Origin of the sequence: Domibacillus iocasae, assembly GCF_001750285.1 — a bacterium.
Taxonomy (GTDB): Bacteria; Bacillota; Bacilli; order Bacillales; family Domibacillaceae; genus Domibacillus; species Domibacillus iocasae.
The window spans coordinates 286562-344232 of record NZ_MAMP01000012.1; the positions used below are offsets into that span (position 1 = coordinate 286562).

59 protein-coding genes and 1 riboswitch (1 of these 60 cut by a window edge) are annotated in these 57671 nt (G+C 42.9%); of the genes, 10 read left to right on the forward strand and 49 right to left on the reverse strand.

Features of this window, described 5'->3' with window-relative positions:
• Both BA724_RS05910 and BA724_RS05915 read right to left on the reverse strand, forming a co-directional pair.
• Positions 1 to 1402 carry the 5' portion of a pectate lyase family protein gene (locus BA724_RS05910; protein ID WP_069937730.1) on the reverse strand. Its footprint begins 89 nt before the window's first position, so 1402 of the gene's 1491 nt are visible here — the first part of the coding sequence; the start codon lies at positions 1400 to 1402; the stop codon falls past the left edge of the window.
• 41 nt (positions 1403 to 1443) lie between these two features.
• The gene (locus tag BA724_RS05915; protein WP_069937731.1) at positions 1444 to 2193 is read right to left on the reverse strand and encodes an NRDE family protein; all 750 of its coding nucleotides are present in this window, start codon (positions 2191 to 2193) and stop codon (positions 1444 to 1446) included.
• An 84-nt stretch (positions 2194 to 2277) separates the two neighbouring features.
• Here BA724_RS05915 and BA724_RS05920 point away from each other — a divergent pair, with 84 nt between their 5' ends.
• Genes BA724_RS05920 through BA724_RS05930 form a run of 3 tightly spaced genes read left to right on the forward strand, consistent with a single transcriptional unit; the run spans position 2278 to position 6426 of the window.
• On the forward strand, positions 2278 to 3420 hold the full coding sequence (locus tag BA724_RS05920; RefSeq protein ID WP_083256097.1) for an iron-containing alcohol dehydrogenase: 1143 nt from the start codon (positions 2278 to 2280) through the stop codon (positions 3418 to 3420).
• On the forward strand, positions 3420 to 5015 hold the full coding sequence (locus BA724_RS05925) for a GAF domain-containing sensor histidine kinase (RefSeq protein WP_069937733.1): 1596 nt from the start codon (positions 3420 to 3422) through the stop codon (positions 5013 to 5015). Before BA724_RS05920 ends, BA724_RS05925 begins: the two co-directional genes overlap by 1 nt.
• Positions 5016 to 5019: 4 nt before the next feature.
• The gene (locus BA724_RS05930) at positions 5020 to 6426 is read left to right on the forward strand and encodes a sigma-54-dependent transcriptional regulator (protein WP_069937734.1); all 1407 of its coding nucleotides are present in this window, start codon (positions 5020 to 5022) and stop codon (positions 6424 to 6426) included.
• A 33-nt stretch (positions 6427 to 6459) separates the two neighbouring features.
• On the opposite strand, the gene BA724_RS05935 is transcribed toward BA724_RS05930, so the two are convergent.
• The 14 genes from BA724_RS05935 to BA724_RS18805 all read right to left on the reverse strand — a co-directional run bounded on the left by BA724_RS05935 (position 6460) and on the right by BA724_RS18805 (position 19263).
• Positions 6460 to 6816 (reverse strand): DUF779 domain-containing protein, encoded by a 357-nt coding sequence (locus BA724_RS05935; protein ID WP_069937735.1) that lies wholly within the window; start codon positions 6814 to 6816, stop codon positions 6460 to 6462.
• Between the two features lie 59 nt (positions 6817 to 6875).
• Entirely contained in the window at positions 6876 to 8393 is a 1518-nt protein-coding gene (gene adh, locus BA724_RS05940) for an aldehyde dehydrogenase (protein ID WP_069937736.1), read from the reverse strand.
• A 97-nt stretch (positions 8394 to 8490) separates the two neighbouring features.
• On the reverse strand, positions 8491 to 9501 hold the full coding sequence (gene adhP, locus BA724_RS05945) for an alcohol dehydrogenase AdhP (protein WP_069937874.1): 1011 nt from the start codon (positions 9499 to 9501) through the stop codon (positions 8491 to 8493).
• Between the two features lie 212 nt (positions 9502 to 9713).
• Positions 9714 to 10382 (reverse strand): phosphatase PAP2 family protein, encoded by a 669-nt coding sequence (locus BA724_RS05950; protein WP_083256098.1) that lies wholly within the window; start codon positions 10380 to 10382, stop codon positions 9714 to 9716.
• Positions 10383 to 10615: 233 nt separating this feature from the next.
• Complete coding sequence (dapF, locus tag BA724_RS05955; protein WP_069937738.1) at positions 10616 to 11602, reverse strand: diaminopimelate epimerase; 987 nt, start codon at positions 11600 to 11602, stop codon at positions 10616 to 10618.
• Positions 11603 to 12379: 777 nt separating this feature from the next.
• Positions 12380 to 12688, reverse strand: coding sequence for a nuclease-related domain-containing protein (locus tag BA724_RS05960; protein WP_069937739.1), 309 nt, complete (start codon positions 12686 to 12688; stop codon positions 12380 to 12382).
• Positions 12689 to 12877: 189 nt separating this feature from the next.
• Positions 12878 to 14095: an NCS2 family permease gene (locus BA724_RS05965; RefSeq protein ID WP_069937740.1), complete on the reverse strand. Its 1218-nt coding sequence runs from the start codon at positions 14093 to 14095 to the stop codon at positions 12878 to 12880.
• A gap of 214 nt (positions 14096 to 14309) precedes the next feature.
• Positions 14310 to 14780, reverse strand: coding sequence for a 6,7-dimethyl-8-ribityllumazine synthase (ribH, locus tag BA724_RS05970; RefSeq protein ID WP_069937741.1), 471 nt, complete (start codon positions 14778 to 14780; stop codon positions 14310 to 14312).
• Positions 14780 to 15988: a bifunctional 3,4-dihydroxy-2-butanone-4-phosphate synthase/GTP cyclohydrolase II gene (locus BA724_RS05975; RefSeq protein WP_069937742.1), complete on the reverse strand. Its 1209-nt coding sequence runs from the start codon at positions 15986 to 15988 to the stop codon at positions 14780 to 14782. Before BA724_RS05975 ends, ribH begins: the two co-directional genes overlap by 1 nt.
• A gap of 12 nt (positions 15989 to 16000) precedes the next feature.
• On the reverse strand, positions 16001 to 16645 hold the full coding sequence (gene ribE, locus BA724_RS05980) for a riboflavin synthase (protein WP_069937743.1): 645 nt from the start codon (positions 16643 to 16645) through the stop codon (positions 16001 to 16003).
• A 4-nt stretch (positions 16646 to 16649) separates the two neighbouring features.
• On the reverse strand, positions 16650 to 17726 hold the full coding sequence (gene ribD / locus BA724_RS05985) for a bifunctional diaminohydroxyphosphoribosylaminopyrimidine deaminase/5-amino-6-(5-phosphoribosylamino)uracil reductase RibD (protein WP_069937744.1): 1077 nt from the start codon (positions 17724 to 17726) through the stop codon (positions 16650 to 16652).
• Positions 17727 to 17979: 253 nt separating this feature from the next.
• A riboswitch (FMN riboswitch) is annotated at positions 17980 to 18117 on the reverse strand.
• An 18-nt stretch (positions 18118 to 18135) separates the two neighbouring features.
• Complete coding sequence (locus BA724_RS05990; RefSeq protein WP_083256100.1) at positions 18136 to 18405, reverse strand: hypothetical protein; 270 nt, start codon at positions 18403 to 18405, stop codon at positions 18136 to 18138.
• Positions 18406 to 18586: 181 nt separating this feature from the next.
• On the reverse strand, positions 18587 to 18775 hold the full coding sequence (locus BA724_RS18800) for a Dyp-type peroxidase domain-containing protein (protein WP_245676157.1): 189 nt from the start codon (positions 18773 to 18775) through the stop codon (positions 18587 to 18589).
• The gene (locus tag BA724_RS18805) at positions 18736 to 19263 is read right to left on the reverse strand and encodes a hypothetical protein (RefSeq protein WP_069937747.1); all 528 of its coding nucleotides are present in this window, start codon (positions 19261 to 19263) and stop codon (positions 18736 to 18738) included. The genes BA724_RS18800 and BA724_RS18805 overlap by 40 nt, the downstream gene beginning before the upstream one ends.
• A gap of 361 nt (positions 19264 to 19624) precedes the next feature.
• On the opposite strand from BA724_RS18805, the gene BA724_RS06005 reads away from it, so the two are divergent.
• Positions 19625 to 20176, forward strand: coding sequence for a GNAT family N-acetyltransferase (locus BA724_RS06005; RefSeq protein WP_069937748.1), 552 nt, complete (start codon positions 19625 to 19627; stop codon positions 20174 to 20176).
• A gap of 386 nt (positions 20177 to 20562) precedes the next feature.
• On the opposite strand, the gene BA724_RS06010 is transcribed toward BA724_RS06005, so the two are convergent.
• Complete coding sequence (locus tag BA724_RS06010) at positions 20563 to 21135, reverse strand: NAD(P)-binding protein (protein WP_169818511.1); 573 nt, start codon at positions 21133 to 21135, stop codon at positions 20563 to 20565.
• Between BA724_RS06010 and BA724_RS06015 the strand changes: the two genes are divergently transcribed.
• Positions 21126 to 21926, forward strand: coding sequence for an NAD kinase (locus BA724_RS06015; protein ID WP_069937750.1), 801 nt, complete (start codon positions 21126 to 21128; stop codon positions 21924 to 21926). The genes BA724_RS06010 and BA724_RS06015 overlap by 10 nt on opposite strands.
• 149 nt (positions 21927 to 22075) lie before the next feature.
• Here BA724_RS06015 and BA724_RS06020 read toward each other — a convergent pair whose 3' ends face one another.
• Positions 22076 to 23023, reverse strand: coding sequence for an aldo/keto reductase (locus tag BA724_RS06020; protein ID WP_069937751.1), 948 nt, complete (start codon positions 23021 to 23023; stop codon positions 22076 to 22078).
• Between the two features lie 12 nt (positions 23024 to 23035).
• Complete coding sequence (locus BA724_RS06025; protein ID WP_069937752.1) at positions 23036 to 24034, reverse strand: Gfo/Idh/MocA family protein; 999 nt, start codon at positions 24032 to 24034, stop codon at positions 23036 to 23038.
• Between the two features lie 122 nt (positions 24035 to 24156).
• Between BA724_RS06025 and BA724_RS06030 the strand changes: the two genes are divergently transcribed.
• A complete protein-coding gene (locus tag BA724_RS06030) occupies positions 24157 to 25005 on the forward strand; it encodes a helix-turn-helix transcriptional regulator (protein ID WP_069937753.1) in 849 nt (282 codons plus the stop codon).
• 459 nt (positions 25006 to 25464) lie between these two features.
• Here the strand turns inward: BA724_RS06030 and BA724_RS06035 are convergent, their stop codons facing one another.
• The 3 genes from BA724_RS06035 to BA724_RS18540 form a co-directional block, all read right to left on the reverse strand.
• Positions 25465 to 25704: a hypothetical protein gene (locus tag BA724_RS06035; RefSeq protein ID WP_069937754.1), complete on the reverse strand. Its 240-nt coding sequence runs from the start codon at positions 25702 to 25704 to the stop codon at positions 25465 to 25467.
• Between the two features lie 219 nt (positions 25705 to 25923).
• On the reverse strand, positions 25924 to 26103 hold the full coding sequence (locus BA724_RS06040) for a YjzC family protein (protein WP_069937755.1): 180 nt from the start codon (positions 26101 to 26103) through the stop codon (positions 25924 to 25926).
• A gap of 37 nt (positions 26104 to 26140) precedes the next feature.
• Positions 26141 to 26305 carry a hypothetical protein gene (locus tag BA724_RS18540; protein ID WP_169818512.1) on the reverse strand — a complete coding sequence of 55 codons (165 nt, stop codon included), beginning with the start codon at positions 26303 to 26305 and terminating at the stop codon, positions 26141 to 26143.
• Positions 26306 to 26470: 165 nt separating this feature from the next.
• Between BA724_RS18540 and BA724_RS06045 the strand changes: the two genes are divergently transcribed.
• Complete coding sequence (locus BA724_RS06045; RefSeq protein WP_069937756.1) at positions 26471 to 27475, forward strand: LLM class flavin-dependent oxidoreductase; 1005 nt, start codon at positions 26471 to 26473, stop codon at positions 27473 to 27475.
• 131 nt (positions 27476 to 27606) lie between these two features.
• Here BA724_RS06045 and BA724_RS06050 read toward each other — a convergent pair whose 3' ends face one another.
• The 7 genes from BA724_RS06050 to BA724_RS06085 all read right to left on the reverse strand — a co-directional run bounded on the left by BA724_RS06050 (position 27607) and on the right by BA724_RS06085 (position 34434).
• Positions 27607 to 27840, reverse strand: a complete 234-nt coding sequence (locus BA724_RS06050) for an ABC transporter (protein WP_069937757.1) — start codon at positions 27838 to 27840, stop codon at positions 27607 to 27609.
• A 544-nt stretch (positions 27841 to 28384) separates the two neighbouring features.
• Positions 28385 to 28618 carry a hypothetical protein gene (locus tag BA724_RS06060; RefSeq protein ID WP_141719880.1) on the reverse strand — a complete coding sequence of 78 codons (234 nt, stop codon included), beginning with the start codon at positions 28616 to 28618 and terminating at the stop codon, positions 28385 to 28387.
• Between the two features lie 19 nt (positions 28619 to 28637).
• On the reverse strand, positions 28638 to 31232 hold the full coding sequence (locus BA724_RS06065) for a polynucleotide kinase-phosphatase (RefSeq protein WP_069937760.1): 2595 nt from the start codon (positions 31230 to 31232) through the stop codon (positions 28638 to 28640).
• Positions 31229 to 32581, reverse strand: coding sequence for a 3' terminal RNA ribose 2'-O-methyltransferase Hen1 (locus BA724_RS06070; protein WP_069937761.1), 1353 nt, complete (start codon positions 32579 to 32581; stop codon positions 31229 to 31231). The genes BA724_RS06065 and BA724_RS06070 overlap by 4 nt, the downstream gene beginning before the upstream one ends.
• 65 nt (positions 32582 to 32646) lie before the next feature.
• Entirely contained in the window at positions 32647 to 33039 is a 393-nt protein-coding gene (locus BA724_RS06075) for a hypothetical protein (RefSeq protein WP_069937762.1), read from the reverse strand.
• 35 nt (positions 33040 to 33074) lie between these two features.
• Positions 33075 to 33530 (reverse strand): hypothetical protein, encoded by a 456-nt coding sequence (locus BA724_RS06080; protein WP_141719881.1) that lies wholly within the window; start codon positions 33528 to 33530, stop codon positions 33075 to 33077.
• 202 nt (positions 33531 to 33732) lie between these two features.
• Positions 33733 to 34434, reverse strand: a complete 702-nt coding sequence (locus tag BA724_RS06085) for a class I SAM-dependent methyltransferase (RefSeq protein ID WP_169818513.1) — start codon at positions 34432 to 34434, stop codon at positions 33733 to 33735.
• Between the two features lie 158 nt (positions 34435 to 34592).
• Here BA724_RS06085 and BA724_RS18810 point away from each other — a divergent pair, with 158 nt between their 5' ends.
• A complete protein-coding gene (locus BA724_RS18810) occupies positions 34593 to 34880 on the forward strand; it encodes an L-dopachrome tautomerase-related protein (RefSeq protein WP_069937765.1) in 288 nt (95 codons plus the stop codon).
• A 719-nt stretch (positions 34881 to 35599) separates the two neighbouring features.
• Here the strand turns inward: BA724_RS18810 and BA724_RS06095 are convergent.
• The 4 genes from BA724_RS06095 to BA724_RS06110 form a co-directional block, all read right to left on the reverse strand.
• The gene (locus BA724_RS06095; RefSeq protein WP_069937766.1) at positions 35600 to 36757 is read right to left on the reverse strand and encodes an agarase; all 1158 of its coding nucleotides are present in this window, start codon (positions 36755 to 36757) and stop codon (positions 35600 to 35602) included.
• A gap of 603 nt (positions 36758 to 37360) precedes the next feature.
• Entirely contained in the window at positions 37361 to 38836 is a 1476-nt protein-coding gene (locus tag BA724_RS06100) for a protein adenylyltransferase SelO (protein ID WP_069937767.1), read from the reverse strand.
• A 269-nt stretch (positions 38837 to 39105) separates the two neighbouring features.
• On the reverse strand, positions 39106 to 39534 hold the full coding sequence (locus tag BA724_RS06105) for an ASCH domain-containing protein (RefSeq protein WP_069937768.1): 429 nt from the start codon (positions 39532 to 39534) through the stop codon (positions 39106 to 39108).
• 388 nt (positions 39535 to 39922) lie between these two features.
• Positions 39923 to 40171: a hypothetical protein gene (locus BA724_RS06110; RefSeq protein ID WP_069937769.1), complete on the reverse strand. Its 249-nt coding sequence runs from the start codon at positions 40169 to 40171 to the stop codon at positions 39923 to 39925.
• A gap of 240 nt (positions 40172 to 40411) precedes the next feature.
• Between BA724_RS06110 and BA724_RS06115 the strand changes: the two genes are divergently transcribed.
• The gene (locus tag BA724_RS06115) at positions 40412 to 40765 is read left to right on the forward strand and encodes a HesB/IscA family protein (protein WP_069937770.1); all 354 of its coding nucleotides are present in this window, start codon (positions 40412 to 40414) and stop codon (positions 40763 to 40765) included.
• 251 nt (positions 40766 to 41016) lie between these two features.
• Here the strand turns inward: BA724_RS06115 and BA724_RS06120 are convergent, their stop codons facing one another.
• The 4 genes from BA724_RS06120 to BA724_RS06135 form a co-directional block, all read right to left on the reverse strand.
• The gene (locus tag BA724_RS06120) at positions 41017 to 41340 is read right to left on the reverse strand and encodes a 2Fe-2S iron-sulfur cluster-binding protein (RefSeq protein ID WP_069937771.1); all 324 of its coding nucleotides are present in this window, start codon (positions 41338 to 41340) and stop codon (positions 41017 to 41019) included.
• A gap of 403 nt (positions 41341 to 41743) precedes the next feature.
• Positions 41744 to 41917, reverse strand: a complete 174-nt coding sequence (locus tag BA724_RS17915) for a sigma 54-interacting transcriptional regulator (protein ID WP_083256101.1) — start codon at positions 41915 to 41917, stop codon at positions 41744 to 41746.
• A gap of 480 nt (positions 41918 to 42397) precedes the next feature.
• Positions 42398 to 43636 carry a serine/threonine transporter SstT gene (gene sstT, locus BA724_RS06125; protein ID WP_069937772.1) on the reverse strand — a complete coding sequence of 413 codons (1239 nt, stop codon included), beginning with the start codon at positions 43634 to 43636 and terminating at the stop codon, positions 42398 to 42400.
• A 1099-nt stretch (positions 43637 to 44735) separates the two neighbouring features.
• Positions 44736 to 45920: a DUF4317 domain-containing protein gene (locus BA724_RS06135; RefSeq protein WP_069937774.1), complete on the reverse strand. Its 1185-nt coding sequence runs from the start codon at positions 45918 to 45920 to the stop codon at positions 44736 to 44738.
• Between the two features lie 234 nt (positions 45921 to 46154).
• On the opposite strand from BA724_RS06135, the gene BA724_RS19215 reads away from it, so the two are divergent.
• A complete protein-coding gene (locus BA724_RS19215) occupies positions 46155 to 46262 on the forward strand; it encodes an IS3 family transposase (RefSeq protein ID WP_141719882.1) in 108 nt (35 codons plus the stop codon).
• 50 nt (positions 46263 to 46312) lie between these two features.
• On the opposite strand, the gene BA724_RS06140 is transcribed toward BA724_RS19215, so the two are convergent.
• The 12 genes from BA724_RS06140 to BA724_RS06190 all read right to left on the reverse strand — a co-directional run bounded on the left by BA724_RS06140 (position 46313) and on the right by BA724_RS06190 (position 56985).
• Positions 46313 to 47317: a tRNA dihydrouridine synthase gene (locus BA724_RS06140; protein ID WP_069937775.1), complete on the reverse strand. Its 1005-nt coding sequence runs from the start codon at positions 47315 to 47317 to the stop codon at positions 46313 to 46315.
• Positions 47318 to 48070: 753 nt separating this feature from the next.
• Entirely contained in the window at positions 48071 to 48247 is a 177-nt protein-coding gene (locus BA724_RS18545; protein WP_169818514.1) for a hypothetical protein, read from the reverse strand.
• Between the two features lie 204 nt (positions 48248 to 48451).
• Complete coding sequence (locus BA724_RS06145) at positions 48452 to 49420, reverse strand: DUF4352 domain-containing protein (RefSeq protein WP_069937776.1); 969 nt, start codon at positions 49418 to 49420, stop codon at positions 48452 to 48454.
• A gap of 226 nt (positions 49421 to 49646) precedes the next feature.
• Positions 49647 to 50225, reverse strand: a complete 579-nt coding sequence (gene gerD / locus BA724_RS06150) for a spore germination lipoprotein GerD (RefSeq protein ID WP_245676158.1) — start codon at positions 50223 to 50225, stop codon at positions 49647 to 49649.
• Positions 50226 to 50394: 169 nt separating this feature from the next.
• On the reverse strand, positions 50395 to 50679 hold the full coding sequence (locus tag BA724_RS18815; protein WP_245676159.1) for a hypothetical protein: 285 nt from the start codon (positions 50677 to 50679) through the stop codon (positions 50395 to 50397).
• Positions 50680 to 51314: 635 nt separating this feature from the next.
• Positions 51315 to 51683 carry a DUF948 domain-containing protein gene (locus BA724_RS06160; protein ID WP_069937778.1) on the reverse strand — a complete coding sequence of 123 codons (369 nt, stop codon included), beginning with the start codon at positions 51681 to 51683 and terminating at the stop codon, positions 51315 to 51317.
• 212 nt (positions 51684 to 51895) lie between these two features.
• Entirely contained in the window at positions 51896 to 52360 is a 465-nt protein-coding gene (locus tag BA724_RS06165; RefSeq protein WP_069937779.1) for a DUF948 domain-containing protein, read from the reverse strand.
• A gap of 577 nt (positions 52361 to 52937) precedes the next feature.
• Positions 52938 to 53429 carry a carbonic anhydrase gene (locus BA724_RS06170; RefSeq protein ID WP_069937780.1) on the reverse strand — a complete coding sequence of 164 codons (492 nt, stop codon included), beginning with the start codon at positions 53427 to 53429 and terminating at the stop codon, positions 52938 to 52940.
• 12 nt (positions 53430 to 53441) lie between these two features.
• Complete coding sequence (locus BA724_RS06175; protein ID WP_069937781.1) at positions 53442 to 54449, reverse strand: sodium-dependent bicarbonate transport family permease; 1008 nt, start codon at positions 54447 to 54449, stop codon at positions 53442 to 53444.
• Between the two features lie 153 nt (positions 54450 to 54602).
• On the reverse strand, positions 54603 to 54965 hold the full coding sequence (locus tag BA724_RS06180; protein ID WP_069937782.1) for a Na-translocating system protein MpsC family protein: 363 nt from the start codon (positions 54963 to 54965) through the stop codon (positions 54603 to 54605).
• A gap of 275 nt (positions 54966 to 55240) precedes the next feature.
• Positions 55241 to 56083, reverse strand: coding sequence for a glycerophosphodiester phosphodiesterase (locus BA724_RS06185; RefSeq protein WP_069937783.1), 843 nt, complete (start codon positions 56081 to 56083; stop codon positions 55241 to 55243).
• A 530-nt stretch (positions 56084 to 56613) separates the two neighbouring features.
• The gene (locus tag BA724_RS06190) at positions 56614 to 56985 is read right to left on the reverse strand and encodes a DUF192 domain-containing protein (protein WP_083256102.1); all 372 of its coding nucleotides are present in this window, start codon (positions 56983 to 56985) and stop codon (positions 56614 to 56616) included.
• Positions 56986 to 57671: the final 686 nt, after the last annotated feature.

The following is a 57671-nucleotide window of genomic DNA, read 5'->3' on the forward strand; positions in this document are numbered from 1 at the left end:
TTTTTACTGTAACGTGATCAGGCTTATTTGCTCCCCCGAATACTTTTAGGGCAGCGCCTGCTGTTACAAAATCCCGCATGACGACATCTTGAACGTGAACATGTTTCGCTTTGTACTGAATACCGGCCACAGGCAGTTGTTTGTAATTATAGGCAGGATCGCCGATTGCGCGAAGGCCGTTAATGATAACATGGTGATAAGCGGAAACCGTTAATGCGCGTGGTTTTGAGCCGGCATATAAATCTGTGTATACCGGATAGAGAGACACAATGCGTGTAGCCGTTAGAAAACGGGCTGTTTTGGATTCCGGGTCATCTGCCGCATGGTGGCCGATATGGCGAAAATTGAACGAACGATTGTCGTTTTCCGAAAGATGACCGATGATGTGAACATTGGCTGCCGCTGAGCTTGTTGCGTGCGCTTTTACTTCAATGCCGCCGAAGCAGCGCGCTGATGCGTTATTCACAAGCCAGACAGAACGAGAGCCATCATCCACTTCAAAGCCGTTTGAATTGGAAAAGCCTGATTTATGGCTTCGGCCGGATGGATCAAACATAAAGCAGTTGGAGATCAAAATGTAGTCGCTATGATGCGTTGTAACACCGTCGTCGCCAAAGCCTGTGCCGGTGCAGCCGTCAATCCAGATAAACCGGCTGCCCCCGCGTGCACGGTGTCCGTCTCCTGAATAATCATACAGCGTGGAGGAAACATCATAACAGTGGAGACCCGGGTTAAGGGCATCACAATCTTTTACCCAGCCGTACGTAACATTTGCGAACGTTAAACAGCTGGACCGGTTATTGCCGCTTGACGATTTTTCATCGGGACGAAGCCGTTCAAGCGTCCAGTCGAATGTGATTCCTTCTATTAGTATATGGTGGTTGCCTTTTACATGATTTTCATTTGTTAAAACAAAGCTTCGTTTCGGAGCCGTATCACGCAATTTCAATATTGTCCTGCCGGGCCCTGCTCCTTTAACGATCGTGTTGGACGGTACATGCAATTCATCGACAATATACGTTCCTTCTGCCAAATAAATGGTTTTTCCACCGCCAGACAGCGCTGCCTGCACATCACCGCCTGGTTTAACGTGAATGATAGAAGCCGCCTGCTCTTTCAACACACTATATTCATGATCCAAAACCGGCTTCCAATCCGGATACACACCTGTTTCATCGATAATAGTATGGTGAAAATCGAGCGGCTCTTCTTTTTTTGTCCAAAGAGATTTTAGTTTATCCACTATCTTTGACTTTTGTTTAACGTGTTCCCACTTTGCCACAGAAGCAAAAAAGAGCTGATCTGTTTCTGCCACTGCTTCAGAAAGCGAGGAACTGTTTTTAAAATATGACTCAATAACAGCGGCGTTTTTTTGAGGGTCATGCTGATGTGTCAAAAACATTTTCATTCTCCTTTTAAATTTGAATTTTGCACATACTGATTTTAGTTAAAATTAATAGAAAAAGCACGTTCTTTAACAGTTTTATTTCGTTCAAAAGTTCGCTCTGACCAAACAGCGAAATTATTTTTGTTTATTTCCAAAACAGTAGAGCAACGCGTTCCGTACTGTGGGCTTTCAATGAAAACCGATGATAAGAGCCGTTCCCATTCTAATGAAATTCCTGTACTCGGAAGTGCGTCATCTGCCGCGATTTTCCCATCTTGCAGCATGTGGAATAGCTCTTCCCGGCTGTTTAGCGCTGCGGCCATTTTTTCTTTTGCTTTTATTGTTTTTGGCCACGGTGTATTCATAAACGCATTGCTGACAACATGAATGCCCGGTGGCAGTAAAAACGGCGCATCACCAGACCGGCTTCCATATGCATACAACTCGTCTTTCGTCCCGGCAACAAGATTGAATCCCGGATAGCGGTTCTTTTCCCGATCAAGATCATGTAAGAACGCTTCGGCAGCCAAATCGCTCTCTAAAAAGGATCGGACGATATAGCCGCGTGATTCTTTTGCGGCTGATGGTTCATCCGGATGACGGTAATTGGTGAGCGCGCAAAAGCGCCCGTTTTCCGACACCCCCATCCACGTCCCCCCTTTTTCTAGATCACGGCCTGCTAAAATCGGTGCATCTTTCCACCAATGAGATGGTTCTGTCGGCCGTTCGTAAAATTCATCCCGATTTGCCGCTACGATAAGCGGCTTATCCGGATGTACTTGAAACGCAATCGCAATTAGACACATTATTTTTTCCTGCTTTCGTTTTCTTCATTATACGCGGCAATGGTACAATGGAACAAACAACAGAACGATTGGATGGTGGGATCAATGTATAAGTTTGTGATGCCGGAAGTCATTTTTGGAAGCGGATCCATTGCACAGGCAGGTGAATGCTGCGAGCGTCTGGGCGCCCGTCATGTACTTGTTGTAACAGACCGTGGTGTCATGGATGCCGGCTGGACGGAGCCCGTATTAAAAAGCTGCCGGGCTGCCGGCCTTGCAGCCGTTTTGTTCGACCAAGTGACGGTGAATCCGACTGACGAGGAGGCGGCCGCTTGTGCCAGCACGTATAAGGAGCACGGATGTGATGCCATTATTTGCGTTGGCGGCGGAAGTCCCATTGACGTTGGAAAAGCGGCGGCTGCTCTTGTGACAAATGGCGGTCACATTCGTGATTATGAAGGGGTCGACCATATTTTGCATCCTCTCCCTCCGCTTGTCATGATCCCAACGACAGCTGGATCCGGTTCAGAAGTTTCTCAGTTTTCTGTTATTGTTGACAGTGAACGGCAGAAAAAAATGACCATCGTATCAAAATCACTCGTTCCGGACATTGCCATCATCGATCCAGATGTCCTCGCCACAAAAAGTGCCCGGCTGACGGCGACAACCGGCCTCGATGTCATTACACATGCAATTGAATCGTATGTCAGCATCGCCGCCACACCGATGACCGATGTGCAGGCAAAGAATGCGCTCGCCATTGCAGCCCGTCATCTGCGTCCATCTGTTGCATCGAAATACAATAAAGAAGCAAAAGAGCAAATGGCCATAGCGAGTCTTCAGGCCGGCCTTGCGTTTTCAAATGCGATTTTGGGCGCGGCTCACGCAATGAGTCATACAATCGGAGGACGCTATCCGTTTTTGCACGGTGACATAAACGCTGTTCTATTGCCGCATGTCATGGAATTTAATTTGATTGCCTGCCCGGAAAAATTTCGTGAGATGGCCATTTTAATGGGCGAAGGTGTGACAGGACTTTCTGCTATCGCTGCTGGAGAAAAAGCAATTCAGTACGTGAAAAAGCTGGCTGTCGACATCGGTGCACCTCTGACCCTGTCTGAAATGGGCTTTCAGGCGGATGCAATAGCAGCAATAAGCGAAATCGCGCTAACCGATGCGTGTATGATTACGAATCCACGGGACATTTCAGCAGAAGAAGTTGCTGCCATTTTAAAGAGGGCACTTTAATGAACCGGCTAGATATGATTCATTTACTGACCGGTGTCCAGTCATCGAAACGAAACTACTATACAGAGCTGAAAAAAACCGTTGACGAGCTTCAAAAGAAAAACAGCCAGCTTGAAATTATGAATAACCTCATGCACAGCTTTAATGTAAATATGTCTATTCATGAAATGCTAAAACAGACGCAGGAAATACTGCGGGATGTGTATCGGATTGACCGGCTCAGCCTCGCAATATGGGAAGACGGCTCGCTTAGAATGGCGGATGTTTATCCGGAAAAAGCAACATTTCTCCCGAAAGGAACCGCTTTTCCAACTGAACATTCACTTTATTCTCATGTTTTCTCTACCGGTCAGGATATTCTGCATTCTGCTCAAAAAGCGGATTCTTTTTTTGAATCTGAATCATTTGAAGCACTTGGTCTTCATTCTGTCTGGCTGTTTCCACTCAGCAGCCGCGGCGTCATAATTGGGGTGTTCGGACTTGCTACACGTGAATCCATCTCTTTTTCAGAGGAAGACCGTCCTTTTTTCCAGCATTTATCCGGACAGGCAGCTGTTTGTATTGAAAATGCGCGCCTTTACCATGAAGTGCTGCTTAGCGAATCAAGATGGGAGTCGACCTTCCGGGCAGTGGCAGACTCTATTATTGTCACGGATCTTGACGGGGCGATTCTAACGAGGAACGACAGTGCTGCAGCGAATTGGCCAAACGCGGAATACATCTCTGCTTTTTTAGGAATGGATCTTTTCCATCAAACCGTTCGGGACGCAGCGCCGCATTTTGAAGAAGCGTCCATTGAAAGCAGTGTCTACGAATGCGCTTATTATCCGCTTCTTGATGACGGAGAAATGAATGGCGTCATTGTGTACTTAAAAAACATTACGGAAAAACAGATGATGCAGGCGCAAATCATTCATTCCGGCCAACTGGCTGCCATCGGGGAAATGGCCGCCGGCGTTGCGCATGAACTGAATAATCCGTTGACCGCCATCATCGGCAATACACAGCTTTTGCTTCGGCTCGCGACAGATGAAACGAAGCCCCTGCTCAAAGACATCGATGAATGCGGCAAACGGTGCCGGACGATTATTCGAAGCCTGCTCGCTTTTTCCCGGCAGGACCCCTCTTCTTTCACGCCATGCTCGCTCAATGATGCGGTTTATGAAGCACTGCGGCTGACAGGACGCCAGATCGAGAAGCAGCGAATGGAATTAACCGTCGAATTAGCCGAACAGCTGCCTTTCGTTGAAGGAAACCTTCAGCAGCTGAGCCAGATTGCTGTAAATTTACTCATCAACGCAAAAGATGCCTGTTTAGAAAAAGAAGCTGCTAAACAAGTATGGGTAAAAACAGCAGCAGACGAACACTTCATTTATTTACATGTTAAAGACAATGGATGCGGGATCGATCCAGAAAAAATAGATGATATTTTCCATCCTTTTTTCACAACAAAATCAGGACTCAATGGCACCGGCCTCGGATTGTCGGTAAGCATTGGCATCGCTGAATCACATGGCGGCACATTAACCGTAACGAGTGAAATTGGAAAAGGAAGCACGTTTACGCTGGCGCTTCCCGTTTTGAAGAGGACGTGACTTTATGGCGAACATATTAATTGTGGATGACGAACAGGAAATCGGCCGTTTTTTAACCCGGCTTTTTCAAATGAAGGAAATGAATGTGACGTATGTTGACAGCGGCAGTGCGTTTGATGAGCTTCAGGGGATTGAGCGGTTCGATGCCGCGTTTTTGGACGTACGGCTGCCGGACCGGAATGGACTTGATCTTTTAAAAGAATTGAAAAAACAAGCACCTCATTGTAAAGCGGTTGTGATGACCGGCTACAGCACAGTGAAAATGGCCGTAGAAGCGATTCAGCTCGGAGCAGAAGATTTTCTTGAAAAACCGTTTGAAGATATACAAGTAATTGAAGAATTGGCCGACCATTTAACAAAACGAGTCGATTATGAAGAATACGCACAGGCTGCAATCGAGGCTGGGGCCTTTTTAGGAACAAGCGCTAAAATGCACGAATTGTACCGGCTTGCGTATAAACTCGCCTCAAAACAAGTGACGATTTTAATTGAAGGTGAGACCGGCACCGGCAAAGAAGTGCTGGCGGGCTTCTTACACCGCGCCGGCAGCCGCAGTGAACAGCCTTATATCGGCATTAACTGCGGAGCAATTTCGGAATCCCTGCTAGAAAGTGAGTTGTTTGGACACGTAAAAGGCGCGTTTACCGGAGCCATATTTGACCGTGCCGGTTATTTTGAAGTGGCCACGAACGGCACCTTGTTTCTTGATGAAATCGCCGAAGCCTCTCATGCAACTCAAGTAAAGCTGCTTCGCGTCCTCGAAACCGGTGAATTTTTTACAATCGGCGACCCAGCACCAAAGCGGACGGGTGCACGCATCATCGCCGCTAGCCATTCAAATTTAGAAAGAGCCGTAATAGAAGGCGCGTTTCGCGAGGATTTATTGTACCGGCTCGATATTGTGAAGCTGACGATTCCACCGCTTCGTGAACGGCGGCAGGATATCCCGCACTTTATTGAATTATATAGCCAAAAACGAGGGCTCGCTTTTTCGTTTTCGCCGGAAGCAGCGGCTGCTTTTATGCACTATGGCTGGCCTGGCAATATGCGCGAGCTTGTGAATATGCTGCAGCGTCTGTCCGTTTTATATGCCGATGAACCAGTGATTACCATTCATATGCTGCCGGAAAAAATGGTACGGCCGGGTACGTTTCAGAAAACGGCCTCAATGCCCACCCGTTCTTTTGAATCTGAATGGCAGCGCTTCTCAAAGCAGGTGACTGACCTATATAATAGCGATGAACCGGTTGGACTGGACGAACTGCTGCAAACAATGAAACGAATGGAAAAGCAGACTGCGGAAGCGTTTATCAACAAAACATTGAAAGAAACTGCCGGCAACCGCGAATTGGCAGCGAAGAAGCTCGGTGTTTCAAAGCGGAAAATCCGGTATTACTTAAATGAAAAATAAAAAAAGCTTCCATTCACTTGGAAGCTTTTTCATTTATTGATTCAGTTCCTGCCGCTCTTCATCCGTAAATACACGGGATCTTGTTAAAAAGCGTTTTCCTTCCGGCCCTTCCAACGAAAACATGCCGCCCCGCCCATCGACCACGTCGATAATAAGCTGTGTATGCTTCCAATATTCGTACTGAGCGTCGCTAATGTAAAACTTGGCGCCGCCGATTTCGCCGAGCAGCTTGTCTGAATCGCCGGTCATAAATTCGCCGTCCGGGTAACACATCGGCGCACTGCCGTCACAGCAGCCTCCTGACTGGTGAAACATGAGCGGTCCGTGTTTTTCTTTCAGTTTTTCGATTAAATCCAAGGCCGCTTGAGTAGCCGTCACCCGCTCTGTCATGTTTTCCACCTCCCTATGAAAATAGCGCCGCCGCATATCGCGGCAGCGCCTTCTTTCTATTAAAAGAATCCAAGAGCATCTTCTGAATAACTGACAAGCAAGTTTTTCGTCTGCTGGTAATGATTCAGCATCATGAGATGATTTTCACGTCCGATACCGGACATTTTGTAGCCGCCAAATGCTGCATGTGCTGGATATTGGTGGTAGCAATTTGTCCAAACACGGCCTGCTTTAATATTACGTCCAAATCGGTACGCCCGGTTTTGATGGCGTGACCAGACACCAGAGCCGAGGCCATAAAGCGTGTCATTCGCGATTTCAAGTGCCTCCGCTTCATCTTTAAATGTTGTAACAGAAACAACCGGCCCAAAAATTTCTTCCTGGAAAATACGCATTTTGTTATGGCCTTTGAAAATGGTTGGCTTAATGTAATAGCCATTTTCAAATCCTTCGATCGTATTTTTCTCACCACCGGCCAGGCATTCAGCGCCTTCTTGTTTACCGATATCGAGATAAGACAAGATTTTTTCCATTTGTTCATTGGAGGCCTGCGCGCCCATCATTGTATCTGTATCAAGCGGATTGCCTGTTTTGATCGCATTAACACGCTCAATGACACGCTCCATAAATTTATCGTAAATGTTTTCATGAACGAGGGCGCGAGAAGGACACGTACATACTTCGCCCTGGTTGAGCGCAAACATAACAAATCCTTCAACTGCTTTGTTTAAAAACGCATCATCTTCTTCCATAATGTCATCGAAGAAAATATTCGGTGATTTCCCTCCAAGTTCAAGCGTAACTGGAATTAAGTTTTGCGACGCGTACTGCATGATCAGGCGGCCCGTTGTTGTTTCACCTGTGAAAGCGATTTTCGCAATGCGTTTATTCGACGCAAGTGGCTTCCCTGCTTCAAGACCGAATCCGTTGACAATATTGACAACACCCGGCGGGAGAAGATCTTCAATTAGTTCCATTAAGACCAAAATTGACGCTGGAGTCTGTTCAGCCGGCTTCAGTACCACGCAGTTACCCGCCGCAAGTGCCGGTGCAAGCTTCCATACACCCATTAAAATTGGGAAGTTCCATGGAATGATCTGCCCGACAACGCCAAGCGGCTCGTGAAAATGATATGCGACTGTGTCATCATCAATCTGTGACAGTGATCCTTCCTGCGCTCGAATCGCTCCGGCAAAATAACGGAAATGATCGACCGCAAGCGGTAAATCGGCATTGAGTGTTTCACGCACTGCTTTCCCGTTATCCCACGTTTCTGCTACCGCGAGCAATTCTAAATTTTCTTCAATTCGATCGGCAATTTTATTTAAAATGTTGGCACGCTGGGCGGCCGACGTTTTGCCCCATTCGTCTTTTGCCGCATGTGCCGCATCAAGTGCGAGTTCAATATCTTCCGCCTGTGATCGGGCCACTTCACAAAACACTTCGCCTGTTACCGGCGTAACGTTTTCGAAGTATTGGCCGCCAAGTGGCGCGGTCCATTGACCGTTAATGTAGTTATCGTATTTTTTCTTGAATGATACTTTTGATCCTTCTTGCCCTGGATTTGCGTAAATCATATACCCTTTTCCCCCTTCGAATGTTGGAAATTAGCTTATATTAAACGCTTACATTTCCAAAATAACGCCTATTGAACTGAATGTCAACTTATTTGTCTCACAGCGTGAGCACAATTCGACCATTTATTTTTCCTTTTTCCATTTTGTCGAATACTTCGTTAATGTCATCAAGCGGAGCGGTTTCGACCTGCGCTTTTACTTTGCCGCGCGCTGCGAAATCGAGTGCTTCTTTCATATCAAGACGTGTGCCGACAATCGAACCTTTCACCGATACACCGTTTAAAACTGTGTTAAAAATTGGAATTGGCAGTTCATCGTTTGGAAGACCAACAACGACGAGTGTTCCGCCTCGTTTCACGGAACGATACGCTTGTTCAAAAGCTTTTTTCGTTACCGCTACGCTAATAGCCGCCTGAACACCGCCTAGTTTTTCCTGAATAGCCGCCGCTGGATCTTCGTTCATTCCGTTTACGGCTTCGTCTGCACCGAGTCTTTTGGCAAGATCTAATTTTTCATCCGCGATATCGACCGCTACAACGTTAAAGCCCATTGCTTTTGCGTATTGAAGCGCGATATGACCAAGTCCGCCAATGCCGTAGATCGCGACCCAGTCACCCGGTTTCGCACCTGATACTTTCAATGCTTTGTATGTTGTTACACCTGCGCATAAAATCGGCGCGATTTCAACCGGATCAAGGCCGTCTGGAATTTTCGCCACATAATCAGCCGGCGCCACACAATATTCTGCATAACCGCCATCTACCGAGTAACCACCATTTTCCTGGTGCGGGCAAAGTGTTTCCTGTCCCTGCAGACAGTATTCACACTCGCCGCAAGCGGAAAATAACCACGGCACTCCAACGCGGTCACCCACCTTTAAGGATGTGACACCTTCTCCAATCTTTTCAACGATTCCGACCCCTTCATGCCCCGGAATAAGCGGTAATTTTGGTTTGACCGGCCAGTCACCATGGGCTGCATGCAAATCGGTATGACACACGCCGCACGCTTCAATTTTTACTAAAATTTCACCGCGTCCCGCTACCGGCTTTGGAACATCTTTCACTTCTAACTGCTGGTTAAATTCGTTTACGACTGCTGCTTTCATACTTGTCTTTGCGTCGGGCTGCTGGTTCATTTCATTTACGGCTGTTGTTTTCATGTTTTATTCCCCCTTTTAATTGGCCATTCATTAAATATATTGCAAGCACTGTGCCAATTTTAAAGACGCATAGAAGTTAACTTTATCCTTTTGTTTAGGCCGAAATTACGTCACTTTCAGCCGAAAAACCGGCTGCTAATGACAAAAAAACGGCTTTCTCATCGTCGAGAAAGCCGCCGGTTAACCCGATATTCACTAAAATGAAACAGCATAATCCAAAAAAACAGCCACGCTGCGCCGATCGAAAAGCCCGCGATTACATCACTTGGGTAATGGACACCAAGATAAATACGGGTCAGGCCGACAAGGAGGATCATGGAGCCCGCAAGCACAGCGGCAACCACCTTTTTCCATTTTCCTTTCAACAACCGGAACAGCATAAATGACAGGGCACCATAAAAAATAAACGAACCCATGGAATGGCCGCTCGGAAAACTGTAACCGCCCTGCTCAATTAACGGCAAAATATCCGGACGCTGGCGTTTAAACTGTTCTTTTAAAAATCCGTTAAACGCGCCGCCAATCCCATTAACAAGGAGAAAAAACAACGCCCATCCATACCATCTGCGGATAATAAGAAACAGTGCGATCAGACCAGTCGCAACCGTTAAAAACTTCACCGAAGCGAGATCAGTTATAAACACCATCCTGGCAGTGCGGCCTTCATTCACCCATGACTGCACCTCATGGATAATTTTTGTATCAAAAGCCGCCACTTCATTTTCCTGAAGGGCGTCGACAACTTCAAAAAATCCCCATGTAAAAAAAAGCAAAAAAACAACTAGTGCTCCGTAATAAGCGTATGGCCTCCAGTTTTTCTTCTTCAATACGGTTCTTCCTTTCTTCTTCTTTATCCTTTTATGTACCCTCTTTACACAAAAAAATCCAGGAATGCATCCTGGATTCAGGCTGTTGGCAAATGCCCGCTTTCAGCGTCACTTGCCGGATGTGAAGGCTTATGACTCCCAAAGGTCAATCGGCATTCCTGGAAAGACAAACGTTTAATCAGCTTGCTTTCTGACTTTGTGTATATTCTGAAATCCCGAAATGCAACCTGGATTTAAAAAACATGTACGGCTAAATATGATTCCGCTTCTTCCCGAAGCTTTTCATAAGCGGCTTGTTCTTCAAACGTTTTTTGATTGTGGACTGTAAATTGGTCTGGGGCTGATAGATCGAGCTGAATCGTGCCTTCAAACATGTACGTGCCGTTGCCGATCAAATCAATCGAGTAGCGGTCTGCCTCGTGTTGATGCACTTCACAGCGGACTTTCCCGCCATTGTTAAAAACGTCAATCGGTGTTTCATAATCGTTTAATCCGAGCTGGCACGTCGTCAATGTTGAAGCGGACATTGCCGTACCGCATGCGTTTGTAAAGCCAACGCCGCGTTCAAATGTCCGGACATAAAGCGTGCCTTTTTCAATTGGATGAACAAAGCTGACGTTCACCCCATCCGGCGTAATATTATTTTCGCCATTTAACATTTCAGCAATCCGTTTTTGTTCATTCGACGCGATCATCTCCCGGCTTCCGACCGCGATTAAGTGTGGATTCGGTACAGCAACCGCTGAAAATCGGATCGAATCCGATAAGGCTGGAACGGTTTCATTAAACAAACGTTCTTTACCAATCGTCATCGGCAAGTCGGAGAGATTAAACAAAACAGGGGAAATTTCCACACGATACGCCGGCACGCCTTCATAAATAGTCCCATCTCGTTTTACATAAAGGTCAGCCTTATTTGTCTCGACAACAATCTCGTTTTTTCCGAGTTTGTCTAATACATAACGTCCATGCAGGCGAAGTCCGTTTCCGCACATCGACGCTTCTGAGCCGTCACTATTAAAAATACGCATTTTTGCGTCCGAATGACTGCTTTCCATCACAAAAACGATACCATCTGCGCCAATACCGGTTTCGCGGTCACAAAGCGCCAGCGACAAATCACGACGGTTTTCTTCGGTGAACGTGTACCCGTTCGTCCACTCATCAATTAAAATAAAATCATTTCCTGACCCGTGGCCTTTAATAAATTGAATCTTCAACCTAAATCCCTCTTTCACAGCTAATTTGTTTTGTATAGTATAGCAGATTTAAGCGCGGCGGTGCGACTTCTTGGAAGGATCGTGCGATTTTCAGCTTAACGGATGCGATCATACTTGCAATGGTGCGATTCTGTCATCAACTAGTGCGTTTTTTAATTTCCTCATGTCCCGCACATGCGCACTTCCCTCTATCGTACTCACTGGCTGAAGCAGGCGGTACACCGTAAAACGTGAAGTGACCTTCAAAAAGTCCATGCACTGTTTTGTTATGATCCGTTCTCCAAATAATGTGCCGTATTCATAGAGCGCCCGCAAGTGAGCGTCTTTTAATAGCTATCGGCAAGCGGGGCAGCGCCATTTGCTATGCTGGCGAATTAACGTCCACTCACTGCAAATTGGGCAACGGATTCCTTTTAAAATCTCGTTTGGAAACACATTCATTTTTCCCATGATATTTAAAGGCAGCGGCTCATGCAGAGCAGCTAATTTTTCGCCGAAAATGATAAGTTCCTGATTGTATGGAAGTGGTTCTGTAAAGTTTTGAAGCTTTGAAGATAGTTCATTCGGATAAAGAAGTTGTACGGAGATCTTTTTATCTGGCGGCTCAATTACAAGCCGGGTATGAGGATTTGTTAAAAGGTGTATGCTTTTACCTAAACATGAGGCAAACGGTATGTTTCAAGAAGGTTTTGCATATGATCTTGATGCCTCCGTATTTGCAGAAAGGGATTCGTCATCACTTCTTGATTTCGGATCATTTGACGTGACTGTGAATCATTAATGAAGCGAGTCCGCGTAATTTTTCACTTCTAGAATAATGGCTGTTTTTCCAGTCAGCACGAGTGTGTCAATCTGAAAAAAAGTCCCCATCTCTGTTTTGAGCCGCAGATCATGAAGAAACAAAAAGTGCCGGTGCGGCAACTCACGCAAATAAAAGTCCACTTGCTTTTTTCCTTGATATCCTGCCTGCTCTTGATGAAGCTGCTTCTTTAATGCTGGAATCGCTTTATGATGCGGTGAAATCCTTTCCAGCAAAATTTCCGTTTGTAAAATCGAAGACGGTTTTTCGCAATATTTAATAAACAAGGAACACTCTTTCTTTTTGTTAGAGATATTCAATCAACATGGCCAAAACCTTTTTATTTTTATAAAGAGTTGATGAATATTTTGTAAACGAAGATGATGGAGTGCGATATTTTGTCAGTGGTGCGCGCCACACTATGCATTTAACACATTTATCCGAAAATAAAAAACCCGCCTCGAGAGGCGGATTTTTTAGTGAATCATTGTATTCATCAGGAACAGCACCGCGATAACATACATCGGAACGGGTACTTCGCGGAATCGTCCACGGGTCATTTTTAAAAGTGGATACAAAATGAATCCGGCTGCAATGCCGTCTGCGATGCTCGATGTAATCGGAATAATCGCAATAATGGCAAGCGCAGGAATTGATTCGGTCCAGTCTGCAAAAGAAAGCTGGCGGATATTTAGTGTCATTAACACACCGATAATGATTAAAATCGGTGCAACGGCTGAGCCCGGCACCATGTTTAAATACGGCGCCGCGACAAACGCAAGTGGAAACAACAGCCCGGCGACTAGCGGCACAAGACCGGTCCGTCCGCCGGAAGCAATGGGTGCCGCGCTTTCAACGGCTGATACATTTGCACTTGATCCCACAAGGCCGCTCGCCACGACCGCAAAAGCATTAGACTGGACCGCCCGCTGAAATTTCTGCGGCTGCTCCGCCAACTTCAAGTGGCCGTGTACGAGGCCGATATTTTCAAACAACAGAACCATCGTTAATGAAAAGACCGCCGGAATGAAGACAACAGGTGACACTTCTTCAACCGTCCAGGCACCAAATACGGAAGTATAACTCGTCATGCCGACAGCACCTGATATGTCGGGAAGCGTGCCGAACAGCCAGGCGATGCCGGTACCGGCTAAAATCACCCAAATAAACACGCCCGGTACTTTCCGCCAAAACAGTAAGACCGCAAGAAGCAGCGTTAAAAGGGATGCCCACGTAAGTCCTGCTTTTTCCACACCAATAACAATAAGAAACAGCCCAAGGCCAATTGTGATCGCTTCTTTCAGCGAGGACGGCACGATGTCATTTAGTTTTCCGGCGATCGGCGTCAAGGTGACAGCCGTAAATAATAAACCGGAAACGACCGTGACGCCAAGGGCCTGCTGCCACGTCATACCCATTTCATTGACAAAGGTGTACGCGAACATTGCATTGATGCCCATGCCTGGCACGATAATGATCGGTGCGTTCGCCCAAAGCGCCATGATCAAACACCCAGCGGCGGCTGAAACGATTGTCGCCGCGGCTGCTGCTTCAAATGGCATACCTGCTTCTGACAAAATGAGCCCGTTCACTGCGATAATATAAATGACTGTTAAAAAACCGGTCATTCCCGCAGACAATTCCTTCACGAAAGTCGTTCCATGTTCGCGAAGCTTAAAAATTCCTCCATTCATTGATAAAACCTGCTTACTGTGAAGCGCCCTCTCCCTACCCGCTGAAAGCCCGCTATCTAAAATAGCATGAAGGTTCAAAGACTAAACCCGCGGCGTCCTGCCGTCCCGCTCGGAGCTGCTACATCCTGTAGCACTCGCCCGACTAGGTCGTCCTGTCCGTCGCAACATCTTTGTGACCTGCACCCTGCAGGCCTCAGCCACGCTAGCGATTATATCATGCGTCGAATGAACGAAGCAAGTTCGCCATTTCAATAGCGGACATCGCTGCATCCCAGCCTTTGTTGCCTGCTTTTGTGCCTGCACGTTCAATGGCTTGTTCAATCGTATCCGTTGTCAGAAGACCGAAGATTACTGGTACTCCTGTTTGCATGCCGGCTTGCGCGGTGCCTTTTGCCGCTTCGCTGCAGACATAGTCAAAGTGGGCTGTTGCACCGCGAATCACAGCGCCCAACGTAATAATCGCATCATACTTTCCGCTGTCAGCCATTTTTTTAGCGACAAGCGGCAATTCAAACGCACCCGGCACCCAGGCGATATCGATATTTTCTTCCTCAACGCCATGACGGATAAATCCATCTTGTGCGCCCCCAATCAGCTTGCTTGTAATAAATTCATTGAAACGACCGGCAACGATGCCTACTTTTAGTCCGCTTCCAATTAAATGTCCTTCAAATGTTTTTCCCATTATTCATTCTCCTCTTTTACATGTAATAAGTGGCCAAGCTTTGAAATTTTCGTTTTTAAATAGTTGCGATTGTCGTCATTGGCTGGCATTTCGATTGGTACGCGTTCTACAATATCGAGCCCGTAGCCGTTTAAGCCGGTAATTTTACGCGGATTGTTTGTTAAGAGCCGCATTTTTGAAATGCCGAGGTCACGCAAAATTTGGGCGCCAATGCCGTAATCGCGCAGGTCATCTTTAAAGCCGAGCTTGACGTTTGCTTCCACAGTATCATATCCCTGCTCCTGCAATTCGTAGGCTTTCAGCTTGTTGATCAGCCCGATACCGCGGCCTTCCTGGCGCATATATAAAAGCACGCCACGGCCTTCTTCTTCAATTTGTTGAAGAGCTGCATGAAGCTGTGGACCACAGTCACAGCGATGAGAGCCAAAAATGTCTCCTGTCAGACATTCGGAATGAACGCGTACAAGCACCGGTTCATCGCCAGAAATATCGCCTTTCACGAGTGCCACATGATCTTTGCCGGTTAAGTCTTCTTCGTAGCCAACCGCACGGAAATAACCAAAATCAGTCGGCAGCTGAATGTCCGCTTCTCGGCGAATCAATGTTTCACGACCGCGGCGATAAGCAACCAGCTGTTCAATCGTAATGATTTTCAAATCAAATTTTTTCGCCATCAATTCTAACTCTGGCAGCCGGGCCATCGTACCGTCATCGTTCATGACTTCGCAAATAACACCAGCCGGTTTAAACCCAGCAAGCTTCGCCAGGTCAACCGCAGCTTCGGTATGCCCGGTTCTCCGCAGCACGCCTCCTGCTTTAGCAATTAGCGGGAAAATATGCCCCGGCCGTTTAAAATCAGCCGGCACGGACGCATCATCCACCATTGCTTTTACCGTATCCGCCCGTTCAAAAGCACTAATGCCTGTTGTTGTGGATTTATGATCGATACTGACGGTAAACGCCGTACCATGGCTGTCCGTATTATGCTCCACCATTGTGTGAAAATGAAGCCGGTGCGCAATCTGTTCTTCGACCGGCACACAAATGAGACCGCGTCCTTCTTTTGCCATAAAATTGATCATAGCTCCATCGACAAGTTCTGCAATGCCGACAAGGTCGCCTTCATTTTCTCGGTCTTCGTCGTCAACGACAATAATTACTTTTCCTTGTTTTAAATCGTTAATGGCTTCTTCAACTGTCGCAAACATGGATGTTCCTCCTTACAAATAGCCGTTCTCTTTTAATAAATCCATGGTGACGCCGCGCTTAGGTGCTTCTTTTTTCTCCAGCATATTGCCGACGTATTTTGCCAGCATGTCGCATTCAATATTAACAGCATCCCCAACGCCTTTAGACGCTAAAATCGTTTCATCGCGCGTATGCGGAATGAGTGACACCGTTACGTCGTTATCCGTTACGCCAAATAAAGTAAGCGAGGTGCCGTCAAGTGCAATCGAGCCTTTGTATAAAAAGTAACGGCCAAGCCCTTCCGGATAAGAAATCGTGACATAAAGTGCGTTTTCTTCCTGCTTTTTCGAGACAATATGACCGACACCGTCGACATGTCCCGAGACAAAATGACCGCCGAACCGGCCGTTCGCCGCCATCGCCCGTTCTAAGTTCACGCGCGTTCCGGGCGTGAGCGACGCAAGAGCAGTTGATTTAAATGTTTCCGGCATCACATCGGCCGCAAAATTTGTTTTTGTAAATGCCGTTACCGTCAGGCAGACTCCGTTTACGGAAATGCTGTCGCCAAGCTTTACATCTGTCAGCATGGTTTTGGCCGCAATCGTCAGCTGCAGCGATTTGCCGCCGCGGACGATTCGCTCGACGGTACCGATTTCTTCTATTATACCTGTAAACATGTGATCACCTTTTTTCCATGACGATTTTCAAATCCGGACCGATCCGATCCATCGAAATAAACGCAAGATCAAGTGCTTCGTCCATGGAGGAGCCGCCAAGTCCGCCAAAAGAGGACGGAGCGGATTTTCCGCCGATTAATTTCGGCGCCATATACATGACGAGTCGGTTAAACGCGCCAATGTCTAAAAACGACGCATTCATTTCAGCCCCAGCTTCTACGAAAAGCGTCATAATATTCATTTTGCCCAGTTCATCAAGCACCGCATCAATAGCCATATACGGCAGCCGGATGACTGTGACTCCCTCATCTTCTAAGGCACGCTGTTTTTTCGTCTGTGCATCCGCTGCGCAAAAAATAATCGTTTTTGCTTCTTTGTTTTGAATGATATGAAAATCAAGCGGAACGCGTAAATGCGTATCCAGTAAAATCCGAATCGGGTTTTTCCCTCCCTGGGGCAGACGGGAGGTGAGGAGCGGGTTGTCGAGCAGGACGGTCCCGATGCCTGTTAAAATAGCATCGTGACGGCTTCTGAGAAGGTGTACGTCTTCTCTGGCGGCCTCGCTCGTAATCCAGCGGCTGTGCCCGGTGTGGGCGGCTGTTTTGCCGTCGGCGGTGACAGCGGTTTTAATCGTGACATAAGGCCGTTTCGTCTGAATAAAATGAAAAAAAGGTGTTAATAATTCCGTTGCTTTTTGTTCGCAAATGCCGGTCTTGACTTCAATTCCGGCTGCCTGCAGTTTTTCGATGCCTTTTCCACCTACAAGCGGATTCGGATCAACAGCGGCAATGAACACACGCCGTATGCCTTTTTCAATAATAAGGTCAGCGCATGGTGGTGTTTTGCCAAAATGGGCACATGGTTCAAGTGTCACATAAATGTCAGCGTCTTTTGACTCATCACCTGCTTGAGCGAGCGCATTTACTTCTGCATGTGCTTCTCCTGCTTTTAAGTGGGCGCCCATTCCGAGAATCCGTCCATCTTTTACGACAACAGCGCCTACGGGCGGGTTCGGTGATGTTTGGTGCGCGGCGCTTTGGGCAAGCGACAGTGCAAGATTCATATATTGGTCTTCATTCATTAGAAGGGAACCCCCTTTTTTCAAAATACCGCCTGTACACAAGAAAAACGTAAGGCGCTTGTTTATCGGTGACAAGCATAAGACGAGTGCTGAAGGAGGTGCTTTTTGCCTCCAGAAGGGCTTGTCTTATGACCTCGAACCGATGGCGCCTGAAGCTGGACAAAGAAAAGCCCCGCATTGATTGTCAATACGGGGCTTTTGGTCATCAAGAAATAAACGTTTTCTTCCTGAAAAAAATTCAGAAAACGCGTTTTGTCCTTTCCTCCCATCCAGACTTTCACTGTCGGCTCCGGAATCGCACCAGATCCACCGCACGTATGCGGGTCACGGACTAAGGGCTTTAGCGCCCATCACCGCCGGTCGGGAGTTGCACCCTGCCCCGGAAAGGTTTATTCGAATGTTGCTCTTATTATGAACCTTCTTTAAATCGTCTGTCAAGCAAGTGTTTCTTGTTTTTTTTCATCCATACAGCAAGTGCCATAATGACAATAGGCAGAAGGAACTGCGTTAAAACCGTTTCAAGCGTCGGGTACAAGAGGGCCGCCTCAATAAACGGCACAGCGAATGCCGCACCGACCTGATTTTTCTCCTGGACGGCTTTTTCAACAGATGACATTGCTGCATCCACTTCTTTAGACGCCGCACTAAGCATTTTCCACTCTTCTTGAAATTTTGCCATATTTTCTTCGACCGCCGTATAGTATCCGTTTTTTCACATTCATCATCGCATCACCAATTAGTACAAATAAAGCGTCTGTGCCGGTCTTTGCGGATGCACTTTGTACGCCCATTCCGCATACAATGAACAAAACAGCGGCAAGCATAAGCAAATAACCTTTCAGCGATCCAGCCTCCTTTTTTCACACTGAAAAAACAGCACTTTCACGATGAACCGTATATTCGTTCAATTTATCATTATTCGCCAGACGGGTTTGAACCGGAAAACACTGTTCTTGAATACTTTTTTGGCAACTAATAAACGACAGCCCTGCATCAAAGCTGCCTGTTTTCAGATCAAGTCTGTCCGCATACGAGTAAGAGCGGCGCAAAGTTTCATGCTTCCGCCTCCATTTGCAAGGGCTGTGGGCGAATTTGCCGGCGGTTGTTTTTGACCCGTTTTAATCGTTATATTTGAAGCGTCAAGACCGCTCGCTTCAAATGTGTCACCCGGGGGCATCAGCACATTCGAGGCAGGTTTTCCAATCTCTTTGCCTTCCGCTATCGCCGCCACAGCCGATTCTTTTTGATCGGCTGACGCTTTGAACGCAAGCAAACTGCCGGCGCCTGATGCTCCGACCAACAGGCCCGTCACACCAATTCCGTCCGCTTTTAGTACATTACGCCGTGACTCTTCTTTTTTAAGGTCATCCACATTACAACACCTCCGTCCGATACCAAGCTGCGAAAGAGGTTCAGCCAGTGCATCAATGGCTTGGCTCAATTGTTTTACTTCTGCTTTTGTTAAATCAGTATAAAGCGTATAAGCATCGTCTTCTTTTTGATTGTTAAGCAGCGTACACATCGCTGAATTGCGCATCAATTTCTGCTGACAGTGCTTCGGCTTTTTTTCTCAAGCTCCGGCTGCAGCAGAGTAAATTAAAGCTTTTAAAAAAATGTCGAAAAAATTTTAAATTTACGTTTAAAACCTATTTTCAAACGGGTAAAAATCTTATATTATGAAAATAACAACGACATATTATTGCTAGTTGTAGTGGGAAGGCAAATGGTGCGCCACCGGTTTCTTCAATCGGTTCTAATGGGTTCGATTCCCATCCCGAAATTTTTTGTGGACAGGCTGATGTTGTCATGGTCTTGTTTGATTGTTAAAAAATTTCGAGGGTGAATCGGAACGCTTATGAACCGTTATACCCTCAGTATGTAAAAAGGAGGGAATTACCATGTTGAAGAAGCGCGATGTTCATGAAAGTCATACTTTGTTTGATTTGATGACGCACCCGGAAGTCTTCCCTTTTGTGCGCCATAAAGTCCAGTCTTATGAAGAATTTGTTTTCGTGACAAAACAAAATATTGAGTCAGAGGAACGCGGCGAAATGATTTCGCGGACGATCCTTGATGAATGGGGCAATCCGATCGGCACGATTAACTTATATGACATACAAAACGGCGCCGGCTTTCTCGGCACATGGCTTGGCAAGCCATATCACGGCAAAGGCTACAATGCGCCGGCCAAAGAAGAATTTTTCAAAGAGCTGTTCTACGAGGCAGGCATTGAATCTATTTATATGTCGATTCGCAAAGTGAATATCCGCTCACGTAAAGCTGCAGAAAAACTGCCTTATGTAGTCCCGGCCAATGAAACACGCCCGGATGTATATGCCAAATTAAATAAAACCGAAGCTGTATTTGATTTATACGAAGTACCAAAAGACCTCTTCACGCTTTATTTGATGCGCAAAGATCAGGAAAACGAACAGGCGATGGAAGCGTAACACCCATTCCGAAGAACCCCTCAATGCGTACCTTACCTTCAAATAAGAAGCGGACGATCCGTTCACCCAGTGACCAAAACCCAAAAAAGGCTGTCTTCCATTTGGAGACAGCCTTTTCATATTGTTGAAGAACAAAATTGTCAAGAAGAAGTTCATTTTTCAAGTGGGATTTTCGAGCGAAAATCTTCACCGCGAAATGGAATCGACAAATGCAACGCTTAAAGATGGAAACGACTCGTTTATCCAGTTCATCTGTCTTTTTTGAACCGGAGCCGATAGGTGAAGCCTTGCCGGACTGCGCTAACAGCAGGGGCAAACGCTGAACCAGCCACCACTGCGCGCCGGGCAGCTAAGATCAGCGAGCCGCAAAGCGGTAAAGCTTGAGCTTAGCGCCTGCCCCACGGAAAGCGCAGCTCCGAGAATACTGCCCCTTTCTGACTTCGACTGAGCCCTGCCGCATCTCGTTTTCTAAAGGAGCTTATGCACTCTATCACTTGTTCGTTAACGTCTTTTTTGGCAGCTACAGTTAATAGCTGAAAACAAAAAATGTCCATATCGGTATAGTCTGTGGTCTGCCACAGCTCGCTGCCGTCCGGAAACAAATTCCGCGTATGGCGGGTCACTTTTTCAAATTGAAAGTAGTCATCCGGATTTTTGCCCGTTTGCCTGATCACTTCCTTGAACACATGCGGCATTGTCATTATATCCGGACCGAAGTTAAAATAAAATCCTCCTGCGTTGATACTCATCATTTTCCTACCGGCGGCATGCAGGTTTTCATCCAATACTGTTACAGCAGCTCCTTTTGACTGTAACATGATGGCAGCCGCTAAACCGCCGAGTCCCGCACCAATGACAATTACTTTTTTTACCTGACGTCCTCCTTTACTATTGCCGCCATTATAAATTAGAATGGATGTATCTTGTATATTAAAGGGGTTTTGAGCCAATGGAATCAAGAAGAAATATGTTTTTCTCCTATAAAAAAGATCCTGCAAAACTAAACGATATCCAAGCACTAATGACAATTGCTAAAGAGCAGGGATTTACCATTGTCGACCGCTCAGCAGATGCGAATATTATTGTAGCGATTGGTGGAGACGGGGCGTTTTTGCAGGCGGTCCGAAAATCGGGGTTCCGTGATGACTGCCTGTACGTTGGGGTAACGGATGAAGTCGAAGCAAGCTTGTATTGCGACTTCCACATTCACGATCGTGATGCAATGATTGAAGCGATTCAAACGGCCGGCGTAGAAGTACGCCGCTATCCGGTCCTTGATGTTCATTTAGACGGCCATACTCATTTTCATTGCTTAAATGAACTGTCAGTCCGCTCATCTATTATTAAAACATTCGTCATCGACATTCATATTGACGATTTGCATTTTGAAACGTTCCGTGGTGACGGGATTGTCGTGTCTACGCCAACAGGCAGCACCGCGTATAACCGGTCGCTGAACGGGGCCGTTGTGGATCCGCGTATTCCGTGCATGCAGGTAAGCGAAATTGCATCCCTGAACAACAACCAGTTCCGTACGCTCGGCTCGCCGTTCGTTTTAGGCGACAGCCGCAAGCTGACGCTAAGCATCGTGCAGGACGGCAATGACTATCCGATTATCGGTCTTGATAACGAAGCACTCAGTGTACAAAGTATAAAAAACATTGAAGTGGAAATGTCGGGGAAAATTATTAAAACGGTCAAACTCAAAAACAATTCGTTCTGGCACAAAGTGCAGCGGACATTTTTGTAAAAAAGAAGCGGATCCTTTTCAGGTCCGCATTTTCTTCATTTGTGTCCAGTTTTTTAAATTTGTGTTCATTTATCGGGATTTGTGTCCATTTAAACGAATTTATGTCCACTTATCAAAGTTTGTGCCCATTCAGACCCCGTTGTGTCCAATCACCAAGATTTATGTACATTCCCGCCATTCTCCAGCCAATCCACTTCTTCTTTCGTCAGCACAATGTCCGCCCCTTTTTTACAGGAAAGAAGCTCGGTTTCGTTTTGAGCCCCGATAATTGCGCATGTTGGAAATGCCTGATTGAGTGCGTAGGCGAGCGCAATTTGAATTTGACTGACGCTTTTTTCTTTTGCCAATTGCTCAGCACGATGCAGCCGGTCCCAGTTGGCGTCGCTATAAAATACGCGGACGAGGTCTTCATTGCTTCGGTCCTCCGGTGTAAAACGGCCGGTGAAAAAGCCGCGCGCCTGTGACGACCATGACAAAAGCGGCATTTGGTTTTCCTCGTACCACTTAACGTCCTCTTCATCCACCGAGATACAGCCCGGCCAAAACGGTTCATTTGGCTTTGCCAGGCTTAAATTCGGGCTACTGAAGGTGAATCCGATTACATTTTGAGAAGCCGCATACTCATTCGCTTCCTGAATCCGCTGAACTGTCCAGTTGGAAACGCCAATTGCTTTTATGCGTCCGGCCGTCACATGCTCATGCAGCGCATCGATAATAACGTGAACCGGAACAGCCGGATCGTCGCGATGCAGTGTGTATAAATCAATGTAATCTGTTCCAAGCCGCTCTAGGCTCGTCAAAAGATCTTCCTTGATTGCCTCCGGGTTTACGCGCGGACCGTTCCCTTTCGGATGGGCACCCTTCGTTAAAATGACAACGTCTTCCCGATTTTCCCGCTCTTTCAGCCATTGGCCGATCGCGACCTCGCTTTTGCCGTCGCAATAGTTATGCGCCGTATCAATTGTATTACCGCCAATCGTAAAAAAGCTGTCCAATACCGTGCATACCTTTTCATACACATCCGGTGAAAAATAGTCTGACCCTTGAACGAGTGTAGAGACCGGTTTTGAAAGTCCCGGAATGGAAATGGTTTTCATGTTAGATTCCTCCTATTCTAGTTCTACCCGCCGTTGTTCTCTTGCGGACGTTAAGCAGGCATCGAGCACGCGCATATTTAACACCGCATCCGACGCGTCATACGGAAGCGGCTCCCCACTATAAATGCTCCGTCCGATGGCGTCTGCCTGGAGGGCATATTGATTCAGCCGTGGCACTTCCACTTCTCTCCGCCCGTTTTCCGTCAAAACAAAAAAATGATCCTGTTCGTCTTGATGAACAACAAAAGCAGAAGGTACGTCTATCCGCCCTTTTGTGCCGACAACAGACAATTCATTTTGAAAAGAAGCCCACATGCCGCATTGAAACGTGAGCGCCACTCCGTTGTCAAACTCCAATATACCGGACGCCATCATATCCACATCATCATGCTCAGGTGAAAATAACGCGTGAATAGAGGCGGCAGCAGGCTCCTGGCCGAGAATAAGACGTGCGGCACTGATTGGGTACACACCTACATCGTATAATGACCCGCCCCCCCATTCTTTTTTATAGCGGACATTGTTTTGATCCCCCTCATTATTAAACATAAATGTTCCGTGCAGGCTGCGAACATCTCCAATTTCTCCCGATTGAATAATGTCTTGAATCATTGTATAACGCGGGTGATAGCGGTACATAAACGCCTCCGCAAACAGGACTTTCGCCCTTTCACATGCATCTTTCATCTCTTTTGCCTGCTTTGCATCAATCGCTGCCGGCTTTTCACATAATACATGCTTGCCTGCTTCTGCTGCGCGGATCGTCCATTCTTTATGCAAATGATTTGGTAGCGGAATGTAAACGGCATCAATTTCAGGATCAGCGAGCAATTCCTCATAACTCCCATATGCTGTTTCAATGCTCATCTCTGTGGACGTTTCTTTCGCTTTGTCGATTCCACGGCTGGCAATCGCTTTCACCACGCCGGTTTCAGACTGCTGAATCCCTGGAATAACCGCTCTTTTTGCGATGCTTGCACAGCCGAGAATACCCCAGCGGATTTTATTCATTTCTCCCACTCCTCTTTTCTTTTTCATAATATGGTATTGTCATTATACAAAACCAAAAATAAACAAGATATAGAAGCTTTTTGCTTATGACCTAAAAGAATATTGCGATTGGACGTGATGAGTTGCGCAGACAATATTTATTGCCGATGCTGCAGGAACCGAACTATATTGTTCTGCCGGAATCGATTGGGTGGTACCGGGACGAACTGGATCATTATGTGGACCGGAAAGCGGGCACGTGGACGACATTCAGCATTCACTTTGTCATTGAAGGGTCTGGTTTTGTAGAAGTCGAAGGAGAGGTGCGCTGTTTAAAGCGGGGCGATGCTTTTTTCTACTTTCCGATGCATGAACAGAAATATTACAGCAGTAAAGAAGATCCATGGAGTATCCGCTGGGTTCATTTTTACGGTGAGGAGCTGAACGCCCTTTTATCAAGCCGGGGCTTTCATTGGTTTTCCCTTTGGCATATTCATGATGTGCCCACGCTCATCGAAGCGCATGAACAGCTGCTTTGGGAAGCGGAAACACATAGTTTTTTACAATTATCACAGCTCTCTACGCTCACCTACGCATTTCTTACTAGATTCATGACAAATGCAGAGCCGTGGAATGCAGAAAAAACGCCTGAGCATAATAGCCGGATCGGGGCGCTTCTTCCTCTTATGCAGCAGCGAGCATGCGAGCCGTTTGAGCTTAGTTATTGGGCAGGGAAAGCGGGAATCAGCTCCTATTATTTCTGTCGTCTTTTTAAACAGGCTGTGCATATGACACCGATGTCGTTTATAACGTTATGCCGCCTTCAGCAAAGCAAGCAATGGCTGCTCGACCATCGCGATATGAATGTAAAAGATATTGCCGAAAAAGCAGGCTATCCAAGCACAAGCTACTTTAACAAGCTTTTTTTACAGCAGGAAGGCATGACGCCGACCAAGTACCGTGAGCTGCATAGTACAGGTGTACAGAAGTGATGAACGGTATGTGGGCAAAAGACAACCTATATAAGTCGACCTTATCATTTTTTTCTTTTGCCAGATGGTGACCCCTAAAGAGTAGCCTGCATCACCAAAACCAACTTCATCACCCTTTTTTACTGTTGCTTTTGTGTGAGAGCCGTTTTGGCTTGCTGCTTTTGACAGGAGCCGACATGGCGGCGGGCACACGGCTTCACCTGTCGGCTCCTGTTCAAACCCGGCAGACATTTCTTATAAGACCGACTCATGCCTGCGTACATAAGGGATTGTTTGACAGGATGGATTCCAAAACAAATCATGATCATCTTTACACCTATACGAAACCCAATAGCCTAAACAGCCACTGTTTTCTAAAGTAAGAATCTTTCGTTCAACTTATATAGAAAATTTTTAATCATACAAAAAAAGCCAACCTATACGTGCGTTAGGAAGGCTTTTTTCATCTGCTGTTTATACTTATTTGTTTGCAATGGAAGAAAGCGTTTCATACTCTGATTTTTTCGCGGCAGGCTGGCTTTGGCGTCCTTCTTTTTCTATTTTTTTAATCGATTGGTTCAGCAGGCTTTGAATTCCTAGAGCAAAAGCCATTTCGACTTTCGGACTAAGCCTTCCCCCCGTTTCGATTAGGTCATTTAATTCTTCAAGCTTGTCCAGCATAATATCCCTGATAAATTCAATATCTTCTTTCAAGTCCATTCACTTCCCTTCTCTCATTACTTAATAATTTGTTTCTAATCATCCAGTTTATGCGCATTTTTCCCAATATATGCTGTTAAATGATTAACGCTTCTTTTCTCATAGGAAAAGATGCACGCGTAGTTCCCTTCTTGTTTTTTTCCAGAAGGCATTAAAAAGCACCCTCTTGTCAGCGCTGAAATTAGCACATCCAAAAGGGCACAGTGTTTTATGCGGCTTTTATGGTTTTGGCGCGTGGGTCCAAACACGGTTATGGTTGGTCGTTTCCGGAAAATGGTCGCCCGCTTCGAGCTTTACTTTTTGCGGGTCGTTTACCGTCGTTCCTTTTTCGCCAATTTCCACATAGAATCCATTGTTTGGCGCCTTCTGGCCAGGCTTAAACTGGTTGTTTTGCCCCATTACACTCACTCCTTTTAAAACACCTTTTTATCGCCCGTTATTTGCCTCTGCCTTTCCGGCCAAGTTGAGAGTTGCGGTTTGCCCCTTTAATTGGCTCTTCCCCAGCCGCAAATTCTGCGGAATAATCCGTTTCCTCAATATTTTTTTTCGGTGTTTTCGCATATTTTTCCACAGCATCTCTGGCCGCTTTACGTTTTACCATTTGCTTCTCACTCCTTTCGCTTGTAAGGAATCATCGACAGTTTTCCCGATTCTTTCGTTCATATTCATAACTGGTGTTCATGTTTCTCCTAAGCATTTAAGTTTGTTTTCAGCGTCTCCACTGTTACGATAGTATAGACACTTCACCAAGAAAGGACAAAATCGAATGACAACTACACAAATACCTGTCTCGGTCTTAAACTTAGCCCCTATCCGCACTGGACAGGACGCGAAAGAAGCCATCAATGCAATGGTTGATTTAGCGCAGGCGACAGAGAAAATGGGTTATAAACGATATTGGATTGCTGAGCATCACAATACGCCAACACTTGTGAGTTCAGCTACATCTATTTTAATTAAACATACGCTGGAACATACCGAACATATCCGTGTCGGATCGGGAGGCATTATGCTGCCAAACCATTCTCCGCTGGTTGTAGCCGAACAGTTTGGCACGATGGCAGCGATTTATCCAAATCGATTGGATTTAGGCCTTGGGCGTGCGCCTGGTACAGACATGAAAACCGCCAGTGCGCTAAGAAGATCGCAGCATGACACGGTTTATACATTTCCGGACGACGTCAATGCGCTTCTTACATATTTTGGACCGAAAGAGCAGCAAGGAATGGTCAAAGCATACCCTGGTGTCGGCGCGAATATTCCGCTTTACATCCTCGGTTCTTCGACGGATTCCGCGTTTTTAGCAGCTGAACTAGGTCTGCCTTATGTATTTGCTTCTCACTTTGCTCCAAGATATATGGAAGAGGCCATTTCTATTTATCGCAGCCGATTCAAGCCATCACAATATTTAGACGCTCCTTACATGATCGTCTGCCTGAATGTAATTGCAGCCCAAACGGATGAAGAAGCCCAATTTGAATCAACTACGATGCAGCAGTTTTTCTTAAATGTCGTACGCGGCTCCCAAACGCCGTTAAGTCCTCCAGTCCAAAACATGGATCAGCTGTGGAGCGGGCCGGAGAAACAAATGGCCTCCTCCATGTCAAGTGTGACGCTGATGGGAAGTAAAAATTCTATAAGGGAACAGCTGACAAGGTTCCAGGAAAAGTACAGCTTGGATGAAATTATGGCCGTCTCTTACATTTATGATCAGGATAAACAAAAACGGTCGTATGAGATTTTAAAAGAAGTCGTTGACGGAGAAATGTAACAATGCAAAAGCAAGCCCTTCTTGTGCAGGAGGGCTTGCTGTTCGTTTTCCATATTAGTGGCGGCTAAACGAATTAATCATTTATTAAAAACAGCCTCTTGTAAAAAACTAACTCCATTAGCATCTACTTTTTAACCAAAGCAACAACGCCACACTCTCTTGAATATGCAAAATCCAAAAAGAAGAAAAGCAAGGAAGCCGACTATTGCAATAATGATGTTTAAAACAGTAGCAATGCTTCCCAGGCCAACCAACCCCAAAAAACTAGATACTATCCCCAATACTACTAGCAGCAACCATGCCACACCCGTTAAAAACCCAAGGAAAATCTCAAAAAGGCTGCATGAAGAATGACCAGTTCCCATAGAAGTTCACCTCCTTTCAAAAAGAATGGTTGTTCAAAATATAGTATGCGGATGCTTAAGAGTTTGATTGAGAAAAACACACAAAAAGGCTCAAAAAAATCTCTTGTATGTGGAGACTCGGGCGCCTCATCATTTCTTGTTTTACAATTACTCTTCATCGGGTTGTACGATTCTAACTATTGGAAAGCAACCGATATCCATAGGTTAATTTTCACAAGGCTTTTGGTTTTTTCCCTTTTAAACGTCCCTCTTTGAAACAAAGACGGTTCCAGACCCCGCTCATTTAAAACAATAAACAGCAGAAAAGTATACAGGGTTCCTGCTTTTTCTTTACGTACAAAGCAGCAAACAAAAAGAATTTCTCGTTTTACGTTAAACGTAATTTCGGACACAAAAAACCATCTTGCTGTTTTTGCAAGATGGTAAAATAAATAGCACGAAGTCTTTTCATTTTATTACTCAAAATACTAGAGCCCAGGCCACTTCTTTTAAAGGATAAACACTTTAAGGTGTTGATTTTTTATTCAACCAACACCTCAACTTGTTACATTTCTTCTTGAACAATGGTTATTTTTACGGGCTGTTTCTTACTGCACTTTTTAGAAAATCCATGTTGTTCAATGATGTTATAAAATTTTCCAACTTTACTTTCACTATCAAAATATGTCTCTGAAACATTTAAACTCTTTAGATCCTCTGTTGGTTCGAAGCTAATATCACCGTTCAGTTCTTCCATCGGAGAATATTTACCACCTTCATAAACTGTAATTTTCCCCAAAATAAATAGCTGTAAATGGTTAAAGCCGTGGATCAATTATGGGATCGGATTCCAATGCCAGTACAGCCAAAACGCATTCATGTGTACGTTCCAAAGATTCCCTGGATACATAACGCTGAACTCCTTCTATTCCAAGTGCAAATTCTTTCAGGGCCGTTTTTTGTTTTTTTCCTGTGTTTCTTTTTTTCAGCCTCTCCAAATTTTGTGAAAGCAAATAGTCCATGCCGTAAATAATATGCAGGTATTTTTTTCCTCTAACCTTCAGCGAGGGCTGCAACAGTTTTTCTTTATTGTGCGCGATGAAAAATTCAGGCTTAATGACGATGCCTTCGTGTCCGTCTTTTGTAATTTCTTCCCACCAGTCGATCACTTCTTTTTCGCTCGCTTCATCTGTGATCGTTTTATACTCTGTTTCGACAAAAAAGCGAGACATGCCGGCAAGCTTGCAGTTCATCTCCATGTGCCATGTGTGCGGCTGATCAAAAAAGGTCTGGCCGCTGTGTGCCAGAATGTGAAATGGGGCAATTTGAATATCCTCCATCGACTCGACATCCCAGCAATAATATTGAAAAGCCTGCTTAAATGTATCGGCATTCTTAAGCTTTTGCTTGTACTCTTCCAGCCATTCCTTTACTTTTTCCTGTCCATCATGAGACACCTTCAGCTTTTCCACTAATCTCGTCCGGTCCAGCACCGCATTTTCAGCCACATGCGCATACTGACTGCTGATTAACTCTTTTGCTTTTACATTCCATGGCATGATTTCCGCGTCAAGAAGAACAAAATCCGTTTCATATTTTTCAAAGTAGCCGCTTTTTGTTAAGTCATGGCATAATTGTGCAAGCAGCTCTTCTTCCTGATTTCGGTTAAAAAAGCGCCGACCGGTTCTCGTGTAGATCACACCGAGTGAATCAATGCCCGTATATTTTTTTGACGCTTCACGATTCTTAAACAAAAATAAGATGGCCCGGCTGCCCATGTGCTTCTTTTCGGCAATCATGGTCTGAATTCCATTGCTTCGATAGTAATGGAATGCTTCAGCAGGGTGCTCCATGAACCTTTCTGCGGAAGCTGTTTCCGGCGTCGGGCTCATCGTTGGCGGAATGTAGACGAGCTGCTCAATTGGAACTGTCACGTGCGAGACAGCGTCAATCGCCGGCTTGACAATATCCGCTGAAACATGGACTTCTCCTAGTTCCTTTGTCAGCACGTTGTAGCCATGAATGAACTTTGCGATATTCGGCGGATTCAAGCGGTTTTTTTCCCATTCGAGCAAAGGATTGTCTGATTCCTTCGCGTAATCTTTTGCTGCCCGAACGGATACGTATTCCTTTTCCGGATAGCGAAAAGCTGTTAACTCACCGCCAAACACGACTCCTTGATCAATGTTGATCGTATTATTGATGACGAGCGGACGCGGTTTTGGATCGTGCCCCCATATAATGAGTGTCTGCCGCTCGTGGCCGATAAACCAGTCTTTCCGCACCGGTTTTCCTTTTTCATCAAACCCGTCTGTATCGCCGTACCGGCAAAAATCCTGCACCGCCGGCGACTGCTTCCCAATAAATACATCTTTGATCCCTGCATGTGTGCAAATAAGAACGGGCAGGCTGTTTTTTGTCACTACGTAATGAGACGGAGCCTTTAGAAGCAGCTTCTTTAATGCCTGCTTTGTTTCTTCTGCTTTTTCTTTTCCAGCCCGCTCTTCAAAACGGTCAAGCTCCTCTTTTACGCGCTCATCTCCATGGTTCAATGTTACCTTTCGTCCCTCCAGCCAGCGGGCAATTTTCCAGCCATGGTTGCTGTCAATCATGTAAGCAAGGTTTGCTTGTACGTGCTTATGGAAAAACAGCATCGCCTCCAGAGACTTTGGTCCCCGGCTCATAATATCGCCAAGCGATAAAAACATTCGTCCTTCTGGATGAACGTACAGATCCCGCTCGTTTTTCAAATAGCCGAGTTTTTCAAGAAGCGCAGTCATTTCATCAAAGCAGCCATGAATGTCGCCAATGACGTCAATACCGTTTCCGAGGTCGATTTCCAATGGATTCGTCTGGCGGCGAATGTGGAGATCTTCTGTGGAATCAACCGTATAAACCGCTTTGTACCCTTCTTTTTTTATAAAACGTTTTTCCCGCTTAAACGTCTGGTATTGCTGCTTAATTCGGCGTTTCCCCCGCGGATGCTCACGCCCTGCATCCCGTTTCAGAAGCTCTGCCTCTGATACATCCAATATCACCGCAATGACAGGTACATGATGTTTTTTTGCAATGTGCAGGTACCTCTTCCGGTCGTCCGGCTGAAGATTTGTCGCATCAATGATCGACAGCTTATTTAAACGGCACCGCGCTTCAATAAAAGCGTCCATCATCGCAAACGCTTCTTTTGATATGGCCCGGTATTCGTCTTTTGCATACCCCGCTTCATCCTTTGGCATGCCGCGCCAGTCCATAAATTCCTGATCGCTGACAAACACTCGAAACGCATCTGAGCTGATCACTTCCGACTGCTTGATGTCTCCCCCGTCGATTTGGGTTTTCAGAAGTGTTGACTTTCCGCTGTTTGATGGACCGATCAGCAAAACGATACCTGCATGTGGCAATGAAATGTTCATCTTTCCTCCTCCTTTCTTGTAAATACGCAGATCTGGGTCGGAAAGCCATACTGCTCATGCTCTTCTCCCGCACCGTCGAACTGAAGCTTGTAGGCCTGGTCTTTATTTCGCTCCTGGCACCAGCGCTCGAATTCAGTCCTTGTCCATTCAAAGCGGTGATCGGTATGGCGAAGTGCTTCGTTCATATTATAGACTTCGTTATATTCACGATTAGGCGTTGTCACGATGAACGTTTTTGGCTGGTATTCATGTAAAATTGTCTCAACTGCTTTTGGCAGACGATGTTCATCAATGTGCTCAATCACTTCACAAAGAATAATCACATCTCTTCCTTTCATCCGTTCATCGTAATAAAAAAGCGATCCCCACATAGGAGTCGGCTGAACAAAACCGCTTTTTTCATTTGCTTTTTCAAAACGCCGAATAGCCTGTAAAGAAGCAGATTCAGAAGGCTCCACCGCAAGTATTTCCTGCACACCAGGCAAAAAACCAAGCCGGACTGTCAGTTTTCCTTCCCCCGAACCGAAATCAACAACCGTTTTCGGCTCCTGTTGTTCAACAAGACTGATAATCTTCTCATACCTCAAGTCGTTCAGCCGCACTTTTTTCTCTTGTTTTACTGCCTCTTGAGCTGGCTCTGTTTTCTCCATTGCATTGTACAATTCTTTAAAACGAAGTGACTGACGGTAAATATATTCACGTTTTGGATGCTCTTCCAGCCAGCCTTCCCCATAACGCTGCAGCTTTTCAATTTCTTTTTCATCAATGTAATAATGCTTATAGTTGTCCATCACCGGAATGAGGATAAACAACTGGCGCAGTGTGTCCTGCAATGTTTTCATCCCGCGTAATGAAAGAAATCGGGCCGTGCTCCGGTCTTTTAAGTTTGCTGTATAATCGGTCTCTCCATATGTAATGTCCACGCTGAAGCCAAGCGGCTCAAACAGCTCCTGGATTTGCTTATCTGAAAGCGACGAAACAACAGGACCGAACTCCACATAAAGATCAAACGGATGAGGGACCCATTCCGCATACTCCTCTTTTGGCTGACCGTTCAGCGCTGTGCCGAGCGCATTACGGATAAATGAACAAAAAATACTGCTCACCGCGAATTCACGGTCATTAATATAATGGGTAATATCGTATGAGTTGGTCCGGCTGTTCGACAGCTCAATCGGGTCCGGCGTGACAAATATCGTTGCCTCTACTTCGTTTTCTTTAAACACACGATAAAAAAAGCGAACGAGATGCCCTTTTTGTTTACGCTCATACACGTTTTCTGGATTTTTTGCCAGCAGATGCGAAAGAACCTGAACATTCGTCCCCACCGCTCGTATTGTCAGCTGCACATTAAGCGCTCCTTTCCGATCCTTTTTTCACCTTCTGTTTTAAGGGTTTATTGATTCTTAAACTGTCAAATGTTTATTTCAGGAAAATGCCATGTCAGGAATGACGCTAGCTTTTCTGAATCATCTACTTTTTTTCCTTTCAAGATGGAAAATAATCTTCTGTCGACTTTCATTTTGTTAAAAAGAGAATCGAAAGTATGCCCTCCGTATTCACATTCCTTTTTTAAATAAGCGAACAGTATTTTTTTATCTGTCGGCCGCATTACCAGCTTCTCCGTTAAAATGAGCTGACGTTCTCCCCATTCGATCACCTGGCTGGAACCGGCAATTGTATAATCAAGGTTACTTTTGGGACTGATCATAGATAGCAGCTCTTCTTTAAAACAAATACCGCTCGAGCAATTTGTGCGAATATATGATACAATTTGTTTTTCTACCTCTACTTGTTGATCATCCATCTTTTCACCTCCCCAAAAAAAAGACATTATTTTCTTTATCCTTCATATTCCGAATGGTCATGCTGCTTACAGCCAAATAAATAGCAGCCTCCTGTGAGTTCCATTTCAACCTCCATCTTGGGAATAACGCCAGCTGAAATTTGTTCAATCATATTTTCATAAGTGTGTTTCTCTTTCATCAGCTGCTTTATGCAGGTGTCTTTGTCACTTTCTGTCCAATTTTCCTCACACGCTTCTTCAAAAGCTTCTTTTATTTCTTCGTCTTTTTCCTTGATAAATTCACATAAATCTTCTCTTTCGTCCGTTTCAATAAAGTAATCATACGTATCATTCATTTTATTCAAACGTGTGACGACCAACTCGACGGCCTTCATCACTTTTTCTTCTGCCGGTTTAGAACCCATTTGCTCCAGACGCGCTACGTACTCGTCCAATACGTCATTTGTGGTCTGGATGGCTTCTTTCGTAAAGAATTCGCTATCTTCGCCCATTTCTATCCATCCTGCCGTTGGCTTGTTTTTTTCCATTCTTCAAGTGTCATGATCGTCTCCTTTATGATATAACGTTTCCATTAAAGCTGCGATAGAAGTAAAGTTGATTATTTGAGGTAAAGAAAAAAGCCGCGATACTGGCAAAAAAGGTCAGTATGCCGCTTTAAAGTCAGTGTAGGCGGTCTTTTATTTTGATAAAGATTTATTTTCGACAATAAAAAACCCGGTAGCTTAACGGATTATCCGGCTGATTCATAAAAGCATGATGGGCATCCCAAATATCATACAATTCTTCACGAATGTTTTCCGAAGGGTGAATCTCTACCAGAATTTCTTCAGTAAGCGTATTGTTTTTTTTTAAGAGATTGACAGAATCAAAGCCGGCCCGTTTGAATTTTCCCACCCATTCCTCTTCTGTCAAAATGGCGGAAAAGCCGTATAACTCCTTCACCTCTTTTTCTTGTTTCTTGCTGAGCGGGTTGTCTGCCGTCATTTCAATTGCGACCATCGCTCCCTCTTTTTTTAGGACACGTGACATTTCACTGAGCGTTTGATCAACTGAGGAAGTGAAAGAAATAACGGACTCCGCTAGCACGAAATCAAAGGTCTGATCAGAAAAATCCAGCTGCTCAGCATTCCCATATTTCACATCAATATTTTGGTACTTTAGTCTTTCGGCTGCTTTTTCCAGCATGATCGAATGGTTGTCAATTGCTGTGATGTTACAAGTAAACGCCTCAGCCAAATATTCCGCTGTCTGCCCTGTGCCACAGCCGACTTCCAGAATCGAAGCCCCTATTGGGAGATCAAGGCCTGAAAAAACTTCTTTCGTCAACGAAAAACCACCAGGGTGAGCCCCGCCAATACCGAACGCCGCCAAAAAATCAAGATAGCTTTTCTTCACCCTTTTCCCTCCTTGTTTTACATGGATCATTTTATGTCAAAGAGGGTCATCAGGTGTCATGTCATTAATTTTTAGTCTACTCCTTTTCCCCGATGGAATAAGCAATTAATTATCACGATAGTGGAAGAGGCAATGTTACATGCAAGGTATTGAATCAGGTGAATCAATCAGATTTAAATACCAATAAAATGATTCAATCGATCAATATACTGAACGAAGTCGCACCCTATCGAACTTTCTTTTTAAATAACGTCGTAGTCAATAATAAAAATAATTTTGTTTATATAATCGATTCCGGAAACGGCGCAATCATTATATATAACATGAAGACAAAAAAATTCCTGCTCGTACTCGACAGACATTACAGCACACAGGACTTTCCCGGCTTTGTTTTTGACATTGACAATAAACCGGTCTTTAAAGACAGGCCAGGCCCATTAAAATAGTTGCAGATGGAATAACTCTGTCTGCTCACTGCTCGATCCTTTATTACTGCCAGGCGACGAACCGGAATTTATATGCAATCGACACGACACTGTTAATGGATTTCTATGCACAGTTAGAGCAGCTCAAAACATGTACTTACTAAACCCCATCCCAACCAACAAGATGCTGAATTTACCGTAGCTGCAGTACCTCTTATATATAAAACCTGCTAAACAAATCAACATGTACGAAGTCCTGTCGGTCTTAGCAACACTGTTAATAAAATCTAGCGGAGGAGCGATGAAACACAAAAAAACTAAGGGTAACGGACACACACGGTTGGACGGTAGGACGGGCTTCTGTCCGCTCATTTATGCAGCATCTGGCCTCTTTTCCAGACAAGATGCTGCATAAATGAGCGTGGTTCAAATGTTGAAAGATTAAACGGAATTTATATATATTTGTATTCGATTACTTGGTTCTTAGATAGCAACACAGTTACCACTAAAACTATTAAATATAAAAAAGTCACTCTATGGATTATTTCTGTACGGAAAAAATTTTATGAGGAGAGGGGTAATGGTCTGTACGTCATTAAAATGCTTTTATATTTTTAAAGCATTTTAGGCATAAACAAACCAATACCCCGATTCTAGTTGAATGATAAGTTACTTACATACTTACACTATAAAAATCAATAAACTTCATATTAGTCTATGAATTCCCTGCTAGGAGAAGCTTAAGCTTTTTGGTAGAGGTTCTTATAAACATTTTTATTGTATACTTCTACAGGATCAATGAAATCTTTATAAGGCTCATCATACGGATCCTTGATTCCCCACCCTCTTGCTTTATTTTCAAGATGTGCACACCAATGCCATCCTAGGAACCACGGTTCGTTGAGAACAGCATTTAGGGAATTTATGTAGTCTTCTGCCCGTCCACTCTGGTCTTTAATTTCACTTACTCTATTCGGATTCATACATGTTTGGCACCAATTCCCTATATCTGCTAAGATAACCGGTTTACCTGTAATTTTTTGCCATTTACCAAGATCTTCCTTCATTTGTTGATAGCCTTCTTGATTAGGACTTGTGAAATATTGTACAGATAACACATCGACATAAGGCTTCATTGCAGTTAAAACTTCTTCTGGTATCCCTTTATTTCCGTTGTACCTGTCTCCTAAAATAAGATGGTTAGGATCATATTTCCGTATATGCTTCGTTATGGTTTCATAATACTTATTAGCAACTTCAAACAATTTGCTGGCTCTTTCCTCTTCGTTAAGATCCTGTAATACTTTGAAATCTCTACCACTTGCATGTCTTATCCAAGCTGGGATATCAACAAGAAAGTAACCTATTAGATTTTTGCTTTCAGAGTGGTCGGCACATATGCTTCTAGCTAAGTATTCGCAATACATATCAAACTCGTGAGAGAAAACATCTGGATATGTTGGTTGACCATTCCAGTCTTCGAATGCATCAACTCGAATTTGAAGACAGTATGGCATGTCGGCATGCTTGTAATCTGCAGCTGACCAACTCGCTGAATGTCCTAGATTTATTGGGTCACCGAACCAATCCAGTGCAACACCCCAGTCTCCGCTAATATAATCGCCTGTCCAACCAATTGTATTGAATCCCCAATCTTTAAGATCCTTGGATAATCCTTTGATCCAATTTTCTCTAGATCCATATTTCTTTTTCCAGATATCAAAGTTATGGTCATACTTTAAATTCGTCTCATCCGCGTGATTCACACCTATTGTGACAAATGCATTTCCTTCTGGATCAACGAGCCACCATCGTTCATTGGTCTGTTCAATTCTGAAATATCCTGTTGAATGGAACTTTTGCTTTTCATCTCCACCATAAGAGCTAAAACTTGACATAATATCCACTCCCTTTACTTTTTGTACTCGATTAACTTTCGTAAAAAAAATCTCCTATCCTTCATTAGCCATTAAAATGCTGACATATTCCAAATAGGTATTTTTAAATATTTAGCCAGTTGATAGCGTTTACAAAATTCACTTTAACAAATCATTTCATTTTTTTCAATATTTTTAAATTCATTTCAATAAAGCTACCATCTCCTTTTAACAAATAAAAATAGATTCCTCTAATTTGTTACTACTTTCAGTCCTTTTGAAAAGTTTTATTTTAGTTGTAAAATCTGCTGATGTGAAAGAGAGAATTTAAAATAAGTTGTTTGAAAAATCAGAACCTTCGTTGTTCGTAAAATTGTACTTTGCAGTGTCCAGTTGGAACGTGCCGGAAAGCCGACTTCATTAGTCGTTTTGTACGCGACAGAACAAAACGGATATTTTGAACATATTACAGAATGCTTAAACTTAAAGGAAGAAACCATACATAAAAAATAATGCTGCCTTTTTACTTAAGGCAGCATTATCTTGTACTAATAGTAAACCATGATTTGACGTCAGATTGATTGAGAAGATTAGAGAAAGCCATCCTTAATGCTTCCTTCTAGATCATGTACCGCAGTAAGTTCGGTATGGACGGAGTGACTGCGGAGGCAGGGTGGCGTAATCTTCCTGTTCAGAAGAATGGGCATAAGGGCTTGAAAGAACATGGAGCAGTTGCTCCATCACACTGTAGTCTCCTCGTTCCACTGCAGCTTCTAATGCTTCTTCTACCCGGTGGTTCCTCGGGATGACCGCAGGATTGCTGTTTTTCATCAACTGTTGGGCAGCGTCTTTCGATTCTTCCTGTCTTCTTAATCTTTCCTGCCACCGCTTTTGCCACTCTGTAAATTCATCGGTCCCACACAGAACGGCATCTTCCGGCTTATCAAACGTTAAGGCACGGAAGGTATTCGTATAGTCCGCACGATGCTTATGCATTATACTAAGCAGGTCTTCAATAAGCGGCTTATCCTCCGGTTCTTCGTTAAACAATCCCAGTTTCGCTCTCATTCCAGCGAGCCAATGAGTATCATATAACGCAGGAAAACCTGAAATCGCACCCTCAGCCAGGTCGACAGCTTTTTCCAGATTTTCATCGAGAAGCGGCAATAAGGTTTCCGCAAACCGCGCGAGGTTCCATCCGGCAATCATCGGCTGATTGCCATACGCATAACGGCCTTGAACGTCAATGGAACTGAACACTGTTTCCGGATCATACGTGTCCATAAAAGCGCATGGACCATAATCAATCGTTTCTCCGCTAATGGTCATGTTGTCGGTATTCATTACCCCATGGATAAAGCCAACGAGCTGCCATTTGGTAATCAGTGCGACCTGGCGCTTGATCACTTCCTGAAGCAGCGAAAGATAGCGGTTCTCATCCACTTTAATGTGTGGATAATGGCGCTCTATTGCATAATCGGCCAATGCCTGGAGTTCCTTGCCCCCGTCCCAATTTGCTGCATATTGAAACGTGCCGACACGCAGATGGCTAGCTGCGACACGGGTCAAAATCGCACCAGGCAGGCCTGTTTCACGGCTGACCGTCTCACCGGTTGCCACAACCGCCAGACTGCGGGTGGTCGGAATACCGAGCGCATGCATCGCTTCGCTAATAATGTATTCGCGCAGCATTGGCCCCAGCGCCGCCCGCCCGTCGCCCCCACGGGAATATGGCGTTCTGCCTGAACCTTTGAGCTGAATATCAACCCTCTCCCCTTTAGGCGTGATCTGTTCGCCAAGCAGCAACGCCCGGCCGTCACCTAACATCGTAAAATGGCCAAACTGATGCCCCGCATACGCCTGCGCAAGCGGCAATGCACCTTTAGGAACCTCATTTCCAGCAAATACCGCTGGGCCATCTTTGCTTTGCAGCGCCTCGGCATTTAATCCTAACGATGCGGCCAATGAATCATTCAGCTTGACCAGCTTCGGTGAACGTACAGGGTTTACATCCTGCCGGGTAAAAAAGGATTCCGGCAGACTCGCATAACTATTGTCGAAGTTCCATCCTGTTTTTACGGCTTCTTTTTCCTTTGTCATCGTATCCCCCTTCTTCTGCTTTTGTCTTTTTGTATCCGAATACTGTTCTTTACATACACAGAAATCATGGCATTCTATCCTAACACCAGGCAGACTCGATTAGTGTCCGCTCCTTCTAAGTCATTATACCCTTTCCAATGATTGATGACGCCCTTTAAGTATTTTTTAGGGATGTAGTAAAATTAGGGCTGCTTTACCCTGTCAAAACTGTTGCCTTTTAGAACTGAAGGCAAATTTTTTGCACTAGAACTGTTCCTGGTCTTGGTCCATCATTTTAAAACATGCTCCCATAATCCGAGCTTCCCTTTCGCTGGAATAAATTCATCCAGCATCTTCATGTCCTGAACTTCCCAAGCATAGCCACCCACTGGAAAGTCCCCTAAAAAATAGTTATTGCCAGATACGACTTGTCCATCTTCGAGTACTGCCCATGTCCCGTTGTTTTCCGTTACCTTTAAACAATTTTCAAGCCTGCACACAGCAATAATCATGCCAGTGGGCAGATTCTCCTTTGTGTATCCATGCGGACCGAGCAGTGCCTGAATAGCCGGATAACTAAGCGTTTCTTTATCCATTTTTTTACTTGTATGAATCGCCAGCGGCCCCCGATAATTTGTTTTCCAGGACCTTGTTTCATATTTAGCCTCTCTAAGAACAAAAAGACTTGCCCAAGGCTGGATCATTGATAAAACCTTCACTCTACCGGCCTCCATCCAACCTATGAAAGTATACTTTGCCTATAGAGTGTCCATGTAAAGGAATATTATAAGCATAAGCAAAATCGAATGAGCACGATTGTGATAAAAAGCGACAGTGTTTAAACCCTGTTTCACATTTATGCCCTAACCCCTGAGCCCCAGCTTTTTCCCCTGGTGGAATATATCTGTGCAAGCAGGTGAATATCACTGTAATGGAGGAGGCCGTGTTACATGCAGCCATTGTGAATCAAATCGGATTTATTCAGCTGATTAACTAATCATGTTTTACACTGGGGGTTTTCCTTGTCTCCAATGAGAAACAAAAAAGACAACCAAATGGCTGTCTCATTTAAAAGTAAGAACAGTATATTATAGCCTTTACCGTGACTTAATCAACTTCCACGAGATAAAGAGCCTCCCGGCAATTTGGACCGTTTACTGTTTTTTTAAGGTTTCGCATGTCTCCATAATAAGTAAGCGGCGGTTTGTCATTGGCGGTGACGGTAAATGCATACTTCTTTTTCTTTTTTTTAATTTCCGAATAGCCATCCTTCCTCTCAAATCGAACAACAGCTCCTTCATTTACCGCTTCGATGGCTTCTGTCGGTGTGACAAATTTTTTCTTCGCATTCTCCATAGTATCCTCCTGTTATTAGAAAAATAAATACTAGGTATCAACGTACAACATACATCACGCGACTAAGATACTCTCTATAACTCAAACGTTACCCCTTTATATTGGATATAAACAAGAAATCTTTTAAAACTGGGAACAGATCGATATCATTTCCTGACTATGATTACACCTAGACAAACGGCTTCTTTTTTAGATTACCGAGATTCATGATATAATTTATGTAAGAGGTAGTATAAAAAGATGCTTGCACCATATATTCCACTTGGTGTCAGCAGCAGCGAAATAAAGAAATCAAAGGAGAAAAAAATGTTTACGATTACAGAGAAAGCTCAAGAAGTAATTAAAGAAATGATACAGGAAGATACGGAAATGGAAACATTTTTAAAATTTTGTGTGACAAGCAAATGCTGCAATGAAATGGAGTATGACTTAAGCCTGTCTTCCCATAAAAAAGAACAAGATTCAATCATTGAATTTGATGACTTTCGTGCGCTCATTAATCCTGCCGACATCCGCCTTATTAAAAACACAGAAATTGATTTTAAAGACGGTGGATTTACGATCAATAATCGAAATCCTTTAGTTTCATTTTAAGGATTGAAACCTTTGCGAACAAAATGTTTAAGAGAGAAATCCTAAACAAATAATGCTGCCCCCAAGTAAAGGGACAGCATTATTTTGCACTAATCGTAAATCATGACAAGTTTGATGGACTAGTCATTGTGCGTCCAACACCGATCAAGGCGATTGAACGGTTTTTCCCTTTCCCTTTGCTCCAAAAACAAGATAAGAAACAAAGCCGCCATTGCGAACAGAAATTCAGAAATAAAACATTTGCGTTCTATTTATTCAGCCGGTCTTGGGCCTGGATCCATGCCGCTGTTTTGTACTGTCATAATGGGGCGGACAGTCACGTCACCATTTATCCGAACTTGACAAGACAAACGTATATTATCTTCAACCAATCCTTTTTCATCAAATGCTTTTTTTTCGATATTGGTTAAATCATCAAAGTCGCCTTCCAATATTTCCACTCGGCAGGTTGTACATCTGGCTTTGCCGCCGCATCGATGCAGAATACCTACACCATTATCTTCTAACGCCAGCACCAGCTTCTTTCCTCTTTCAATTTCAAACGTATCCAGACCTGCAACCGTTAATTTTGGCATACTATCCTCTCCTGTTAGAAAAAATATTAATGATTATTATAAAATCGACCTAATTAAATAAATTATGCATAGAAGATTTTTTCTTCCATAGTTCTTAATGACGAACTGAACTATATAATATATCCTTCCTGTATTTTAAGGAAAGAGTCAGCGTCATAAAAAATCGCCTCGACAGGATACGATTGTAAATATTTGAAGTTTAAACCAGCATGATTTTCTTGAAATCGAGCCGGCAAAGCAGCACTTATTTTTTCCGTGGTGCCCGAAAAAGTGGAAAAATCCTCCAGCATCCTGCAATCGATTAACCCTGTCGGCGTTGGTGAAGAAATTTGACTAATTGTATGCTGATTCAAATGAGGAATAAAAGTGAAAAGCATGTGCTTGCCTATCAGATTGTCGAAAATCAGTTAGAGGATTTAGCAGAAAAGATCATCCCGTGATTCGCTAATTTAAAATAGCCGGGTTTCCCTTTGACATCTGCCTCTGTAAAAACTCCTTCCTCATATCCAAATAATTCACTTTTAAGCAGCTGTTCAGGAATTGCACCGCAGTTTACGCCGATAAATTGATGTTTCACTTATGAAACAATATATATATATAAATTATAAAGAAAATGCTTTAAAACAGGTAAGTTACGCGCCATATGGTTTATATATTTTTCTTGCTTATTTTTCTGTATATACTCTTTTTTTGAATTTTGCACATTGTACTATGAAATAAAATGCAATTTTTACTGATAATTTACTGACCAATTATCATAAAATCGGATAAAGACAATTAAAAAGACCACCTCGTGTGAAGTGGCCCTCTGCAAACTTTTGATCTACAATGATTTCTTTACTTATGCTTCACTATTTTTTCAAATTTATCTATACTCCCTTGCCAACCTTATCTATACATAGATGGTCGTTAAGAATGCAAAAGCCGCGGCTTATTAGATACGTTTCTGACTGCCGGTTTTGCCGGCAATCATATATCTTCTTATAAAATAAAACGACCCCTCCACTTGTTAAAGTAACAGTTGGGGCCGTTCAATCGCAGATACAAAGATTTTTCTTTATCCTGCTTTATGGATATCTATTTTTTTTCCTTCTTTACGCCACTCTTTAAATTCAGCTGCTGCTGTGAAAAGAACGTCTGTGGATGAGTTAAGGGATGTTTCAAACGAGTCTTGCAGCACACCGATGATAAAACCTACCCCAACGACCTGCATAGCAATATCAGCCGGGATCCCGAAAAGACTGCATGCCAGTGGAATCAGTAATAAAGATCCGCCGGCAACCCCTGAAGCACCGCAGGCACATACCGCTGCCAGCACGCTCAGGATAATGGCCGTAGGAATGTCCACTTGAATGCCAAGCGTATGAACCGCTGCAAGTGTTAAAACTGAAATCGTCACAGCAGCACCTGCCATATTGATCGTTGCACCTAAAGGAATGGAGACCGAATAACTATCCTTATTCAAACCTAAATCTTCACATAACCTCATATTAACCGGAATATTCGAAGCGGAGCTGCGTGTAAAGAATGCGGTAATACCGCTTTCCTTTAAGCATTTAAACACAAGTGGATACGGGTTTTGACGAATTACGGCAAACACAATAATTGGATTAACAACGAGCGCCACAAAAACCATACAGCCAATCAACACAGCAAGCAGTTTTCCGTAACTTAGCAGAGACTCAAGTCCATTTGTTGTAATCGATTCAATCACTAGACCCATGATTCCCAGCGGGGCAAACTTAATCACCCATGCAACCATTGTCGATACCGCATCCGAAAAATTCGAAATGAGCGTTTTGGTTGTGTCAGCGGCATTTCTCAGCGCCAAACCAAGAACAATCGCCCAAGCTAAAATCCCAATATAGTTCGCATTCACAATCGCATTTACCGGATTATCGACAACGTTCAGCAGTAAGGTTTTCAACACTTCTGTTATACCGCTGGGAGGCGTGACACCTTCAGCGCTGTCTGCAAGCGATAAGCTGACAGGAAAAATAAAACTGACAATAACGGCGATTAAACCTGCTAAAAACGTTCCTAAAAGATATAAGCCAATAATCGATTTCATATTCGTTTGGTGGCCGCTTTTATGCTGAGCGATGGCCGCCATAACCAGGACGAATACCAGCACAGGCGCGATTGCTTTTAAAGCACCGACAAATAAAGAGCCTAAAATGGCAACTGGTTTCGCTGCTTCCGGAATCGTGACAGCCAGGATAATACCAATAATCAAACCGATAATGATTTGTTTGACCAGGCTTACCTGATTCCACTTCTGCAGTATAATTTTCATACATGTTCCCCCATTAGTTTAAGATAAAATTGTAACATTGCTCCGGTTGAGCTATTCCTTTCCTATACCTTGATGATAGAAAGAAATCTATTACATACAGATACTATTGAATTACAGCCGACTTTTATTAAATATGGACCAACCTTAATCTCGGATTTTGGCTTTTGAGTTTCTCCTTCCCTGTTTCTTCAAAGTCTTTCCAAAGACCCAATGATTAAAAATCATCACGTACTAAATAGATTTTAGAACGATTTATTTCTCCATCTTATTCCACCTGGAAAAGACAATTGTCTTTCTAATAAATAGTATTATAATATTTTTTCGATATATTACAATACTATTTATATTATTGAAAAATGTTGTAATTATTAGAACATTCTTATAAAAACGAGACTAAACAATTATCTATCGAAAATTTCTTTTTAGGACGATTTCAATGTATAGCTCCCTGGAATATAAAAACTTTATGAATAGATGTCTCCCTCCATGATATATACTTTCATAACTATAAGAAAAAGCCTCCCTTCCATTTTTCAATAAACTCTTTTACATCGATTAAATTTTTCGGTTTAACAAAAGGCATGATTTTAAATACAGGAGGTAAATTATGATTCGTGTAGATTTTTCGCATTCTTCAATTTTTACATTCAAATCACACGTGGGAGCGGGGAATTGATATATAATTTTACATCAGAGATTGGAACTGAAGAGTATTAGTTACTCAGTAAATGTACTTTCAGCAGAAGGATGCATTCAGAGTACAGACAAACAAATATTTTTATTTTCCTGTCCCCTTATGGAAGCAGTATGAGAGCGAGTCCTTTTATGGTTCTTATAAATGGGATCGAAAAGACGGCGGGTGAGCCGGAAGACCCCGCAGGCACAGCCGAGGAGGCTTCCGCACTGTCCGTGAAAAGCGTGGTCCGGCAGGCTTAGGCTTCACCTTTCGAATCTAATGAAAAAGCAGTGCATCACACACCTGTTTTTTCAAGAAAGAAAACTTTGTCGACAATCTGAATGCACTCTTCAACAGAAGGGTCCATTGATTAAATTAAGTTTTTTAAGAACTCCATATAAAAGCTTTTCATTCGCTCGGTATTTAACTGTTGACTATATTCCCGTTAAAAGCTTCTGGAATCATAGTGAACCCTTCAATCACGGTATCTTCTTCCACTTCGATCATAATATAACGTTTACCGTTAAAATTGACCTGTCTCACATATCTTAAATCCTGCGGACTAATAGAAATGTTTGCTACTTTCGTGTTGATTTTGATAGATTTTGATTTATACTTTGGTACGATGCTACTTGCTTTCAGCTCATAATTTTCGTCATCGAGGACTCTTTGAAAAGCTGTTTCTACCTTTTCTGTATTTACATCTTCTAGTCCGCTCATCTTTAAAATATGTTCTACGTCTTTGCAGTCTAATTTTGGTGTTTCTTCATCTTCAATTTCTTCAATCACACGGTTAATTTCTTCATACACATTGGAGAGTGTTGACGTGTTTAGTTGATCTCCAATTACGTCTTTTACAATTTCCTCAAAAGCGATTTTATCCTCTTTTGCAGTCATCGTTTCTTCCCCATTTAATACTTCCTCTATGAACTGGTGATCGGGCTCATGAACCTTGCCTGCTGAATATAGAATGTGATTGACATCTGCTGCATTATCGGTGAAGCAGGGAAACAGAAAGCCTGAGATGGGAGCGTTCAGGTTGATAATTGGATCAACGACAAAATGATATTTGAATTCTTTTTCGACATAGTCAAAAAGCAGTTCTTTTTTTGGTTCTTGTGTTTTATTGATACTGCATAGAATAAATGAATGGGAGTAAACGGCATCCCGTTCACTTTCCTCAGCCTCTTCGCCTGGGCGTTTCATTGGCTTCAAATATTCTCCTCGAATAAATGTTACGACAATATCCATTTCATATTGTCGGTCTTTAAGCATTTTTTCAACGATGAGAAGCATTTGTTCTTTCCAGCCCTCCACATCACTGCTTAGTAATCCTTGATGCAAAATAAGCTGACTGTTATTTTTAGCATCACGCTGAAATTTCAATTCAAATAACTTTTCATCCAATTGTCCTGTAAGTAATTTTTTAAAGTTATTCATAAACAATTCTTGCTGATCTTGGTCTAACATTTCAAACAGCTGACTTTGATGATGATAGATTTCACTTGTTTCCTTCATAATATAAACATTAAAGATTTCATTGATTTTGAGTAAATCATTACCTGCTTTAAATTGTTTTCGAATGCTTGCTACGTCTTTTTTGTTCATATCTATTCCCACTCCTAAGCTGTTTTGATCTGCTATTGTGCTTTTGAAATTCACAAAGTTATCAAGTGCTGTCATTAAAAGGTGGAGAGTAAATCTTTGGCTCCATTTGATTACTTTCCACTCTTTGAAGGATCGTTTTATTTTAACATAAGGGTTGATCGGGTAACTCATTCTAGTTTTTACATTATCAAAATCAGAAACGGAAAAAGAAGAAAATGAGGATAAAATTAATATGTGGTTAGCCGTCTTTGGTATTACTATAATAACAAACGTATAAAGCAAAAATTGGCGGGAATGAATCCGGTTCAATACCGCCTTCACACCAGCCAATTAACTGATTAGTATAAACTCTAACTTTTTGGAGGCACACCCGTTTAACGCCCTACCTCACTTTACCTTGAACTGGGACACTTCTCCTGTTCGCCCATCCCCTCAAGACTTTCTGAACCAAAGTTATCGAGCAATGCACGCGCTTCATCTGTTGACTTTGTGTTCATTAATTGATTTCTTAATTCACTTGCCCCTCGAAACCCTTTGACATATATCTTAAAAAAGCGATGAAGAGCCTTGAACGGACGCAGCTCTAATTTTGAATATTTATCATGGAGATCCAGATGCAGCCTTAAGAGATCAAGCAATTCCTTGCTGCTATGATCTTTCGGCTGCTTTTCAAAGGCAAATGGATTATTGAAAATACCACGCCCAATCATAACCCCATCAATACCATATTGCTGAGCGAGCTTCAAGCCAGTTTGACGGTCAGGAATATCACCATTGATCGTAAGGAGCGTATCTGGTGCCACCTGGTCACGAAGTTTTTTAATCTCTGGGATCAGCTCCCAGTGAGCATCTACTTTGCTCATTTCCTTCCTTGTACGCAGATGAATGGAGAGATTAACAATATCTTGTTTTAATATGTGTGTTAACCAGCTCCGCCATTCGTCTACATCCGTGAAACCAAGTCTTGTTTTTACGCTTACCGGCAATCCTCCTGCTTTTGCTGCTTGTATTAAATCTGCGGCAACTTCTGGACGGAGGATAAGACCGCTTCCCTTCCCATTCTGTGTCACATTAGGCACGGGACAGCCCATATTGATATCCACTCCCCGAAAGCCTAGTTTCGCCATACCAATACTCATTTGCCGAAAATATTCAGGCTTATCCCCCCATATGTGGGCTACAATGGGTTGTTCATCCTCTGTAAAAGTCAAACGCCCACGCACACTTTTGTGCCCCTCTGGATGACAATAACTCTCCGTGTTGGTAAACTCTGTAAAAAAAACATCAGGTCTGGCTGCTTCACTCACTACATGGCGAAAAACAACATCCGTCACATCTTCCATTGGTGCCAGTATAAAAAAAGGTCGTGGTAAATCACGCCAAAAATTATCTATCATATTCCAATTCAAATCCTCTCATTCATTATGGGATACCAGGGCAAACCCTTATCCCAAAATTAAAAAGCAAAATGTCCGTGCTTCTTTTACACTTATACCATGCTTAAGCACTTTTTATCAAACTGATCGGAAATATTTATTTTAATTTCACAATCTCTGTACAACCCACACAATCTCCTGCTAAAATCCACTCCATTTTTAAAAAAGCCCCTGCCATTAAAATATCCGACCGTGACTTCTTCCTATTTATTCTGCACTTTCAAAATATGATTTAATTGTCCGATTATAGCCATGTTTCGTGTTAATAAGGGCCTATGGATTCAAGCGACGTGAAGACTCCTGTATAATCCCAGTTGTCTTTTCCGCCTTTCCGTTGCATTGAAGCCCATTTTTCCGGCTGCTTCTTTTGCTGCTTTTAGCGTGCCAAAAGTGCCGGTTACTATGTGGAATACGCCAGGCGTTCCAACAACAGCTGGCTGTTACCGAAGTAGCTCAACTATTCGGCGTTGAATATTCCTTCGCAGAAGAACGGCTTGCACTGTATGAAATTCAAATGACGGGCATTATGGATAGTTCCCCTTCTCTTTTATGAGACGGGATTAATAAATTGAGTGTCTTCCTCGATAACATTCAGACTTTTTTGTTAAACATTTTTATAGTTTATTTTTGTTTCAAATTCTATTTCAAGTTCATTGAAGGAAAAGCGAAGTAAAAATGCAAAATTATTTTATTGAGCAAACGGGCGAGTGTGTTTCAGAAGGTAAAAAATTTGTTTATAAATAAATTATTCATTTGGATCATCTTGAACGACAAGTCTTCCAAGAACAAGTCCATAGGAAAAAATGCAGCAAGAGCCATGATAACAAGTGATATGCCAGCAGTGAAAGCAGACTTTCGTTGATGTGATTGTTCTTGAACGACAGTAGCCATAACATAACCTCCTTGTTTTTTTCATTGTAATAAGCAGGCCCTGGCGTTTCATTGACTTACGTTAAGATGCCTAAAAACCTTTTTTAAACCAGAACCATAAACTAACTAAATTCATTAGAAAAGATTAGCGGCTCCCGACATTGTAAAAAAACCCTCTTAAATGTATTTATAGAATAAACACATAAGAGGGCTGAGATTTATTTATTATTGCAATTCTTCCTTCGTCACCACAAACTTAATTTCCCCTTCATTCATTGAAAAAGACGGTTCATAGTAAATTTCGTATGAAGCAGACTCAGGCACATCGAATGCGATTTCACCGGCATATTGCTTGCCGACTTTGACTTCGTTGCTGAAGCTCGTGTCGTCGTATCCGTAGTATTCCTCGTGCATATTGCCTTCCGCGTCTGAAATGGTAAATTCGGTGTTGTCGACATACGCATTTTCTTCCCCATTATTTTTTACGGCCACTTCTAAAGTGAGGATCTTTCCTTTTTGTGGATCGCTGTATTCTGCTGCGTCTGTAAACTTAGCTGACTTGATCGTGATTTCGGTTCCGTCAATGCTGACCGTATCGCCGACTTTGTACGTTTCTTCAAATACAGCATTTGCCTCTTCTTCTTCCGTTTCTGCGTTTGCCAACGCCTCTTTTGTTTCTTTCGGAATGTCCGCTTTAAACTCACTTCTGAGATCTTCAAACGCAGTTCTATACTCAGCATCTTCGGCAAATGCGCTGTACGCCATCACAAACTTTCCATTAATCAAAACAGCGATCGATTCTTCCAGCCCGCCTTCCTGATTCGTTGAGTGAATCAGGACAAGGGTTCCTTCTTCGCCATCTTCTTTTTTATGTATAGATTCAATGACTTTCAAATCGTTAAAATCGTCAGATCCTTCCGCGTCGGCGCCAAAAGAAAATAAAGGAGCTGTTTCCGCGTAAACCTTTTCACTGACGAATTGTTCTTTCGCTTCCGCATCTGTCCCTTTCATATACACCTGATAAAATTCAAGCGCCACCTTTTCTTCTTCATTCAACTTCTTTTTGGCCTTGTAATTTTCTTCGGTTTTCTCGGACACTGCGTCATCCGATACCTTTTCAATGTCTGCTTCTCCACAAGCCGCCAGTCCAAAAGAAAGTGCTCCGGCAAAAAGCCATTTTACTGCCCATTTCATTTCAAAACTCCCCTCTAAACTAAAAAACACTTTTCCATACTATCATCAACAAATTTACATATCTATAAGATAAACTTGTTAATTAACAACATTTACGGTAATAAAAGGTTTTAGTAATCACCTTTTTCTTTTTCCAAAGTAAAAACCCTCTTATTTTTAATAAATAAGGGGGTTAGGGTAAAAAAATGGTTATCATTCATTGCCGTATACATACGCTGAAACGATTTTAGCTTCCGCCGCCTTGCCCTTGCTTCCCGGCTTCTTCAGCTGCTTTTAATAAAGTATCCTCTATTTTGGCTTTATATAAAGGGCTTGATAATGTTTCATCGATCACTTTTTGAAGGTGTTTCCTGAATTCCTGGCTTTTCATGGCTTCCTGCAGCGTTTTTTGCATTTCAGGATCGTTCATAACACCCATCAGCATTTTTTGATAATCCGGATCGTTCATTAAACTTTTCATCAGTTTTTCGTGCTCTGTCCGCATGCTCTTTGCATAGCTTTCCGCAAATTCCGGGTCCTCAAAGGCTTTTTTCCAAAACTCTTTCCCTTTCTCAGACGTTAAAGTCGTTTGAATCGTTTCTGTTACGGCCTGTTCGTCTAAGACAATGGCCTGCTTGATTTCTTTATCCTTCATGACTTCCTTAAGCGCCTTTTTTCCATCATCTGTGTTTAAAATATCAATAACCATGTTCTTTGTTTCCTCATAATCGGCTTGGCCGGCAGATTCTCCATTGGCTGCACAGCCGGCGGTCAGGATACTCATAAATGATAATGCCAGCATCATGAGGAGTAAGTCTCTTTTCACGTTTATCCGGCTCCTTTCTCCTTGCAGTTTGTTATGCATATTTTGAATTATTGAGGAGAATTTATACAGGTAAAATGCTGGGCTTAGTGCGAAAACCTTTATTCCAACAAAAAACCCCCTTTTCGTGTGATGTTTTCAACACAAAAAGGAGTCAATGATGAGATTCAACTCACGAGTTCATGTCATCAAGTAATAAGTTATCCTTTGTTTTAGTTATTTGTTTTACACAATCTTTGATCGTATTAATGACGACCCCCAGCTCTAATAATTGCGAAAAATGTCCACTTTTTTGGGCGACAATATGTTTGCTCTTTTTCGACAATGAAAGTAATTCCAATTGATGCTCCAGCCGTTTTTTCCGGACTTCCTCTGGCATCATTCGATTTTCTTTTCCACCTGTAATGACAAAGACAGGTATTTCGGGAAAAGGTTCCGTTTGATGGATTTGATCCACCGTTTTTCACAAAATGAACTTCAATGAATTGTTTATAGAAAAACAAGAAATTAAACATTGTGAGCATTTTATTCACTGCTTTTACGGCCTTGCCTTGATATTCATTAAGGCTGACATCTTTCGGATGGCTCAATTTTAAAAAGACTATTCCAGCTGCTTCGTTTGGGTAGAGCCGGGCATATAATTTGCATATAAGCCGCCCAGCGAATCTCCAATGAGTACGAATGGAGGTTCAAATCCCCCAATTGTTAATGCTTCACGCAACGTTTCAACAATGGTGATCCCATCTTGTGGTTCTGTCGGTTTGTCACTGCCCTCAATGCCAAAACGATTATAGGAAAATACAGCAGAATAAGCAAGAAGAGATGAACTTTTGTTTCCTAACCAATAAAAAAATCCCCCTTTCTGTACTTGAGCCAGTACAAAAAGAAGGATTAGGGTTCTTTTTCAGTTATGGTCACAAATAAACGTATTTATCTTATTATCTAATATTGCTACCATTACCCAATGTTTCTAACAAACGTTAATTGGACGTCTTATACGCCGGCTAAACGGAAAACGTCACGTGCAACCATCACTTCTTCATTTGTCGGGATGCTGATTCATAAGAAATTGATCGCCATGGGTAACATTTTCTACCGGATATTCCTCTTAGGAGTAGACGGGGTTCTATTTGTACGGGGCGGCACTCCATTACCTCGAGAGTTGGCTGCCTGTTTTACCGAGTTTGTGATGTTATGGATCACCTCACCCACATCCTGGGCAGATTCCAGCAGAGGATCGACTGTCCGCATTTTATGTTTGGCATCGACCGTAACCTGATTAGCTGTGTGGATCAGCTTGCTGGATTCTTGCGTCAGGCCATGTACCGCATTCCTCACCTCAACAAGGGTCCGGTTGGTTTCGCCCAGCGTTACCATTCCCTTTTGAAGCAGCTTTATTAAAAATACAACCAGCCAGATGAAGGCTATAGCGATGGCAGCAACACTGTATTCAATAACCATAAAAAGAAACCCTCCCTTTTGACCATTTTATGTACAAGCCCTGCAGATATTCCTTTCTTATATACTTAAGGATGGTTCCTCTTTTCAGCTTCTCCTTATAAATTTTCATGCAAAAAATACGAAAACGGCTTCCCGTTACATCGGAAAGCCGTTTTCGTATGTAACTTTATATAACGCATCCATACTTCAGATAAAATTGATTGAATACACGATTAATTAATTCTAAGCTTTACGATGCCATCTGGTGTCGAGCTGATTGTGTTTACACGAGCATCGTTATCAGGTGTATAAATGTCTGCACTTGCAGGAAGGTCTTCGGCAGGCGCTTTCCAGGCAGTAATTGCAGGCTGATGATTAGTATCAACGGTTTCGCTTGGAAGAGCCTCTTTGTTTTGAATGATCCCAGCCTGTTTTACTTTATCTGTTACATTGTGAACCACTTCCCCTACATCCTGGGCAGATTCTAACAATGGATCTAAGAATTTAATTTTACTTTGAATATCGACAGTGACCTGTTCGGCGGAATGGATCAACCTTTGTGATCCCTCTGTCAGGCTGTTGACGCTATTTTTCAATTCCGAAATTGTAAGTTGGGTTTCCCCGAGTGTTTGGATTAATTTAGCCGCCAAACAAACAAAAGCAGCTGATGCGCTGGCTACGCTGATCTTAATAATCACTAAGCTTCACCTTCCTTCCCTTTCCTTTACATTATGTATTGGCCGCAAGCTATATTCCACAAGTTACAGGCGTCTGGTCTAAACTTGTGAATTCCGCTAAGAAAATGATCCGTTTTCAACTAATTTGCCGTCTATGTTTTTCATTTAAATCATTTTGAACGTGCGTTTCCTTTTCTTTTTCCAAACGAAAAACCCCCTTAGTGTGTCATTGTTTCCAACATATAAGAGGGTTCAAGGGTGAAATTCAGATAATCATTTTATTTCACCAGATATTTCATTTAAAAGCCCATTTTCCGTTCTACAATCAGATTGTTGATCATCCACAAACGTTGACTTCATACCTTACGCCGGTTAAACGGGAAATGTCACGCGCAATCATGACTTCTTCGTTCATCGGCAAAGTCATTGGCTGATTATACACACTGAGTCCCCTCCCCAAAATGTGCTGTGACGTTTCCTTAAATTAGGAAATAGATGAAAAATAAATCAAACTCCTTTATATCAGCAGCCATTTATTTCGCTTTTCTTGTTAACCCGTCAATATGTCATATCTGTTTTTCAGTTATTCCTTTTTACCTTAGCTTCCTGCAACAGTCTCAAATTCACCTGTTTCCGCATTGGCAATAAAACCGTAAACAGACAATGTTTTTGGAATTAAGGGGTGACTTTTAATCAAATCGATATTTTCAGCTATAATCTTATTCACATCTTCTTTTCCTGACAGCCACCTTGATAGACTGCTTCCGGCTGCATTAATATATTCAAGTGTTTCGATCATTTCTTTTGAAATACCTGCTTTTCGGAATTTAAAAAGAATCTCATCCCCGTTCACCGCATGTTCTTTGCTATCCTTCTCTCCAATGATATAAATTTCTTCTATATCTTCGGAGTAAACGGCCAAAATAATGTTTCTAATTGTACAACCATAGGGCTGTGAAATGATCGTTCCAAAACTAGTTGTGATGATTAACTGTTCCGTTTTTTTATTTGTTATGACAGGAAATAACGGATGTGATTTTTCACTTAATCCTGTTACAACTAAAGCCTTTTTCTCGTTTGTTTTCTGCATAAAAAATCCCTCCTATTGAATCCATTGGGCCATTTCATAATAAACAGGTATACCGACAATAAGGTTGAATGGGAAAGTTACTCCGAGAGCCAATCCTAAATAAACAGACGGATTCGCTTCTGGTACAGATGCTTTTAATGCTGCCGGAGCCGCAATATAGGATGCACTTCCGGCTAACACGCCCATTAATGTCATCCCCCCCAAAGACAGCCCGGCCAGGTGCCCCGTTACCACACCTAAACTTCCAAATAAAACAGGTGTGATTAATCCAAAAAGAAGCAATTTGACACCGTGTTTTTTTACTTCCGGCAACCGCTGGCCTGTCGTGATTCCCATACTCAGTAAAAATAAAATCAGCACGCTGCTGTATAAATCCATAAACAGCGGTTTCACCATCGGTACAGCACGTTCGCCAAGAACCAGTCCAATGAACAGACTGCCAAGCAGCAGCAAAATACTTTTTCCAAATAAGCTGTCTCTCAATACTTCTTTATCAATGAGGCCTGCTGGTCTGTAAACCAACCCTACATTTCGCATTGAATAAGCTGATTCATCTTTTTTCTTCTCGATGATTTTTAATAACAATAATGAAACCAGGATGGCGGGGCTTTCCATAATGACGACGAGTGCGTTCATAAATCCCTCGTAGGCTATGCCGTTCTTTTCGATGAAGGAGATAGCTGCTCCATAGGTGACAATGCTGACAGACCCGTATGTGGCCGCTAAGCCAATCGAATTTTGAAGGTCCATTTTCATGAGACGCGTAATAAAAATGGTTATAAACGGAATGGCAATTCCTAAGAAAAGTGCGCCCATAATTGGCTGTATAACGGATTCAATCGAATAATGGGATAGCTCAATCCCGCCTTTTATCCCAATCGCGATTAAAAGGTATATACTCAGCGCTTCGCTTAATGCGCTAGGAATTTTTAAATCTGATTTCACTAAAGCCGCCACAATCCCCAATACAAAAAACAACACGACGGGTGATAATAAATTTTGTACTATGATTTCTGACATGATCTGTCCTCCTGCAATCCTTATTTTTCATAAAAAAACCGGCAATTTCAGCATAACTGGCACTCACTCGCCATTCATTCTGAAAACTGCCGGTTTATCTTCAACTAACCATATGGCTTTTGAAGATCTCCCTTTTTCGTATTTCTCTTTTGATTAATTGTTTTTCTCAAGGTCATTCTTTACTTTAAACACCATTACCCGTTCCCCGCTCTGCGTGCTTATATCTGTGTGAAAGCTTTTCACTTTTTCCCCTGTTATCGTGTGGATAATGTCTTTTAAGCCATCCATGCCGGATTCAATCAAATCAGATCGCATTCTTTTGATAGACAGCATGCCCTCTTTTGTTTCACAAAGGACATATTCAGCAGGCGTTAGAATTCCGCGCAACGTGACAATAATCATATCGCGCAATATATCTGTCTTTACGGACACAGAACCACGTCCAAGGAAATCTTTTTCCCATTGAGTCAACGCTTTGCTTATTTCTGCTTCCATAGAACCTTTAGACTTGTTCATGACCATTCCTCCTTAACAAAAAAATCGGTATATTCCCCAGCTAGTTTCCTAGTTAAGAAATATACCGATCTATCTTATTTCTGTTCTTCTTATGATGTATAGGTTACTTTTTCATACAGTCAATATAGAAATTATTATTAACAGCACGCTAAAGCGCTTATTCAATCAGAAGTGAGAATAAAAATCTCTCGGTTATTTAGATTAATATTACTTTAACTTTCAGCCAGGAGTATGTCAACATAAAAAATAAATCAAAAAGATCTGCCACTGAATTTTCATGGTGATTTATAATTAGTTTTTCTTGGATCTACATAATCTGGGTAATCCGTTATGATTGCATCCACATCCATATCCAGAAGAAAATCAGCGGCTACTTGGCTGCGAACTGTCCATGAAGAAATTTTCATTCCAAGGGAGTGAACTTGATCTACCAAATCTTCTGTGACAATTCCGTAGCTCGGGTTAAAGTAATCAGCATACACAGCAAAGTCTGTTAAGGCCTGCTCTGTGGTATGTGCTTTGGAAGAAGTCAGTACTCCAATTGGAACCTTCGGAAGAAGGGAATCCATCTTTTTCATTGAATCAAAGTTAAAAGATTGGATGATGATTTTTTCATTTTGAGGATGTTCAAGATTCCGTTCTTTTAGTTCCTCTGCCACGCTTTCTTCAATTCCAGGATAGAGTTCTGGTGCCTTTAACTCTATTAAAATACCAACTTTCCCGTGATACCGGTCTAGTATTTCATCAAAAGTTGGAATTTTTTCTCCTGCAAATTGCTCTCCCTTAAAGCTGCCAGCATCAAGAGATCTCAATTGTTCAAAAGTCAAATCCTTTACATACCCGGTACCATCTGTGGTTCGGTCAACTTTCGTATCATGTATAATGACCAACTCGCCGTCCTTGCTCCTTTGAACATCAATCTCAATATAATCTGCCTTCATGTCTACTGCTTTGTCAAAAGCAGCCATTGTGTTTTCCGGTGCATACCCGGATGCACCACGATGGGCTACATTATCAACTTGTCTTAACTCACCAGTTGATTCTGCAGCAAAAGTCTGGCTAATTGGACTGAACAAAAGGGTTAGTACAAAGCCTGTGCCTAGTAATGTTTTCTTCATTCTCTCATCTCCCTTGTCGAATTGTGACAAGTTAATTGTATTTGAGAAATATTTATCTAGTGTGTGATTAATGTATTGGTTAAGTTAAAACGTGTAAAGAAAATTTAGTATTTTTGTCCCGTTTTTGTTTACAAAACTAAAGAAAGTAAGGTATATGAACTCTTATCTAATATTTCTCTAAATGTCCTTTTTTGGTCTGCGCCGTATCATCAGTGAGTATCTTCTCCACCTCACGAACTAATAAGGATTCCATCCCAGAACTTCTTCTGAGCATGGTTCACTGATTAGTTACACACTTTAACATTTCTACTATATTTTCACTGTTTTCAAATAAAGAAATTCCTTTTTCAATCACTTGATGGTGTGAACAACAATCAGGTGTACCTTTGTATACCACATTAAGAATATTAATATTAGTAAGGAATACTTGTTTTTTGTATTAAACTATAAAACGAACAGCTAAATAATAAAAAAAAGACCGAAAAATCGGTCTTTTTCATAGATCTTAGTGCAGATACTTTCAAATAAATTTAATCTGAGAATACATAATCCCCTTCTTTAATTTGATTCTTTTCAAACCATCCAAGATTTACTTCAATTGCATAACGATAAAAAAGTTCGGGATCATAAAGATGACATTCTTCCTCTTTACAAGGCTTCATATCCATTATTTTGATAATTTTACCATCTGAATCAAGAAAAGCAATAGATAAAGGAATTAAGGTGTTTTTCATCCAAAAACCGCTATACGTTTCTTCTGGGAACATAAATAATATTCCCTCATTTTCGGGTAATTTTTCAACAAACATTAAGCCCTTTTCTATTTTTTCTTGAGTATTTGCAACTTGGACGGTTAATTTGATTCGCCTTTCTCCACTAATTATTTTTATCCTTCTTTTCAATATATTCCCTCACCTTCGAGAATTGTTATAAGCAGGAAAGAATTTCGGTATCTTTTTTTAAAAGAAGTTCATGATATTCAAATTTCCGGTTTCCGAAAAAACGCCTTTTTCCCTTAGCCTTGTTCAACTAACCTGCTCCGTTCAATAAGAAAATCAAACACCAATCTTTATATACATATGATCGTTCTTGCTTTATGAACCAAAGCGATCATCTAGCGGCATCTGTCCTCTTTTCACCTTCTTTACTACCCTCTTCATAAAATTGGCTACAAATGCTTTTGAAGGCTTTCCCATCAAAGTTTGTCTACCCGTTTCAATTTAATTGTTTTCAGTCCTGCCATACAACTCCATTAGAAATTCATTTTACTTAAAACCGCTCTCCTTTATGGTTTATATACCTACTTTTGTACGCAACCATATGTATAACGATTTCACATCCTTGTTTAGTTTTCTCCTTAGTTCTGTAAAATAAAAAAAGAAAGAGCCTAAGCCCTTCCTTTTTCAGCATTAATTATTACTCGCAACCGTAAACTGCATCTTTACAGACTGCTTTAATTCTTTACCTGAAGCTGATTTCACTGCTTTTTCTACATAAATGGTATACGTTTCTCCCGCCTTATATCCTTCCTAAGGAGCTTCCGCTTATAAGCATTTAAGGAGAATTTTACCTCCTGTACAGTGGTTGA

Bases quoted from the DNA above. Each gene is read 5' to 3' on its own strand.
- BA724_RS05915 (WP_069937731.1), bottom strand. From the start codon at position 2,193: ATGTGTCTAATTGCGATTGCGTTTCAAGTACATCCGGATAAGCCGCTT.
- BA724_RS05920 (WP_083256097.1), top strand. From the start codon at position 2,278: ATGTATAAGTTTGTGATGCCGGAAGTCATTTTTGGAAGCGGATCCATT.
- BA724_RS05925 (WP_069937733.1), top strand. From the start codon at position 3,420: ATGAACCGGCTAGATATGATTCATTTACTGACCGGTGTCCAGTCATCG.
- BA724_RS05930 (WP_069937734.1), top strand. From the start codon at position 5,020: ATGGCGAACATATTAATTGTGGATGACGAACAGGAAATCGGCCGTTTT.
- BA724_RS05935 (WP_069937735.1), bottom strand. From the start codon at position 6,816: ATGACAGAGCGGGTGACGGCTACTCAAGCGGCCTTGGATTTAATCGAA.
- adh (WP_069937736.1), bottom strand. From the start codon at position 8,393: ATGATTTACGCAAATCCAGGGCAAGAAGGATCAAAAGTATCATTCAAG.
- adhP (WP_069937874.1), bottom strand. From the start codon at position 9,501: ATGAAAGCAGCAGTCGTAAACGAATTTAACCAGCAGTTAGAAGTGAAA.
- BA724_RS05965 (WP_069937740.1), bottom strand. From the start codon at position 14,095: ATGAATGGAGGAATTTTTAAGCTTCGCGAACATGGAACGACTTTCGTG.
- ribH (WP_069937741.1), bottom strand. From the start codon at position 14,780: ATGGGAAAAACATTTGAAGGACATTTAATTGGAAGCGGACTAAAAGTA.
- BA724_RS05975 (WP_069937742.1), bottom strand. From the start codon at position 15,988: ATGTTTGCGACAGTTGAAGAAGCCATTAACGATTTAAAACAAGGAAAA.
- ribE (WP_069937743.1), bottom strand. From the start codon at position 16,645: ATGTTTACAGGTATAATAGAAGAAATCGGTACCGTCGAGCGAATCGTC.
- ribD (WP_069937744.1), bottom strand. From the start codon at position 17,726: ATGAATGAAGACCAATATATGAATCTTGCACTGTCGCTTGCCCAAAGC.
- BA724_RS05990 (WP_083256100.1), bottom strand. From the start codon at position 18,405: ATGGCAAAATTTCAAGAAGAGTGGAAAATGCTTAGTGCGGCGTCTAAA.
- BA724_RS18805 (WP_069937747.1), bottom strand. From the start codon at position 19,263: ATGCGCAATTCAGCGATGTGTACGCTGCTTAACAATCAAAAAGAAGAC.
- BA724_RS06005 (WP_069937748.1), top strand. From the start codon at position 19,625: ATGTTGAAGAAGCGCGATGTTCATGAAAGTCATACTTTGTTTGATTTG.
- BA724_RS06015 (WP_069937750.1), top strand. From the start codon at position 21,126: ATGGAATCAAGAAGAAATATGTTTTTCTCCTATAAAAAAGATCCTGCA.
- BA724_RS06020 (WP_069937751.1), bottom strand. From the start codon at position 23,023: ATGAAAACCATTTCCATTCCGGGACTTTCAAAACCGGTCTCTACACTC.
- BA724_RS06025 (WP_069937752.1), bottom strand. From the start codon at position 24,034: ATGAATAAAATCCGCTGGGGTATTCTCGGCTGTGCAAGCATCGCAAAA.
- BA724_RS06035 (WP_069937754.1), bottom strand. From the start codon at position 25,704: ATGGACTTGAAAGAAGATATTGAATTTATCAGGGATATTATGCTGGAC.
- BA724_RS06040 (WP_069937755.1), bottom strand. From the start codon at position 26,103: ATGGGGCAAAACAACCAGTTTAAGCCTGGCCAGAAGGCGCCAAACAAT.
- BA724_RS18540 (WP_169818512.1), bottom strand. From the start codon at position 26,305: ATGGTAAAACGTAAAGCGGCCAGAGATGCTGTGGAAAAATATGCGAAA.
- BA724_RS06045 (WP_069937756.1), top strand. From the start codon at position 26,471: ATGACAACTACACAAATACCTGTCTCGGTCTTAAACTTAGCCCCTATC.
- BA724_RS06050 (WP_069937757.1), bottom strand. From the start codon at position 27,840: ATGGGAACTGGTCATTCTTCATGCAGCCTTTTTGAGATTTTCCTTGGG.
- BA724_RS06065 (WP_069937760.1), bottom strand. From the start codon at position 31,232: ATGAACATTTCATTGCCACATGCAGGTATCGTTTTGCTGATCGGTCCA.
- BA724_RS06075 (WP_069937762.1), bottom strand. From the start codon at position 33,039: ATGGATGATCAACAAGTAGAGGTAGAAAAACAAATTGTATCATATATT.
- BA724_RS06080 (WP_141719881.1), bottom strand. From the start codon at position 33,530: ATGGGCGAAGATAGCGAATTCTTTACGAAAGAAGCCATCCAGACCACA.
- BA724_RS06095 (WP_069937766.1), bottom strand. From the start codon at position 36,757: ATGTCAAGTTTTAGCTCTTATGGTGGAGATGAAAAGCAAAAGTTCCAT.
- BA724_RS06100 (WP_069937767.1), bottom strand. From the start codon at position 38,836: ATGACAAAGGAAAAAGAAGCCGTAAAAACAGGATGGAACTTCGACAAT.
- BA724_RS06110 (WP_069937769.1), bottom strand. From the start codon at position 40,171: ATGGAGAATGCGAAGAAAAAATTTGTCACACCGACAGAAGCCATCGAA.
- BA724_RS06115 (WP_069937770.1), top strand. From the start codon at position 40,412: ATGCTTGCACCATATATTCCACTTGGTGTCAGCAGCAGCGAAATAAAG.
- BA724_RS06120 (WP_069937771.1), bottom strand. From the start codon at position 41,340: ATGCCAAAATTAACGGTTGCAGGTCTGGATACGTTTGAAATTGAAAGA.
- sstT (WP_069937772.1), bottom strand. From the start codon at position 43,636: ATGAAAATTATACTGCAGAAGTGGAATCAGGTAAGCCTGGTCAAACAA.
- BA724_RS06135 (WP_069937774.1), bottom strand. From the start codon at position 45,920: ATGAACAAAAAAGACGTAGCAAGCATTCGAAAACAATTTAAAGCAGGT.
- BA724_RS06140 (WP_069937775.1), bottom strand. From the start codon at position 47,317: ATGATAGATAATTTTTGGCGTGATTTACCACGACCTTTTTTTATACTG.
- BA724_RS18545 (WP_169818514.1), bottom strand. From the start codon at position 48,247: ATGGCTACTGTCGTTCAAGAACAATCACATCAACGAAAGTCTGCTTTC.
- BA724_RS06145 (WP_069937776.1), bottom strand. From the start codon at position 49,420: ATGAAATGGGCAGTAAAATGGCTTTTTGCCGGAGCACTTTCTTTTGGA.
- BA724_RS06160 (WP_069937778.1), bottom strand. From the start codon at position 51,683: ATGGTTATTGAATACAGTGTTGCTGCCATCGCTATAGCCTTCATCTGG.
- BA724_RS06170 (WP_069937780.1), bottom strand. From the start codon at position 53,429: ATGCAGAAAACAAACGAGAAAAAGGCTTTAGTTGTAACAGGATTAAGT.
- BA724_RS06175 (WP_069937781.1), bottom strand. From the start codon at position 54,449: ATGTCAGAAATCATAGTACAAAATTTATTATCACCCGTCGTGTTGTTT.
- BA724_RS06180 (WP_069937782.1), bottom strand. From the start codon at position 54,965: ATGAACAAGTCTAAAGGTTCTATGGAAGCAGAAATAAGCAAAGCGTTG.
- BA724_RS06185 (WP_069937783.1), bottom strand. From the start codon at position 56,083: ATGAAGAAAACATTACTAGGCACAGGCTTTGTACTAACCCTTTTGTTC.